Below are 54459 nucleotides of genomic sequence, written 5' to 3'. Positions count from 1 at the left end.
TTGTAGCGGCCGGGGTAGTCGTAGTGTTGATAGTCTTCGCGGTGGTTCGGGCTGCCGGCGCTTTGTTCGTGCATCAGGGCGTAGGCGGGGTTTTTGAAGGTGTAGTCCTTCATGGCGACCGAAGCGGCTTTGATGCGTTCTTCGTAGGCGAAGCTGAACACGCAGGCCTGTTTGGTGCTGCCGCCGGCCTGGGTGTTGCAGGGCACCGGGTCCAGTTTCGGGGCGTCGCCGTGGTGGTCGGCGATGATCAGCGCCGGTTGTTCTTCGCCGTCCACGCTGCCGTGCTGGTAACGGTAATGCCAGCCTTCTTCGGCGGCCAGGCGTTCGATAAATTTCAGGTCGGATTCCCGGTGCTGGACGCAGTATTCCCGCTCTTCCGGCGGGCGTTTGAAGTCAAAGACGGTGTCGATGATGCCCCGCTCTTCCAGCAGGGTGCGCACGATGGCGTCTGTCGTTTGAGTCTGGAAGATGCGGCTGTTGTGCATCAGGCCCAGGCGCCACAGCGGGGGCTGGATCACCACCTCATAGGCGGTGTGGCGGTGGCCGGTGTTACCCCGGACAAATTCGTTGACCACGCCGGTGAAGCGGCGCAGGGGCTCGCCGTCCTGCCACACTACCAGATCCACCGGCTGCTCCAGAATGTCGGTGGCCACCACGTCCGGATCGGTACTGGCCAGCTGCAAGCGGCCGTGAAACAGGCGGGAGAGGCTTTCGGTCAGCGCGAAGCCGACAACAACGAAATGATCTGAGGGGAATTCGCCTACACGGGCGGTAAACTGCAATCCGCTTGCCTGGGGCATGACTTCGGTCCCTGAAGAGTGAACGTGTCCGTTTCAGCCAGCACCATCCAGGCGCAGGCTCCGGTCATTCCGGGCACATCGGCCCGGAATGACGGCGCACAGTTTAATACAAGCTGCGGGGTATGCGGTACCCCGAGAGCAGCTGCTGTGTGAACGGGTTGGTATTACTGGCCGCATGCAGGCGATATCGCATCTCGCCGTCGTCCACATTGAACTTCACGTCGACGGCGCTGCCGCTGACCCCGGCGATGTCGGCCTTATCCAGCAACCGGAACAGGGCCCAGGGCCCGCTCTCGGAAATGCTGCGGGGTGAGCGATTGACCTGGATCGGCACCAGGGTGATGCGGCTCTCTGCCGAATCCCGCAGGGTGTTGGGCCATACCAGCGGTATGCTCTGGCGCGGGCCATGGGAGAATTCCACCAGCTGGCCATCGATGTTCACCACCGCCCGGCGCTTGTTGTTGGTCAGGTTCAGGGGCTCGAGCGCAAACTCGACATCCAGGGCGCCACTGCGGGTGAAGAAGGCCTGGCGGATCTGTTTGGCGCGCTCCAGCGACGCCACCACATCACGCCGGACCAGGCTGGCCCGGCGGGCATCGCCCACGTGCTCGGGATGGTCCTCCAGAAACAGCTTCAGGTTGTCGTTGTAGAAGGTTTCCAGAATGCCGTCCGGGGCGAAAAAGCGCTCAAAATCCTGCAGTGCGGCATCGCGGCCGGCACCGGCGGTGAACGGGTAATGGCGGGCCAGGTTCTGCTGGAACGGCTGGTACACCTCGCGGTACCACTCACGCTCCAGCTGCGCCACCGCCCGGTCCAGCACCACGCGCCAGCTCTCCGAGGCCAATCGGTTCAGGACCCGGTTGAGTGGTTCCGGCTGATGACTGGACATCCGCTGCAGGGTGAAAATGGGGTCGGCGCCCTGCAGGCCCATGCGGGCGCGGGCGGCGCTGAGCGCGGCTTTGCCGGCGTCTGGCGATTCCTGGATGTTGCGAAGGTACTCGTGCAACTCACCCACCATCAGCATGATCTCATCCAGGCCCGAAGGCTGGTCACCCTGTTTGCGGGTGAGCCGGTTCAGGTCCGCAAACTGCCGCTCGATGTCCTGCAGCATGCGAAAGTGCGGCGACTGTTCCAGCAGCCGGCGAGTGGCTTCGGCTTCGCCCTCACCGACGGGGATCAGGCGGGTGTTGGCCTGTACCTGGTCGAGCAAACGGGCCAGGGGCTCGTGGCCACTGGTCAGGCTTTCCAGAATGCGGACGCCGTGATTCAGGTCCTCAAACCTGTTGATATTGACCCGGCTGACGGCGGTGCGCCAGGCGCTGGCGTAATGCTCGGCGTAGAGGGTTTGCAGGCTGGCCAGCAGTTCCGCCTCATCGGCCTTGCTGAAATCGACATCGTTGCGACGACCCAGCACCCAGGCATCCACCAGGGCCAGTTCAGTCACCGATCCGGATTTACGCAGGAACCATTTCTCCAGGCCGTCCCGGGTTAGCAGGGCCGGGATGGACAACGGATCTTCGGCCGAGGGCAACTCTTCCGGCAGCGGCTCGCCGTAGGCGTCCATGCGGTTGAACACCGTGGTGAACGCCGGCCCTGAGCTGCGCGCCAGTTCCAGCGGTGTCTGGAAATCGCGATTGGCCTCGGCTTGTAGATCCCGATAGACGCGATCCGGCGTGCTGATACGACCCAGCTCGTGCTGAGCCCACTGCACACTGCTGCGGAAGGGTGCCAGCGCCATGGTCGCGGTCTGGTCACCGTCGGCCGCCATACCGGCCAGGTTGGTGTGCGCCATGGCGTATTGCAGGTGGCCATACAGCCGGTTCTGCACGTCGCGCTGGCCCGGGAAACGGCTCTGCCAATAGTCGCGCATGTAGGACGCCACAATGTCGGTACGGCGGCCGCCAGCGTCGTACATCATGCGCAGTACCCGCAAATGCTCAAGGCGTTCGGTGCTGTTGTCGGGCGCCCGGCCCATGTCTTCCATAACACCGAACATCAGTGCCGGCAGGTACTGATACGCCAGCATGTCGACATAGGCGGCATCCACTTCCGGCCCGACTTTGTGACCCTGATACAGGCCCATATCGGCCACCAGGCTCCACTCGTTGCGATAGTCGCCGAACGCCAGGGTGGCTTCGCGCAATTCGTCCAGCGGCTGCAGCAGGTTGCGACCGGTGCTGTCGGGCTCATAGCCCACCGGTTGCCAGTTGTTCAGGAACGACTTGACCCGGTTTTCCACTTGCGTGGCGGCCTCGGCATTCTGGACAAAGTAGTGCTGCCAGCCGGCGGTGATGCCGGCGCCGGCAAACAGGGCGACGACCGCCGCAACTGCAACCTTGCGCTGGCGTTGGCCTACCACTTTACGGTTGTCGCCGGCCAAGCCGGCTTCCGGATAGATTACGTCGGGGAACAGGCCCTTGGTGAACAGGCTGGCCGACTGGCCACCGCGTTGGGCCGGCTGGATGGGACCGGTCATCTGATAGTTGCGGGCAGCCGCGGCGACAAAGGCGTCTTCCGGCACGCCTTCCTGCAGCACCGAGGTAAAGTAGGTGCCGCGCACCAGCGCCGGGGTAGAGAAGGCATCGGCCGAGAGCAGATCGGTCAGGAACTGCTCCATGGTCGGCTTCAGGCCCGCCAGCTGACGGGTGAAGGAGTAGGCCGCGGCCCGGTCTTCGCTGTCGCGGTTATCGGCCAGCACATCCGGCAGGCGCTGGCCCAGCTCGTCCACCATCTCGGTGTAGCGATCGGCAAACTGTTCCAGCCATTGATCGTGATCCTGCTGGCTGTCGAGGCGAAAGGTGAAACCCAGTGCCTGGTCTTTTTCGGCTTTCGACAGCGAACGCACAAACGGCGCGAAACCGTACATCAGGTCCATTTTGGTGAAGGTGATGTAGACCGGCAGGCGGGAGCCCAGTTGTTCCATCAATTCCCGCAGGCGGGTGCGCAACAGAATGGCGTGGGCTTCCCGTTGCTGATCGCTGGACGTGCTCAGGCGCGCCAGATCCACCGCCAGGATGACCCCGTTCAGAGGACGCTGCGGGCGGCTGCGTTCCAGCCAGCCGATGAAGTGGTTCCACAGCCGATTCTGGATTTCGCCGGTGGCGCCCTCGCCCTGGCTCAGCAGTTCACCATCCGGGTCGATCAGTACGCCGTTATCGCCAATCCACCAGTCGAAACCGAACGGATTGCGGTCGCCACGGTTGTTACGGGTAACGTTGGTAAGCGTGTAGGTTTGCCCGGCGCGCTGAATCAGGCTGGTTTTGCCGGCGCCTTCCAGGCCCATCACCAGATACCAGGGCAAACGGTACAGCCCTTTGCGACCGGGCAGATTGCTCTTCAGCGCCTGCAACTGGCGGTCCAGCAGCCGTTGCTGACGGCGCTCCATGGGCAGGATCGGATCTTCCTGTTCCTGCTGCTCCTCGGCTTTGGCCTTGTTGACCTTGCCCAGGCGGCGGGCCAGAGCCATGCCCCAGAACACCACAACCAGCAGCACAACGCCCAGGGTAACCAGGGCCCGCATCTGCCACGCGACCAGCGGGTATTCCCCAGCAATTTCCAGCCGGGGGCCAAGCCACCAGGTGGCCACCAACAGCGCGATGATCGCCAGGGTCAACGTGACCGGGGCGGCGTTACGTAGGTGAGGCAGTAGCCAACGACCAATGAGTAAGGCTTTTCTCCACATGGTTTCCATTCCTGCGTTTGATGCGTGCGGGCGTTACGCCAGTCGTTCCAGTTGTTTGATCAGGCCGGGTTCCCAGTCTTCGAGAACCAGTCCCTGGACCTGTTTTTTCAAGTCCTGAATCTGTTGCCCGGCCAGAGTTTTCAAGCCGGTTTCCTTCAAAAGTTTGGCGGTGCTCAAGCGCCAGTAATAGCGCTCTCGGGGCTCCCGGGCATCGGAAAGTCCCTGTTCCAGAAGCTCCAGAGCCGCTGGCAGCTTGTTCTGGCGGGCCAGTTCCACTGCTCCGTCAAGCGCCTGCTCCCAGGGGTTGGCTCCGCCACCGTTGCCCTTGGCCGACACCGGAGCAGTAAACGTCCAGTCTGCCGCCGCTTCGCTCAAAAACGGGGTGCCGTCGTTAAACGTCAGCTCCGCCAGCTGCGGCAGCCGTTCAACGAAGGCTTTCAGGGCCTCGCGAATGGCTTCCGCGCAGTCATTTTTGCCCATGGCCGACGCCGCGCGAGCGCTCAACCAGTGGCCATCCAGCCAGAATGGGCTGACCGACAGGCTTTGTTCGATGCGCTGCCAGAGTTCGATATCCGGAGTCTTATCCAGCGCTTCTTTATACTCGGCAACCCGATCGGCGCTCACGGCGGCCAGGTCGGTGCGCTTGCCGTCCCGGGTGGGCGGCAAGCTGGTGATGCTTTGCCAGATGGCATAGCGACGCATCTGGTAACCCAGCGGGGTCTCCGGGTCAGTGGTGGTCAGCAATTCAGCGACCTTCAGTAAGCTCTGCCGGGTTGCCCGTTCATTGCCGGGATCGAGCGTCAGGTTACCCAAAGTCGCCGAGGCCGTGCTGGCAGGTTTGGCCGATGATGCAGACTGACTCTCGCTACGTTCTGCCGGTCGAGGTCCAGATGTCGTCTGGCTGGCCGCCCCCGGATCCGACTTCGGCAGTTTTTCGACCGCTCGCTTCAGATCAAACAGCGGGTCGTCCGGCAAGTCGCGATCCTTGGCCTGGGCATCGAGTTTTGCGAGAAGATCCAGGCAATACTGCCGGCCATCACCGACACTGGCATCAAAGCTGAGACCTTCAACGCTCTTGATAGCGCGCTGCATCATCTGCGTGAACAGCATTTTGCGGGGCCGCTGGCCTTTTGCACCCGAATACGGCCAGGCCTGTTCCCACCAGCTGTCCAGCACCCGATTCAGCAACAGCAGCGACAGAACAAATCGCTCGCCGTCACCACCCCGTTGGAGGCTGAGCATCAGGAACCCGAGTACCTTGAGGTCCTTGCTGCGGTCCGCCAGCAGTTTAAGGGCTTCACTTTCAACCTTGTGCCAGTTGATGTCGTTGTGGGCGAGCGAGCCCACCTTCATCACTTCATCTTCGAGAAACTCGAGAATGCTGTCATCGTCCAGGCTCTCACCCACCCCGGACTCACCCGAGATCACCGCCAGCACCTGTTCAACGTAAGGATGTTGCTCAATAACCTGCATACTCACCCCCTTACCAGCCACAGGCCTGACGCAGTGGCTGGATGGCCTCTGCGTAGCCGGTGAGATCAAACAACAATCCGTCGAGCTCCGGGGCGCTGGCGTTCAGCCTGACATCCTGCTGGCGAACGATGCCCTGCACGATGCGGATCGCCGGCAAGCCCCGGCCGGCACTGACCACCAGGCCTTCATCCCGAACTCGCCAGTGGGCGCGCTCAGCCCCCAAGGTCACGTCCACTCGTTCCCGCTCCATCGGCTCCGGCAACATGACGGTCAGCTCGGTAATATTGTTGTGGCACTGCAGCGCCAGGACCGGCCGCGGGGGCTGAACGCCCAGCGCACTGATGGTCACCAGGTGCCCTGCCGCAGCTCCGGTATTACGGTAGATAACACCAGAGGCATCTTCGCCGCCGGCCTGGGCAAACGCTCTGCGCCAGCGCTCGGTCTGGTTTACCTGGGGCTGTCGCTGACTACTCTCGTAGCGGGCCAGGGGCGTGGCAAACACGCTATCGAAGCAGGCCAGCCGTTCCAGCCGGTTGGGCTCTTCGGTGCAGGTTTCGGCTTCGCTCAGGCGCAGGTCGGCCAGGCCGGGGCCACTGGCCGCCAGCAACGCCAGGCCAAACAGCTGGCGTCGGGTTCGGTCTTTCAGGGTCATACGTCGGTTACCTGATACTTCAGACATTTATGGGCCAGGGTGCGCTTGGGCAGGCCCAGACTTTCGGCGGTCTGAGCGCGATTACCGCTGTACTGGCGCAGGCGTTCACGGATGATGGCGGCTTCAAAAGCCTGGGCGGCCGCCTTGAGATCACGGATGTCATCAGCCACCGGCACACCCTCCATGGTTTTGGGCTCAACCTCGGCCGACAGGGACTGGCCCATATCGGCGAACAGATCGTCCAGGCGCAGCACTTCCGGCTGTATGTCGTCACCGGCCGGCGTTTGCAGGCAGGCCAGCTCCACGATGTTGCGCAGTTCGCGCACGTTGCCGGGGAAGTTGTAGCCTGCCAGGGTGTGCAGCGCGTGGCTGCTGATGCCCAGCGGGCCACTGCCTTCGCGCGCGGTGTACAGGCGAATGAAATGGCGGCTCAGGGCTTCCAGATCTTCGGTGCGTTCGCGTAGGGGAATGACCCGCAGAGGAAACTGACTGAGACGGTAGAACAGGTCTCTTCGGAAAATGCCGTTTTCAATCCCTTGCTGCAGGGGCTGATGCGTGGCGGCCACCAGACGGAAGTCGGAGTGTTGCTCATCCCGGGCGCCTAGGGGGCGGAACTGACGGCTTTCCAGCACCCGCAGCAATTTGGATTGCAGGGCCATGGGCATGTCGCCGATTTCGTCGAGGAACAGAGTGCCACCATTGGCCTGGGCCAACAGGCCTTCTTTGGCCTGATCGGCACCGGAGAAGGCGCCTTTGGTGTGGCCAAACAGTTCGCTTTCGAGCAGGGTGTCCGGGATGGCGGCACAGTTGACCACCACCATGGGGCCATTGGCCCGCTCGGACATATCGTGGATGCCTCGAGCCACCACGTCTTTACCGCAGCCGGTTTCGCCCTGGATCAGTACCGACAGTTGGCTGCCGGCAGCGCGAACCACCTGGGTGCGCAGGTTGACCATGGCGTCGGAGTTGCCGACCAGGGTGTGCGCCAGTTGGGTGCAACGCTGGCGCAGGGTTTCGGCGTCGTGCAGGTGGTCGAGGGAGCGTTTGAGCAGGCGCCGTTGCCAGACCTGATCGCGGCTTTGCAGCTGACTGATCCACTGATGCACCAGCAGGTGTTTGATGCCGGTGTACAGGGGTTGGCCGACGATGTTCTGCCAGTCGGGGTCTTCGCCACACAGTACGAGCATGCCGAGGGTGCGGCCGTCTTGTCCGGACAGGGGCTCAAGCCAGAGGCTTCTTGGGCGGTCGCTGGCGTCGAACAGGGCCTGGAAGCCGGGATGGTCCAGGCGGTAGCTGGCGGCGCGGGTGAGTTCTCTGGGCTGGCCGGTTTGCAATACGTGGGCAAACGGATGGCTGAAGTCGCCGCAGTCGAATTCGCTGGTGTCACTGAGCTGACCACAATGCAGGGTTCGGCCGCTGAGATCGAGTTCGAGGGCCCAGCATTTGGTGAGGCCGAAGGCTTTTTGGAGCTGGCTGGTGGCGGTGTTCAGCAACGCAGGCAGAGTGTCCTGTTTGATCAGTGCCACCGCCAGGTCTATGCCGGTGTGCAGTTCCTTCTGCATTCTTCCCATGCTTTCCATTCCAGAATAATGACTTAGGAGATCGTCGCCCGCGCACCCTGCGGGGTGGCTTTCCAAAACACGCTGTGAATACATCCTTGTACGCTCCGCTCTCGTTTGCCGCCCGCACACCGTGGGGTTGAGCGTTCCAAAACACGCTGTGAATACGTCCGTGTACGCTCCGCTCCGCCATCCATGGCTCCGCAGGGTTTTGGAACGCTCAACCCCACGGTGCGCTACGATTCAGTTAGCCTGGGCGTTAAGCGACGGTTCCTGTGAATTTGTTTTCTTCGACACCCAGAGTAACCTTGGTCACCGGCTCTCTTGCCGCCAGCTTCTCCAGCAGCGCCAGGGATACCGGTGGCAATAGTTCGCCTTCGATGATCGACTCCAGCATCCTTGCGCCGTTTTCGCTTCTTGTCGCACGGCTACGGATGGCTTCTACCAGGCCGGCTTCCAGTTCCACCTCGGTGTGGTAACGGGCTTTGATCTGGTCGGCCAGGCGCTGGAGTTTGTCGGCGACGATACGGTTGAGGGTGTCTTCGCCCAGCGGCAGGTAGGGCACCACTTCCATTCTGGCCAGCAACGCTGGTTTGAAGAAGTTGGCCAATTCCGGGTACAGGGCTTCCTCGATCTTTTCCGGTACTTCGGCGTGGGTCACGATGGTCTGGTAGCCGAGGTTGGAGGTGAGGAAGAAGACCACGTTTTTGCAGTCGATCAACCGGCCTTCGCCGTCCGCCAGTTCGCCTTTGTCGAAGGCCTGGTAGAACAGGTTGAGGACCTCCGGATGTGCTTTTTCGACTTCGTCGAGCAGGACCACGGAATAGGGTTTCTGGCGGATGGCTTCGGTGAGGATGCCGCCTTCGCCGAATCCGACGTAGCCTGGGGGTGAGCCGATCAGGCGGGAGACGGTGTGTTTCTCCTGGTATTCTGACATGTTGATGGTGGTGAGGAACTGGCGGCCGCCGTAGAGCAGTTCGGCCAGTTGTACCACGGTTTCGGTTTTACCGACGCCGCTGGGGCCCACCAGCAGAAAGGCACCCATGGGCCGGCCGGGCCTCCGCAGGTCGGCGCGGGCGGTGAGCAGGTGCTGGTGCAGGCAGTCAATGGCGGTGTCCTGGCCTTTGATGTGGGCCTGCAGGTATGCCGGCAAATGGGTGATTTTTTGCAGTTCGTCGGTGGTCATGCGGTTGACCGGGATGCCGGTCCAGTCGGCGATGACTTCGGCGACCTGGCGGGCGTCGACCCGAGCGTGGACCAGGGGCTCGTCGGCCTGGAGCTCGGCCAGCTCCTGTTCGATGGCGGCGGCCTCGCTTTTCAGGTCCGGGCGTTCCTCGTTTTCGGGATCTGCGCTGCCTTCCTCCACGTCTGCCGAGGGCTGATCATCGGTCAGCATCTGTTCGCGGATTTCCACCAGCCGGGCCACCAGGTCGCGCTGGTCGTTCCAGCTTTGTTCCAGGGCTTCGGATTCAGCGGTCAGGTCAGCAATCTGCTGTTCCAGCGCCTGTTCACGTTCTGCGTCGACACTCTGGCCGAGGGTATGCTCCCGGCTCAGCAGTTCCTGTTCCATGGCCAGCTGGTGCAACTCACTGCGCACGTGGCTGAGACGACGGGGCGGCGTACTCAGGTTAAGGCTAACCCGGGCGCAGGCGGTGTCCAGTACGTCGATGGCTTTGTCTGGCAACTGGCGACCCGCCAGGTAACGAGCTGACATTTCCGCAGCGGCTTTCAGGGCGCTGTCGGCGACCAGTACCTGATGGGCCTTTTCATAAACGGTGCGCAGGCCACGGAGGATGTGCACAGCTTCACCCGGGGTCGGCTCGTTCAGGGCCACGGGCTGGAAACGACGGCTCAGGGCCGGGTCTTTTTCAAAGTATTTCTTGTACTCGCGCCAGGTGGTGGCAGCGATGGTGCGTAACTCGCCCCGGGCCAGGGCCGGTTTCAGCAGGTTGGCGGCGTCGGAGCCACCTTCGCTGTTGCCGGCACCAATCAGGGTGTGAGCTTCGTCGATGAACAGAATGATTGGGGTGACGGAGCCTTTGACCGCTTCGATCACGCCTTTCAGGCGCTTCTCGAACTCGCCCTTGACCGAGGCGCCAGCCTGCAGGGCGCCCATGTCCAGGGTCCAGAGTTCGACGGTTTTCAGGCGGTCCGGCACGTCGCCGTTGACAATGCGCAGCGCCAGGCCCTCCACCAGGGCGCTTTTACCGACGCCGGCGTCGCCCACCACGATGGGGTTGTTCTTGCGGCGACGGCAGAGGATGTCGATCATCTGGTCGATTTCGGTATCCCGGCACACCACCGGGTCCAGCTTCTGTTCCCGGGCCAGTTTGGTGAAGTCGGTGGCGTAGCGTTTGAGCGGGTCGATGTCGGTTTCAATAGCGGGTTTACCACTGCCGTTGTCGGCCAGCTGCGGACGTTCTACCGACCCTTCGGTCAGCCGATCAAACTGCTTGCGTAGCTGTTCACGGTTGATGTCCACCAGGGCCTGGGCCACTCGCGGCATCAGGTAGCGGTCGGCGCTCATCAGCAGCGCCAGGAAGAGCGCGCCGGAGCGCAGATCTGTGTGCCCGAGCTCGGTGGAGGCCAGCAGCCAGGCGTCCTGCATCAACTCCACCAACAAAGGTGAAAATGACGGGTAGGGCTCGGCGGATTGCGCTTCGCCGTTCAGGCTATCGCCCACCTGTGGTTGCAGCTGCTGGTGGTTGATGCCGGTGTGTTCCAGAATCTGGCGCACATCAGAAAAGGGTGTTTCCAGCAATTTGAACAGCAGGTGCGCGGGCGTAATCTCGGCGCCCTGGCGGCTAATACACAGGGCGGCGGAGGCTTCCAGAGCCTGGCGTGAAATGTCGTTTAGGCGCCCGATGAGCGCCGGCAGTTCTACCCGAATCACAGTGATATCCTTATTTCGGTAGTTGGTCCAGTACGCTGAGCACATCCCTGATGCGTTCGTTCAGCGCAATGTTGTAAAGGTGGTAAATACCCGTCATTGCGACGATAAACAGTCCGCCAATGCCCCACAGGGGCAGGCCGCTGCGCAAACGGTTGCGAGCCGGGGCGACATTGGCGGAGGCATCCGCCAGCGGCTGCGGGTCCCGATCCGTCCGAAGCTCACGCAACTGCTCGTAGAGGCCGCGGACAATCTGGTTGTACTCATCCCGGCCGTTTTCCATCACTTTGTAGCGACCTTCAAAACCCAGGCACAGGCACAGGTAGATGAAGCCCAGCATGTCACGGTAACGAGACGGCTCCTTTTCCATGCGAGCGAGGATCGCGAAGACTTTTTCCCCGCCCCAGGTTTCGTTGTGGAAGCGCGACAACAGGGAGTGCTGCGACCAAACGCTGTGCGCGCCCCAGTCCGTGCCCAACACCGCCTCATCAATGAACGCGCACAGCACGTAGCGATAGGCGACTACGGTCGGGCGCTCGTAGCCCTGTTCGATCAGTTCCCGGTCTATGGCCGCCACTTCATCTACTACTTGCTGATACAGGCTCTCGACGTCTCGAAAGTCCACCAGCCGGCGCACCCGGATCACCAGTCCCAACAACGGCGTAGCGGCGTCGATCAGGCGGTTGACTTCCAGCCCTCTGAGCTGAAAACCGGCGTTATCGAATTCGTTCCGGGAACCCTCGTTGCCAGAATCTGCGAACAGAAGGTCGCTGAATGCACGATCACCCGAATCCCTGGTGTTGTCTGGTCTGTCCATTACCGGTGCATCTGCCATGATTTAGTTCCTGATTGCCCAGAATTGCATTTCCAGCCCGGGGAAGCTGCCTGCCACGTGGAAGGCAAAGCCGCTGGCGTTGTCGAGCATTTGCCAGGCCTGGCTCTGGTCGTCCAGCCGGAAGTAGACAAAACCGGCGTGATACGGCAGCTGGCGCGGGGCCACCGGCAGTGCCGACAGTGGTATGCCCGGCAGCTGCAGACTGATGAGGTCGCGGATCTTTTCCACCGACGCCACCTTGCACTGTTGGGTGAACTGCTTGCGCAGGTCGTCCAGCGGCATGTCGGCCTTCACCGCCAGAATAAACTCCGCGTTCTGGATCAGCTGGCCATCCTGCACCGGCGCCACGGTAAGACCGTACTGGCGCTGCTGCAGCGAGATCGACAGCGCACGCGGCTCCAGGACGGTGCTCAGGGCCTGGCGCAGCACCTGCATCAGCGGGCTGAAGCAGCCTTCCGGCAGGTCGTGATCGTAGGGTGTGAACTCCCGCGGCAGGCGGCTCTCATCGGTGAAGGTCACCAGCTCGCCACACAGTTCCAACAAGGCTTCGTACAGGCGTTCCGGATGCAGCTGGCGCAACCGGGCCAGGTGCATGAATTTCGGATGTGCGCGGTTCAGCATCTGCAGCAACATAAAGTCCGAAACATCAGCCACACCGCCCTGCCCGGGTGCCCCGACTCGCTCGGCAATGTTGCGGGCGCGCTCCTGCATCAGCCCGGCCATTTCACCGACAAAGCGCTGCAGGCGCGGCGCCGCGCGCACGCTGAGCATGGTGGGCAGGAAATTCGGGTCCATCACCAGGCTGCCATCCGGGCGCTTTTCCAGAATTCGGCCAATGGCCAGGGCGGCGTAGGCGCTGCGGTCGTCCCGCTCCAGCATCAGGCGCGGGGCAACCCGGCCGACGTCGATGCTGTGGGCGTCACCGTCGATGGAATGCAAATCGCGGATTTCCATAGTTTGGGCGCGAAACCGGCCCGCCACCGGCGCATCCGGCCATTCCACTTCGGCCAGGGTGTCACTGCCCAGAGGCAAGGCCAGGTACACCACCTGATTGGCCACTGAGGCATCGGTAATTTCCAGGGGCTCTGGCATCACATCATCCTGGGGCAGATTGAACCGGGTACCGTCCGGAAACAGTCCGGACGACCGCACCAGACCAACCCGGCCAAAGCTCAGGTATTCGGCGTTCAGCTCCAGATCGCAGAAGCCGTACAGGTAATCCGAGACCGCCAATGCGCGCTCGTTGATCTGGTGTTCCAGGTATCGCTGCTGTTGCTGGAAGTGCTGGGGCTTGATGAACAGCCCATCACTCCAGACGACTCGATTGGTAGCGGCCATCAGGTATCTTCCGAACGTCTGAGTTGTACTTCCCGCTCCCGCAGATTGATCAGCAGGTGATAGGTATCACCGATGGGATCTACCTTGACCACTTTTTTCCACTGGGACAGGTTGGGATACGCATAAAAGGCAATCACGCCGATGAAACGGGTGTCCTTACTGATCTCGAACGGCTCGACATACTTGAACTGGCCCGGCACCAGGGTGTAATCGCTGTGATCGACGTAGTTGCGGCCCAGGGAGTCCTTCAGGTTGTTCAGCAGCTGATCAAAGTCACCGGCCATCAGCAGCGAGCTGTCGCGCAATTCGATGATCTGATAGGCAATCGGCGTCGGTGCCAGCGATTCGTTCGGGTTCACGTCCGGCTCGGCCAGCATGGTCAAGGCCACCCGACTGGGAAGATCTTCCGGGTAGCCGACCGGGATCGACGGGTCCCACAGCACCTTGGCGGTTTTGCTGACCGCGTTATACGGGGTGCTGCACCCCACCATCAGCATGACGATAGCCAGCAAGCTCCATTTGTAGTACTTCATGAAAGGCTCTCTCTCTGTAATTGGCGCAAGTGTTGGTCGTAAGCCTGGTCAAACACCTCCTGAAAGAGACGCTCGAATCCCTGCTGACGACTGGACCTGAGTTCCTGGTAGTAGTGTTGGTACATGTTCCAGGCCCACAGGCCCTCGTCTTCATTGTCTTGCAGGCCTCGGCGGTAGCCGTGGAACCGGCGCAACAGGGCCTCCGGTGAGAAGGCGTAAAGAATGGCTTCCAGTGCCTCGCGAATGGCTTCCTGCGTGGCCTGCTGGTGGTGATTCAGGCTTTCCAGACTTTCCCGCACCGCCGCCGGAGCAGACAGGTGCACCGGGCTACGCTCGGCGGCAAACAGGGTCTCGATGGTGCCGGCGTAGTCTTCCCCCAGGCGCAGCGGGTTGTCTTCGATCGGTTGCAGCCGGGTGCGCAGTGCCCGGTGCCGGGTGTCCTCGCTCTGATGCAACGCCAGCAGGCCTTCGACCGTGGCTTTCAGGGTCTGGCCGGCTTCTTCCAGAAACAGCTGCATGTCGTCGCTGTCGGCAAACTCGACCTCGGTGCCCAGGCCACGCATCAACGGCGCGCCGCTGATGTGTTGCCGGCTGGCGTCCCGGACCGGGGTTTTGATGTCTGACATTCCGTGTCGCTCCTGTGTCTGCTTTTCGTTATTGCGGGCGTTGCGGTGGATCGGCAGGCCCATGGCCACGTCCCGGTTTTCCCGGTACTCATCGCTGACGTTGGCCGAGCGGGCAAACCAGGCCTTGTCACTGGCCAGCAGTTCCGGGGCCTCGTCCCGGGCTTGGCTGCGTTGCTGTTGCCAGGGCGCCAGTGGATCCTCGCTGACTGCTTCGCCGGCCGGTGTGCTCAACCCGGCCAGCGGCTCACGCCCTTCCGGCATTGACTGACGCGAACTGGAACGTAACAAGTCGCCCTCATCCATATCCACCAGCCGGCGGTCCTGACCCGCATCGTCATTCAGTTCCGAGTGGTCCACCGCCTCGCCGTTCAGCTCCGCCCGCATCCGGTAACGGCCGATGGTCAGGGTATCGCCGTGATTCAGGCGGGCGCGGCGGCCCCGGCCCACAGGCTGGCTGCTGCTGTTGATGTAGGTTCTGCCGCTGCGGTCAATCAGGCAGAAGCCGCCATCCAGATAACGCACTTCGGCGTGGCCCGCGACCACGCCGGTGCGATGCGGTGACAGCCGCCAGGTGTCATTGGCGGCAGTGCCGATAGAGCCACCGGAGGTGCTGAAATGATGCTCGATACTGGCACCACCACCGGTCTCGGTCGGGTTGATGATGACCAGTTTGAGCGCTGTGTTCTGATGTCCCACGTGTTTGGCTCCTTGCCTTAACGTCGTATCTGGATTCGCACCGCCGGGCGCTCACGGGCCCGCTCCGGTGTGACAAATGAGTTCCAGCCCAGGCGCACGTCCTCACCCAGCTGCATGGGTCGGATGTCCTTGGGCCGCATCTGCAGCTCCAGGTCATAGGCCAGTTGCTCCCGGGTGGTGAATTCCACCAGCTTCACCAGGCGCTCGTGATCCCGGCCATTGGGCAAAAAATCCGCAAACCGCTGCCGGCTCAGATTGTGCAGCCGCAGAATAAACTTGCCGCTGCGGTCCCGGATGCTGGCGCCCACCAGGGTGTCCAGGCCCAGGCTGGCGTTGGCCTGGCCCAGACGGGTTTGCTGATCTTCAGCAATGGCAACCTTGCGCAACACCCACTGCTCGATGCTGACGTCTTCCAGGTCAAAACAGTGCGCCACGATGCCGCTGACCACGTCCGGTGAGCGGCTGCGCCCGGCCATTTGCCCGGCATAGGCCAACATCTTGGACCAGTTGACCGGCGTGGCGTCGCGCAGACGGCGATCACCCAGGCCCACCAGGGCAAACACCAGCTCGGAAAACCCGTCACTGGCACCGGGCTGAAAGCGGACGTAATACCGGTACTTGCGCCAGGACCGATGAAACAGGGTCACCAGACGGTGATTAAAAAAGTCCAGAAAGTGCCGGCGCACGCCCAGGTTCTGGCCCGCTTCCCAGGCCAGATCCTCCAGGTAGTAACCCGGCAACGGCGACTGGGAACCGTGCAAACCCAGAAAACTCACTTCCATCTGGTAAGGCGCGTGCTCGTGTTCCGGCGATAACGCCGACACCACGTCACTGCCCGGAAAACCAAGCCCGGCCGAGGCCGAAAACCGGATGCGCTCCTGCCGGGGCTCGCCACTACCCGGGCGCTCCAGATCGTCGCCGTGGTGCCGATGAATCAGATCCACCAACTGAAAAAAACTGTATCGTTTTGCGTCGCCGAGAACGGGTTCCAGCCCGGCTACATCAGCGGCTGCTGACCTTGCTGTAACGTCCATGTGTAGCGTTCCTGATTCTCTGTGTTCACCACTTCCAGCTGGTGAAAAGCGTTAATACTGGCGTAGAGGGCAAAAAACCGGCTCAGCACGGTGCCGAACAGATACAGATCGCCCTCACTGCCGAAATTCTGCTGGTCCAGCTTCAACACCGAGCGAATACCCCGCACTGGCAAGCCCCGGACCATCCGGTCCACCGGCTGGGTGGTGATGTCGCTGATGCCGGCCAGGCGTTTCTGGGACACCCGTTCCGCCTGGCGGTCCACCAGGGCCCGGAAGTCGTACACCCGCAACACCGTGCGCAGGGCATCCACATCGAGCATCGACAGGTAGTTCAGGGACAAATTGGAGATCAGTGTCCACAGCAGGCTGCCGTCCAGGGTCGGCCGCAGCGTCGCGGTCGGCCGGGTGATGTTGCTGAACGAAGCAAACGCCGGGGTGGTTTCCGTGGCCATGCAGATTTCACCGACCGCCAGCTGCTGCGGCAATTGCCGGTTGGTGCAGGTGAGGGTCAATGACACGGCTTCTTGCCGGCTCATGCATTCGGACTCATCGCCACGCACAAACGCGATGTAATGATCAAAACCATCACCGCGCACACTGTCCCGGGTACGCACCCGGTAATACAGGGCGGCGCGGCCACGATCCCGTTCCACTTCGTGCTGAAAACTCTCGAACGCGGTGTACAGTCGCGGCTCGCCCCGGCCGGACCGGCCCTCGAGCCAGCCTTCGACCTGCTCGATGCTGAACACTTCAAAGTGCTCCGGGCAGCGGCTGGACGGTGAAATGCGGTATTCGGTCTGCCGGCCGTTCAGGTCCACCGGTTCGCCTTCGTGGCTGAACAGGTTCACCGCCGGGGTGCAGTACAGCTGCAGCGAATCCCGGGTCACCCGGGCATCCGGCGGCAGAATCCGACTGAAGTGGAAGCGTAGGCTGACTTCATCGGCCTGCACCGCCGGCAGCCGGGCTTTCAGGCCTGCAATGTCGATAAACCGGAAGGCTTCCGGGAAGCTCAGGTATTCCTGAATGATCCGGTAACCGGCGGAGGCGTTCTTCGGATACGGCAGAATCGCTTCGTCGGCGGCAAAGCCCACCGGCTGCAACAGCGACGACGGCAGGTTGTAGACGTTGCCGCCAATCACCAGTTCCATGCGGCTGAGGTAATGGTTCAGCCACAGGTACAGGGTTTCCGCGGTGTGGTTATCGCCGCCCAGGTAGAAGCGCAGGCTGTCGAGGCCCAGACTGTTCAGGGGCTGGTCGGTGTGCAGCGCCAGATCAACGGTGACCGAAGATACTTCGCGGGAATGCTCGGCATGCGCTTCCGCCACACTGATCGGAAAGATATCCACCGCCCGGCAGGTGCGGAACCGGCACTGGGTTTGCCGGCTTGGCTCGCCCAGAGGCCGGCTTTTGATTTCGGTATGGCGCTCGACCGTTTGCCGCTCACTGATGGCGTGCAGTTGCGGATCAAAGCGCATGATGGTGCAACTGGGCACGGGCCGCAGGTAATTAGGCCAGAGCATGTTCAGCAACGAGTGCGTGAGCTCCGGAAATTCGTCTTCAACTTTTTCCCGCAGTTTGCCGGTCAGAAAGGCAAAGCCTTCCAATAGCCGCTCAACGTCCGGGTCGGTGCTTTGCTCTGACAAAAAGCGAGTCAGCTGCGGATGTGCCTCGGCAAACTCCCTGCCCTGCAACCGCAGAAAGCTCAACTCATCCCTGTAGAACCGATTTAACTTCATCGTTACTGCACCTTGTCTGGCTCCGAGCGAGGGCGCGGTTAGCCTTTCCAAAAGACGCTGCAAGCCCATCCATGGGACGCTTGGGCTCCGCCATCCATGGCTCCGCACACTTTTGGAAAGGCTAACCGCGTCCTCGCTCTCATCCTTGCCTTCAAAACCTTACGGACCGCTTGCATTCAAGTCTGCCGGAGGGGGTGGGGACACTTTTCTGGCGGGAAAAAAGATGTCTGAGCGAAGCGAGTTGTTTTTTCCCAGAAGAAAAGTGTCCCCGCCCCCTCCAGCCACCAAGCTCTAGAGAACCCGATAGTAGCGCTTGTCATCCAAAACCAGATCAATGGTCGTCCGGTCGTCGCTTCCCGCGACACTCAGAAACACAGTTACCTGAAACTTCAACTGCAGCGGGTCCGGTCCTGGCGGTAACGCCAGCACCTCGACCCGCTTAACTCTGGGCTCAAACTTCTCGATACACTGACGGATCGACCCCCGGATCTGGATGCTCAGGTCGTGAGTACCCAGGGTGGCGTCGTTGAAATCCAGCAAACCCAGGTCTGGCACGCTCGCGCTGTTGCCCGGATGGGCATTGAGCAATCGGACCAGATGGCGTTTGATGGATTCCACCACATGGGGTATTTCGCCCATGCTCTGCCCCGCCGGGGCGGCGGCCTGTTCCAGTCTTTCAAACAGGCTGCCGGTATTGCGAACGCCGTCAGTGCCGGTGTCGCCAAACACGGATTAATCCTTGTCCAGGCGGCCAACCAGCGAGAGTTCGAAGTTGGCTCCCATGTATTTGAAGTGCGGGCGTACGGCCAGGGATACCTGGTACCAGCCCGGATCGCCTTCAACATCGGAGACTTCCACGTGGGCGGCGCGCAACGGACGACGGCTACGAACTTCGGCCGGCGGGTTTTCCTGGTCGGCCACGTACTGGCGAATCCAGGTGTTCAGTTCCCGCTCCAGATCCTGACGTTCTTTCCAGGAACCGATCTGCTCGCGCTGCAACACTTTGATGTAGTGAGCCAGGCGGTTCACGATCATCATGTACGGCAACTGGGTGCCCAACTTGTAGTTGGTTTCCGCTTCTTTGCCTTCCTTGGTGTTAGGGAACTGCTTGGGCTTCTGCACCGAGTTGGCGGAGAAGAACGCGGCGTTGTCGCTGCCCTTGCGCATGGTCAGGGCAATGAAGCCCTCTTCCGCCAGTTCGTATTCACGACGATCGGTGATCAGCACTTCGGTCGGGATTTTGGCCTCGAGCTGGCCAAAGGATTCAAAGGTATGCACTGGCAGATCTTCTACCGCGCCACCGCTCTGGGGGCCGATGATGTTCGGGCACCAGCGGTACTTGGCAAAGCTGTCGGTCAGGCGGGTGGCCAGCAGGTAAGCGGTATTGCCCCACAGGTAATGCTCGTGGTCGCCCGACACTTCCTCTTTGTAGTTGAAGCTGCGCACCGGATTTTCGGTCGGGTCATAAGGTACTCGCAGCAGGAAGCGCGGTGCCGCCAGGCCCAGGTAACGGGCATCTTCGGATTCCCGCAGGGAGCGCCACTTGGCGTATTTCGGGCCTTCGAAGACGGCACTCAGCTCCTTGATCGCCGGCAGTTCCTGATAGCTGTCGACACCAAAGAAGGACGGTGCAACGGAGGACAGGAAGGGCGCGTGGGACATGGCGCCGACAGATGACACGTACTGCAGCAGCTTCATGTCTGGCGTTGATGGGCTGAAGGCGTAGTTGCCAACGATGGCACCCACCGGCTCGCCACCGAACTGGCCGTATTCTGCGGCATAAATGTGCTTGTAGAAGCCGGTCTGAGTGACATCCGGCGCAAACTCGAAGTCTTCCAGCAGTTCCTGCTTGGTGGCGTGCAGGATGTCGACTTTGATGTTCTCGCGGAATTCAGTGCGGTCTACCATGAGTTTCAGACCGCGCCAGGACGATTCCAGCTCCTGCAGTTGTGGAGCGTGCAGGATTTCATCCATTTGGGCGCTGATCTTGCGATCCAGCTCGACCACCATCTGGTCGACCAGAGCCTTGTTGACTGGCTGGCCTTTTTCGTCGCTCTTCAGCAGGTTGGCAATAAAGGTTGCAACGCCTTTGCGGGCAACGTCGTAACCTTCGTCGGCCGGTGCCATACGGCTGTTCGCCATGACCTGGTCGAGCAAGGAGCCTTCTGCTACAGATTCGGAGGCAGCAGATTGCTGCACAGCAGTATCAGACATACCACATCCCTTCAGTACGTGATTGATATTCGGTGTTGGTTACCGTATCGGACGGTGACCCGGGTTACTCGCCGCTTTCGGTGGCCAGATCAAGCTCAGCCAGCAGCTTTTCCCGAGCGCCTTCGTTGTCCAGCAATTCCTGCATCTTGCTGCGGAAAGCCGGAACGTTACCCAGAGGGCCTTTCAAAGCAACCAGAGCTTCGCGCAATTCGATCAGCTTCTTGAGCTCGGGTACCTGGCGGGCAATGCTGTCCGGAGAAAAGTCATCCAGGCCCTGGAATTCCAGATTGACCGGGAGGTCATCGGCGTTTTCTTCCAGCTTGTTGGACACGTTGGTGGACAGCGTCAGACCGGCTTCCTTCATGACAGAGCGGAAGTTGTTCTTGTCGACGGAAATGGCCTTACGGTCTTCGATAGGGATTTCTTCAGCATGGCCCTTAAAATCGCCAACCACGAACATCTTCAGCGGCAGTTCGGTTTCAGCCTGCTGATCTCCGGTGGCGGGGACATACTTGATATTGATGCGCTCTTTCGGCGCGACGGAACCATCTTTGGCAGACATGGCGTGCTCCCTGTGCAATTCATTTGCAGTGTAGTTCGATCCTTGGTGCCTACCGTCCTGGCAGACAACGAGCGAAACTGTACACATCTGCCCAGGCATTCTCAAGCTAAAGCTGGCCAGAAATGACCCAAAGTGTGAGGTCGGGCAAACTTTTGCCAGCTTGCCCGGATGCCCGTGCCAATACCTTTACAGTCAATGACGGCTGACGCTGCCACCGCTATACTCGCCCCATACGCAGAGGAAACAACCCGTCATACCAAGGAGTCAGACCATGAGTGACCTGAAAGCAAAATTCGATGAAGCGGTGAATTACATTCAGAGTGCCGAGGGCGACTTCAAGCCCTCGAACGAGATGAAACTGGAGTTCTACGCCCTGTACAAGCAGGCAACCGCAGGTGATGTGTCCGGCAAGCGCCCGGGCATGATGGACTTTGTTGGTCGCGCCAAATACGACGCCTGGGAAAAACTCAAAGGCACCTCCAGTGACGACGCCATGCAGACCTACATCGACAAGCTCGAATCCCTGAAGTAACAGCCTCCTACCACCCGCCGGTCCTGCCGGCGGGCAATTAATCGCCCCCCCCCAAATAGCCTCGCCCGTTTATTTTTGCGCCGTTCAAACGTTTGTCATATGATGCGCGCAACATAAGAACAACAAGCATTCAGACGAGTACACACCATGAATATTACCGAGGCGCTCGAGCAATCACGGCCTGGTATTGTCAACGATGTCAAAGCCGCGATCCGCAAACGACAACTGAACCAACGGGCAGAGCAGACCTATCTGCACTGGATCAGCCGTTTTGTGCTTTTCCACGATATCAAAGACCCGGGCAACCTGGCGGAAGAAGATCAGAAGCTGTTTCTTGACTATCTGAGAGAGAAAATCCAGGTATCCAGAGCCAGGCTCAATCAGGCCACTCAGGCGCTGGCCTTTTTTTACGAAGATGTGCTCGGTATCCCCGCCACGCAAGGCGCCGCTGCAGCGTAGCCCGTTGAAGGACCCCGAACTGATCGATCTGCCCCATCACCGCCCGGTCATATTGACGTTGAGAGTATCGTAGGTGCGGTTCTCCGGGGGCCGGATCGAATAGTTATTGCTGTGGGTCTGGCCGGGCACCACCTTTGGATTGCTGAACCGGATATCCACCGGAATCTCGGAGCGCCCCAGGTCAGTGCGACCATCCCGGGGCTGCAGGGCCAACGGATCCAGATAGAAATCATCATCGCGGGCAGATTGCACCGGCACGCCGGCGGCCGGAGCCTCCAACCCCCCTTCGATAATGGTATTGGCGAGCGTTTCTTCTTCGATCGAGCTGAACGGGATGGTGTCGATGGTTGAGCGCTGCTCGAACTCGAACACTGGGCTCGTGGCGCTGCTGCTCTGGCCATAAGCGGGTATCGCCATTAACGCGAAGGGCATCAACACGGCCGCCAGCCATCGATAAGGCACTGGCTCTGATCCGGCAAGCGATTCTAATGACGTCATGGCTTCAATCCCGATTGATCGTTCATTGTCTTGGTGTCCATTACCCTTTCGGGTGACAATTTTTGATCAGTCTATCGCCATCGGTGACGCTTTGCTCAGTAAAAAGACGAATTTGTGACGATTCTCACTTGTCGGAAACGGTCTTTCCGTAGCGGATTCCGGTGATCACCACGACCTTCCAGCCTTCAGGGGTTTTCACCGATACTTCATCATCCAGGTATTTGCCAATCAGTGCCCGAGCCAGCGGTGAGTTGATGCTCAGGTAGCCCTTGCCCAGATCAAACTCGTCCGCACCCACCAGCCGATAACTCTGCTCATCGCCCGCTTCGTCCTCAACCGTCACCCAGGCGCCGAAATACACCCGGCTCTGGTCATCCGGCAGGCGGTCGACCACTGTCAACTCATCCAGCCGCTTGCTGAGAAAGCGCACCCTGCGGTCGATTTCCCGCAGCTGCTTTTTGCCATAGATGTATTCGGCGTTTTCCGAGCGATCACCCTGGGCAGCAGCCTCCCGAACAGCCTGGGTAACCTCCGGTCGCTTGACCTTCCACAGGAACTGCAATTCCTCTCGCAAGGCCTGCTCACCGTCCGGTGTAATGTAGCGCGCGCTGGAGCCAGCTGAGATCTTGGTCATCAAGTCGGTTATTCCGGGTTGATCAGAAAATTCAGGGCAAAAAAAACCCCGTAGGTAACGGGGTATAAGGCTAGCGCTGTGCTGGAGGAAGAAGCAAGCGACTTTATGCCTGCTTCAACATCTACACGACCTATTCTACACACTAAGCATTACCCAGCGGTGGCCAAGGAATTACCTTTTAGCAAGGCAGATTTTGGCGTCCGGCCCGGTCAAAATTAGGTTGTATACTCTAGTATCCGGGGATAGTTTACGGGGCAATAGTGACTATTTTTCCTGACGGAGACACATATGAACACCAAAAAACTGCTGAACCTGGCCCTGGAAGGTGTCGATAGCATCGGTTTCCGGCTCGATGACATGGGCATAACCAGCAAACTTAACCGCCACAACATCGCGGCTTATCTGATGCTGGAGCAAAAGCATCTGGAAGGTGAGTGGGACAGCATTCAGGCCAAGGTTGACCGCCGTCGCTCCCAGTTCGAGAAGATTGCGGGCCAGGTAGAGGCCCGCGCAGATGCGGTATTTGGTCCGATTATCAGCAGAGTCAATCGCATCCGCGCCAGCAACTAACTTTCAGGCGTTGCTGGCGTCGGTCGAAGCTCGCTTATCATCCAGTGAGTAGTGAGTCTTCATCCGGATCGGACGGGGTTGCCTTGATCCGTTTGCGAATACCTGTAAAAGCAGGCATTCGCACGGTCACCGTCAAGCCAGGCGGTACTTCACCCTCACGGGTGTCACTTAACAGAATCTCACCCTGATGGATCTCAGCGACGGCACTGACCAGACTTAACCCCAGGCCGTTACCCGGCAGCGAACGACTCTTACCGACCCGGTAGAAACGCTGGAATACCTGACCCTTCTCGTCATCCGGAATACCGATGCCCGAATCCTGCACCTCAAACACCGCCGTGGCGCCGTCCCGACGCACAACCACCTGAATTCCGCCCTGTTCCGGCGTATATTTAATTGCGTTATCAATCAGGTTACTGACCATCTGGAATAACAGGTCCCGGTCCCCTTCTATCATGACGCCCTGCTCCAGAGCCTGGGGAAATGCCTGGTCTTTATCTTCCGCTAGTGCCTCATAGAGTTCACAGGCATCGCTGACGAGCTCATCCAGCGAGATCACTTTCATATCAGCTGAATTACCCCGGGTTTCCAGCCGGGCGATGCGTAGCAAGGCATTGAAGGTGGCCAGCAACTGATCGGCCTCAGAGACCGCCCGGCCTACCTGATCCCGGGCTTCGTCGTTATCCACCGCAATCAGGGTGCTTTCCAGCTGGTTGCGCAGACGCGTCAAAGGCGTGCGCAAATCGTGGGCGATGCTGTCTGACACATGTCGGATGCCTTCCATCAGGTACACAATCCGGTCCAGCATCTGGTTCAGGTTTTCCGCCAGTTGATCAAAATCGTCGTCGGTACCTCGGGTGGGAATGCGCAGCGACAAGTGGCCATTCATAATCCGTCGGGAGGTGTTGTTGATAACCTCGATGCGACGGGTAGTGCCGCGACTCATCAGAAATCCGCCCAGCAACGCCAGTGCCAGCGTTATGCCCATGCCCCAGTTGATGGCAGTTTCGATCACTCGCTTGAGATTGGTCAGCTCATCGACATCCCGACCTACCAGAAGCTTGAGGCCGCCCTGGACTTCGAAGATGCGGGCACGGGCCAGTCGTTCGGGGCCCTGCCAGCCAACCGACGGATTCAGCGTAAAGTTGATCCAGCCGGTATCCGACGAGCGGCTGCCTTCAGGCCAGGTTTCGATGTTTCCGGCCAGCTTCAGGAAGTCGTCTGTGGTGAGCAGATAAATCGATTTGGCATTCGGATCGCGGGCGACACGCTCACGGATGATGGTGATCAAGCCGTTGACGCCGCGCCCCCGGTATTGCTCCGCCAGCCCGGCAATTTCGGCTTCGATGGTTTCATCGGTCTGGGCAGTCATGAACCCTGCCGTTCGCCAGTAGATGAACGCCAACAGCAAAAACACGGATGTGGCGAACACCACCATGTACAGCAGGGCCAGCTGAAAAGAGGATGTTCTTAGCTGACTAAGCAGTTTCACGTAACATGTATCCCGCACCCCGCACGGTCTGCAGCAAGGGTGTATCGAATTCCTTGTCGATCTTGGCGCGCAGGCGACTGATGTGCACATCAATCACGTTGGTCTGGGGATCAAAATGATAATCCCAGACTTTCTCCAGCAACATGGTCCGGGTGACCACCTGACCGGCATTGCGCATCAGATATTCCAGTAACCGGAATTCCCGTGGCTGGACATCGATGCTCTGACCGGCGCGCTTGACCGTTCGGGCCAGCAGGTCCATTTCCAGATCCGCAACCTTCAGCACGGTTTCGGTTTCCGCAGCCTGCCGGTTGCGACGGATCAGTGACTCGATTCGGGCCAGCAACTCAGTGAACGAGAACGGTTTGGTCAGATAATCATCACCGCCACCTCGCAACCCCTCGACCCGGTCGTCGACATCGCCCAGGGCACTGAGAATCAAAATGGGCGTCTGGTTACCGGTGGCCCGCACCGTCTTGATGATGGACAACCCGTCCATTCCCGGCAGCATACGGTCTACGATCATGATGTCGTATTCTTCACTGGCCGCCATCAGCATGCCTTCCTTGCCATCGGCCGCATGGTCTACCACGAAGTCCGATTCTCTCAGTCCCTTCAGCAGATAATTTGCTACATCCCGATCGTCTTCGATTACCAGTGCTTTCACCGGTGCTCCTCCTGGTAGCGGATTACATTACCAACTAGGGTACGAAGAACTCTGAAACCGGGCCAGTTACCATCTTGTAAGAGGGTGTCGCCAATGACGACGGTCAACTCTTGACGGGGAACCAGGCCAGAGAGTCTTCCGTGACCGCGGTCGGGCGATATTCAGCACTGACCCAGCCCTGGTAATCCAGGCGATCGAGTGCTGCGAAAACATTCGAAAAGTTAATCTCACCGGTACCCGGCTCGTGCCGACCCGGATTATCGGCAAACTGAATGTGACCAATCCACGGCAGCAGACACTCCATGGAGCGGATCAGATCCCCTTCCATGATCTGCATATGATAGATATCGTACTGCAACCGAACGTTATCGGCATCCACCGCTTCAATCAGTGCCATGACCTTATCGGTGGTGTCGAGCATAAAACCCGGCATATCGACCCGGGAATTGATTGCCTCCAGGCACAGCGTCAGGCCGGCGTCGGCAAAGCGGTCGGCAGCATACTGGACATTGGCCTCCAGTGTACTCCAGGCCAGCTCGTCATCCAGCTCTGCGGGCTGCAACCCCGCCAGACAATTCAGCTGCGTGTTACCCAGCACCCTGGCGTAGGCCACCCCCTGCTCGACGCCAGCCCGGAACTCGTCAACCCGGTCCGGCAAACAGGCAATCCCCCGCTCTCCGGCTTGCCAGTCTCCCGGTGGCAGGTTAAACAACACCTGAGTCAGCCCGTTGCTTTCAAGCTCAGCCGCAATCTGCTCCGCCGGCCAGTCATAGGGAAACAGATACTCGACTGCGGTAAAACCCGCTGCCCGAGCACGGGCGAAACGAGCCAGAAACGGCACCTCAGTAAACAACATCGACAGATTCGCAGCAAAACGTGACATGACCCTCCCCTACGACTTTGGGCCCCGACCCACCGAACCCAAGCGTGTGCCGTTAAGGTGCTCCAGCTCGAGCAGCAGACCACTGTGATCGACATCGCTGTGGCCATTGGCCACCAGTGACAGGTACTCGTTGTGCACCTGTTGCGCCAGCGGCAGGGTCAGACCCTCGGCCCGGGCCTCATCCAGAATCATCCGCATATCCTTCAACTGAATCCGCGCCGGCGCACCCGGGGCAAAATCCCGGTCAATCATCCGTTGTCCGTGTAACTCCAGAATCCGGCTACCGGCAAAGCCCCCCATCAATGCTTCCCGCACCGCCGCCGGATCGGCGCCGCCCTTGGCCGCCAGCAATAGCGCCTCAGACACCGCACCAATGGTAATTCCCACAATCGCCTGATTCGCCAGCTTCGCCAACTGCCCGGCTCCCACCGGCCCGATCCGCGTGCACTTGCCCAGCACCGCAAACACCGGCAACGCTCGAGTAACGTCCTCCTCTGACCCGCCGGCCATAATACTCAACCGAGCCTCCGCCGCCCCCAAGGTGCCACCCGACACCGGCGCATCGACATAGCCCGCCCCCTGCTCCGCCGCCAGCTGCGCGTGACGCCGCGCCAGCGACGGCTGCACCGAGCTCATGTCTACCACCAGCGCACCCGCTTTAAGAGCGCCCATGGCGCCCTGAGCCACCATCACGTCCTCCACCACCGTGCCGTTTTCCAGCATGGTGATCACAATGTCGGCTTCAGCCACCGCTTCGGCCGGGGAACCGGCAATGGTCGCCTGCCCGACAAACGGCTCGCACTTGCTCGCCGTCCGGTTCCACAGGGTCATGGGGTAACCTGCACTCAGCAGGTTTCGGGTCATGGGTGCGCCCATCAGGCCAATGCCTAGAAACGCGATGTGAGGAAGTTTGCTCGTCATTGTCTATGATCCCACTCCAAAGGTTGAAGAAGCGTGCGGGTGGCCTGTTCCAAAACCTTGCGGAGCCCTGGGTGAAGCGTAAAGCGCTTCACGGGCTGGCCAAGGATGGCCTGCCCAGGACTCTCAGCGCGACGCAGGAGCATTAAGTGCTGAGAGGCGGAGCAGAGCGTACATGGACGTATTCACAGCGTGTTTTGGAACAGGCCACCCGCGCGCTTCCGCCCGGATGTCGATAAAACAGGGTGCGGGCATTATACAAACAAAAACGCCACCAACCGCGAACGGTGGTGGCGTTCTGACATCAGCGCTCAGGGGCGGATCAGGCCGCTTCGGTCATCTGCGCCTTGATCTTCTTCATCGCATTCTTCTCTAATTGACGAATACGCTCCGCCGAAATGCCGTACTTGTCCGCCAGCTCATGCAACGTCGACTTACCCTCGGTCAGCCAGCGCTCACGCAGAATATCCTGACTGCGCTCATCCAGAGTGCCCAACGCCTGCATCAGACGGCCATTGGAATCCTCCGACCAATCCGAGTTCTCAAGCTGCACCGCCGGATCACCGCGACGATCTTCCAGATAATAAGCCGGCGCCTGATAGGCACTGTCTTCATCATCATCGGTCGGACCATCAAACGAGGTATCGTGAGACGACAAGCGCCCTTCCATCTCGCGCACCACCCGGGGCTCAACACCCAGATCTTTCGCTACCGCGTTGAGCTCATCATGGCTCAACCACGCCAGCTTTTTCTTCTGACTGCGCAAATTAAAGAACAACTTACGCTGGGCCTTGGTCGTAGCCACTTTCACTATGCGCCAGTTGCGCAGAATAAACTCGTGGATCTCCGCCTTGATCCAGTGCACAGCGAACGACACCAGGCGCACACCGTACTCCGGATTGAAACGTTTGACCGCCTTCATCAGGCCAACGTTGCCTTCCTGAATCAGATCCGCCTGCGCCAACCCGTAGCCAGAATAACTGCGGGCTATATGAATAACAAAGCGCAGGTGAGACAACACCAGGTGACGGGCGGCTTCAACATCGCCCTCATAGTAAAGCCGCTCTGACAGCTCCCGCTCTTCTTCCACTGAGAGCACCGAAATACGACTCGCAGCCTGAATATACGACTCGAGATTCGCGCCCGGAACCAGTCTGTCAACCAGCTGTAAACTCATACCCATGCATTAACCTCCGAACCTGACAGCCATTAAATATAGCAACTAAAGATAAGACCGCCAAGAACCTCTTTAGTTCCTTTAATTCTCAGTAAAACGTTAGAAATCAACAGGCTGAGAATTTACTAGTGCTCTTCTGACACCCAAGCAGACTATTTAAGCTACGCCAGAACAAGCCGTATTTTCAATACGGTTTTCCCGATATCCAGATCACCCTCCGGCAATATCGCCCGGTTCTATGTCATCCAGATGACGCTTCACCGCAAGCCAAGCACCCAGCCAGCCTAACAGCATTGCGATGATAATCAATGCTAACGCGCCATCAAACCCCGGGCCCTGCAGCGCAAACTCACTGTGATAGAGGCCGGCCAGCCTCTCAATTGGGCCGTTCAGCCACCACAGCGACATCTGAATCAGCAACCAGGCAACCAGTCCGCCGCCGAGCCCAAACCAGGCCCCGGTGTACAGAAACGGCCGTCGCACAAAGGCGTCGGTGCCGCCCACCAGCTTGGCCACCAGGATTTCATCCCGGCGACTTTCAATGGCCAGGCGTACGGTGTTGCCGATCACCAGAATGACCGCCCCACCCAGCAACAGCGCCAGGGCCCAAACCGCCCTGGCCAGAATATCCGTCATGGCATTGAGTCGCTGCAACCAGCCAAGGTCTACCTGAACCTGCTCAACCTCGTCCATCCCTTCGATGAAAACTACTAACGCCCGTACACCCTCGGCAGAGCGTGCGCTATCTTCAGGGGTAATCAGCAAGGTATGCGGCAACGGATTTTCATCAAGAAAATCCAGAGCATGGTCGAGCCCGGACGACGCTCTGAACTCCGCAAGTGCCTGCTCCCGGCTCACCAGCTGCACTGACAAGACCCGGCCGTCACTACCCACCTCATCCGCGGCGACATTCGCCTGCTCAAGAGGCACATCCATAGCCAGATAAGCGGTAATGCGGGCACTGCTCTCCCAGCCGGCACTGACACCCTGCAAGCTGTTGAGTAACAACAACAGTGCCAGCGGCAAGGCCAGGGCAACCCCCATCACGGCCCAGGTCATCAGGCTGGCCACCGGAGTCCGCCACAGTCGCTGAGCCGAATCCCGGGCCACCTTGCGATGATGATCCAGATAACTGCGCGCCTGAGCGTTCAATGGCGACTTCACCCGGTTAGCAGCACCGCGCCGGTTTTCTGGCTTCTGGCGAGGGTCGTTAGCCACTGACACCTCCCGAGGCCGTCCCACTACCGCTGGTCACCAGGCGACCGTGATCCAGCGTTAACTGACGCCGCCCCATTTCATTGATCAACGCGATATCGTGAGTGGCGATCAACACCGTGACGCCGACCTGACTGAACTCGGTGAACAGTTTCATGATGTCAGCCGACAGCGCCGGATCAAGGTTACCGGTGGGCTCGTCCGCCAGCAGCACCGGTGGCTTGTTTACCACCGCCCGGGCAATGCCTACCCGTTGCTGCTCACCCCCCGACAACTGCAGCGGATTCATTTTCTCTTTGTTCAACAAGCCAACTTTGTCCAGTGCGGCCCGAACGCGCCGGCCGATGTCCCGGGGCGAGGCCCCCATCACTTCCAGGGGCATGGCAACGTTGTCATACACTGAGCGATCAAATAGCAACTGATGGTTCTGAAACACCACGCCGATGTGCCGACGGATGTAGGGGATCTGGCGTTTAGGCAGGCTGTTGAGCTGCTGGCCGCCGACCACCACTTCACCGGCAGTCGGCCGCTCCATCACCATGATCAGTTTCAACAGGGTACTTTTGCCGGCTCCGGAGTGCCCGGTGAGAAACGCCAGTTCACCCCGGTCAAGGTGAAAATTCACCTGGCGCAAAGCGGTGTGGTCGCTGTCATAGCGCTTGGTAACCTGGCGAAACTCAATCATCTGGGGCTAAGGCTCCGTTGCCGGTACTTCAGTCGTCGAACAAGGCGTCGACAAAGGTTTCTGCATCAAAACTGCGCAGATCTTCGGCCTGCTCACCCACACCGATAAACCGGATGGGCAGCTGCAGCTGACGGGCGATGGCAAATACAATCCCGCCTTTTGCGGTACCGTCCAGTTTCGTCAATGTAATGCCGCTCACGCCCACCGCCTGCTGGAACACTTGGGCCTGGCTCAAGGCATTCTGGCCGGTACCGGCATCCAGTACCAGCATCACTTCATGGGGTGCGGACTCGTCCAGTTTTTTCATCACCCTGACCACTTTGGTCAGCTCGTTCATCAGGTTGTCTTTGTTCTGCAAGCGGCCGGCGGTATCGGCGATTAACACATCGGTACCCCGGGCCTGAGCTGACTGAATGGCGTCAAAAATGACCGAAGCGCTATCAGCACCGGTATGCTGCGCGATCACGGGCACCTTGTTACGCTCACCCCACACCTGCAGCTGTTCAACCGCGGCCGCCCGAAACGTGTCCCCGGCGGCCAGCATCACCGATTTGCCTTGGTCCTGGAATTTACGGGTCAGTTTACCAATGGTGGTGGTCTTGCCGACGCCATTCACGCCCACCATTAGAATGACATAGGGCTTGTTATCAGTACTGATATCGAGCGGCTTGGTGACATCCCTGAGCAAGCCGTGCAGCTCGGTCTTCAAAGCTTTGCGCAGCGCGGCACCGTCTTTCAGCTGATTACGCTCAAGCTTGTCGGTCAGCGCTTCGATGATTTCCGAAGTGGCCGTTACCCCGACATCGGCCATCAGCAAGGTGGTTTCGATTTCCTCGAGCAGATCTTCGTCGATTTTCTTACCCACGGAAAACAGATCCGCCAGACCACCGGTCAAGCCGGCACGGGTTTTACCCAGGCCTTGCTTGATGCGCTCGAACACGCTGATCTGGGTCTCGGGTTCCGGCTCGGGTTTAACCTCAACGAGCGGCTCCGGGGCAATCTCGGGCACCTCAACCACTGCCGCTGCAGCGGGTTCGGCAGGAGCTTCAGGTTTACGCTCCGCCGCCGTTTTAGCGACCTTTTCCTCGGGTAACTGTTCCGGTGCAACTGGTACCGGGCCTTCGGCAACGTCCGGTTTGCGCTGCGGCACCGGCTTCGGGCGCGGTACCCGTCTGCGATTGCTGGCAACATCCAGCACGAAGAACAGAACAAGAAGGGCCAACAGGCCGATTGAAATCCACTCTGCCGTCATAGTCTTACCATCTGTCTGAAAAGGGCGGTCAAAATTAAAGCGCACATTCTAGCAGACTGGCCGCACTAAGTGAGCGGTGGAGTGATTATCCTCTGCCGGCGGCTTTCCGGTAACATAGCAGCCCGACACTCACACCGTTCAGCACCCCGGAGTACAGCCATGGCGCGACACAGACCGGCCCCACGCAAACCTGGCCCGGCGACATCCAGAATCAGCGGTCAGAGCGGCAGCGGTGAACTGCGCATCATCGGTGGTGACTGGCGTAGTCGTTTATTGCGATTCCCGGATGCCGGCGGCGTTCGTCCAAGCCCGGCCCGCATCCGCGAGACCCTGTTTAACTGGCTGAATTTTCACATTGCCGGCAGTCGCTGCCTGGATCTGTTCGCCGGATCTGGCGCTCTCGGACTTGAAGCGTTGTCGCGTGGGGCAGCCAGAGCCACTCTGGTCGACCACACACCAGCACTGGCCCAATCGCTACGGGACAACTTGCGGCTCCTGAAATCAGACAACGGAGAGGTAGTTTGCCAGGACGTCACGGGTTATCTGGGCGACAGCCAATGTCCGGCGTTCGATATCATCTTTATGGATCCACCGTTCCGCCAGGGTTGGCTGGAACGATTGTTTCCGCTGCTGGAGTCCGGACACTGGGCCAAGCCTGGTGGCTGGGTGTACGTTGAGCATGAGAGTGAACTGACGACACCGCCGGTTCCGCAACGCTGGCAGCTACACCGACAGAAAACGGCAGGCCAGGTCACCTACAGCCTTTACCGGGTCGATCCGGGCACGGAATAGCCCGCCCTGCAACGAAAAAGGCCGGATGACATGCGTCATCCGGCCTTTTTAAAATTACACACTGCGCTCAGGCAGCTGGCCGCAGTGAATAAGCCCGCAAATGGGCAGCAAATTCTTCCAGGTAACGAACGCCACTGGCTTCCGCCTCTTTGCACCACTCCATCAGAGCCTGCAGCTTGTCCTGGGGCTTCAACCCACGCTGACGCCACAGCGCCTGCAACTCCTCGCTTTTCTGATATATCAGTCGCAGCATTTCATTGCGCTCCAGCACCGTATCCAGATGCTCCTTTTCCCGGGGCTGGATCAGCGATACCTCCCGCGACAGCAACTTCTTGAGCTTGCGGTAGCGGGGCCGGATTTCGTCATCCATCAGCGCCCGCTGCTGGAGCAACACGGGCTCTACAACTCGCTTGCGATACTGGCGCATGATGTCAAAACGGCTATTGGTAATGGCCTGCACCGTCTCGACATCGACGTCTATTTTGCCCGGCACATAGTGGGCAATAGGCCGGTAACCCTTAGGCTTGGCCAGACCAAACAGCTGGAACAGACGGATATAACCCCAACCAATGTCTACCTCGAACCAACGCCGGGAAAGTTTGGCGGAGTTCGGGTAAGTGTGATGGTTGTTGTGCAGCTCTTCTCCACCGATCAGGATGCCCAGTGGTAAAATATTGCGAGCGTTGTCTGCGCATTCGAAGTTGCGGTAACCCATCCAGTGGCCGACACCGTTAACCACGCCAGCAGCCCACACCGGAATCCACATCATCTGTACTGCCCAGATCCAGATACCATGAACACCAAACAGCAGCAGGTTGATCACTGCCAATAAACCGATGCCCAACATTCGATGGCGGGTGTAAAGATTACGCTCGATCCAGTCTTCCGGGGTACGCTGGCCGTAACGCTCGAGAGTTTCCGGCGTCGCTGCTTCGGCATAGAGCTCGGCACCCTCCAACAGCACCTTGCGAATACCCAGAACCACGGGACTGTGTGGGTCTTCCTCAGTCTCGCACTTGGCGTGATGCTTACGGTGAATCGCCGTCCACTCTTTGGTGTTCTGGGCAGTGGTCAACCACAGCCAAAACCGGAAAAAGTGCCTCAGTGCCGGATGCAGATCCAGCGCGTTGTGGGCTGAATGGCGATGCAGGTACAACGTCACACTGACGATGGTGATGTGAGTGAGCACAAGCGCAGCCGCTATCAGCTGCCACACCGACAGATCCAGTAGACCGTTAAACCACATAGTATATCCTCTAAAATCAATCAACTTCGAAAGGCGATACTGCAGGGGTTAGTCGCAAACACTCGAAGGGAAGGTATACCATAACTTTAGCGTACAGATGTACGCTTCAACAACTGTCATTGGCGGCTTTTTTGTTACTGCTTACACTGTTAGCCCTGAAACCTGCCTGGCAACGGAGGCACCGTGCCCGAATTACCCGAAGTGGAAACCACCCGACAAGGTATTGCCCCGCACTGCGAAGGCCAGACCATCACCAACGTCCTGATCCGGAACGGAAAGCTGCGCTGGCCCGTGCCGGAAGACCTACCGGACCGGTTGCAAGGCCAGACCATCCGGTCCGTTGATCGCCGGGCCAAGTATCTGTTCCTGAATCTCGACGCCGGCACCGTCATTGTGCACCTGGGCATGTCAGGCAGCCTGCGGGTGATCACCGACAACAGTCCGGTCATGACCCATGATCACGTCGAAATCACGCTCGGAAGTGGACGGGTTCTGCGCTTCAATGATCCTCGCCGGTTCGGCTGCTGGCTCTGGGCTGATGACAGTGGCAGCCACCCACTGATCCGGGACCTGGGCCCCGAACCGCTGTCGGATCAGTTCAGCGGCTCAACGCTGTTCCGGCAGTCACGCGGACGGCAAACGCCAATCAAATCGTTCATCATGGATAATCATATTGTTGTTGGCGTGGGCAACATCTACGCCAATGAGGCTCTGTTCAAAGCGGGCATCCACCCGAAACGCAAAGCCGGGCGTATCAGCCTGGACCGCTACCACCGACTAGCCGAAACCATCCGCGAAACCCTCAGTGCCGCCATTCTGATGGGCGGCACCACCTTGAGAGACTTCGTGAACAGCGACGGCAAACCCGGGTATTTTGCCCAGTCCCTGCTGGTCTACGGTCATGGCGGAGATCCCTGCACGAACTGCAACGCCACGCTGAAAGAGATCCGGATGAACAACCGGTCTACCGTCTATTGTCCGCGCTGCCAGCGTTAATTCCTCCGTCCAGCGCCACACAGCTCACACTTTTCAACGAAAAAAGCGTTTGAAATTGAGGTAATATGATTCATAGTTAACGGAGAATTAATAGGAGACGATCATCATGACCCGTAAGATTTCTCGCACTCTGGTAGCGACCGCAGCAGCTTGCCTGCTGGCTTTTTCTTCCCTTGGCCACGCCAGAGCGGTCGATGAAAGTCCCTCTGCGCTGGCCATGACCGCCGACGCCATTCTGCTGCGCCCGGCTTTGCTGGCTACCACAATTGTCGGCAGCGCGGTTTACCTGGTGTCTCTGCCCTTTTCCGCGCTGGGCGGCAATGCTGGCGAAGCCGGTGAAGTCCTTGTTGTAGGCCCGGCCAAGGCCACTTTTGTGCGCTGTCTGGGCTGCTCTCGCACGGGCCGAAAGCCAGAACCCGTCGAGCAAACCAACAACTGACACCGGACACGGGTCGGTACAATCCCGGCTTGCCAGCGGCCGGAATCTGAGGCAGCCTGAAGAAAATTCTTCGGGCTGTTTTGTTTATGGTGAACTGGTCAACCCTCGACACCGTGTTCCTGGATATGGATGGAACACTGCTGGATCTGCACTTCGACTCACACTTCTGGCTGGAACACCTGCCGAAGCGTTATGCCGAACAGTACAACCTGCACCCACAACAAGCCAAAGAAACCCTGATTGCGATGATCATGGCCGAACGGGGCTCACTGAACTGGTACTGCACAGACTACTGGAGCGAGCGGCTCTCGGTTGACATCAACCAGCTGAAAGCCGAAGTCAGCGACCGGATTGGCTACCGCCCGCATGTGCCGGATTTTCTTGCCACTCTGCGCCGGTCCGGTTTGCGCTCCGTGATCGTCACCAACTGCCACCCGGACCCTCTCGCCCTGAAACTCAGCCGAACCGGGCTGGACAAGCACGTAGATGCCATTATCTCCAGCCACGAACTGGGCAAGCCCAAGGAAGATCCCGACTTCTGGCGGGATCTGGGCCGCAAAATTGCCTATCGTCAGCAGCATACCCTGATGGTGGACGACAGTTTTCCGGTCCTGGAAAGTGCCCGCCGTGCCGGGATCGGCCAATGCCTGGCCATCCTCGAACCTGACAGCAAGCAGGCACCGAACCCCCAACACCCTGACATCCCAGGCATCCGCCATTTTGATGAAGTTATGCCGGCGCTGCGTTTACACCAGGCTCTGCCATCAAAATGACGGGGCGGTTATAATCCGATTGAGTCAGACCACTGACAAGCCCATCAGGTGAGGAGTTATGGCGGCAATTAACGCTGACGAACACAAGATCAGGCTGGACAAATGGCTGTGGGCTGCCCGCTTCTATAAAACCCGGGGCCTGGCCAAAGAAGCAATCGAAGGCGGCAAAGTTCATTACAACAGCCAGCGCACCAAGCCCGGCAAGATTGTCGAAACCGGTGCCAGTGTCACCCTGCGCCTGGGCTGGCAAGAGAAAATTGTTATCGTGGATGAGATCAGCGATCGCCGCCGGGGCGCCCCCGAAGCGCAAAAGCTCTACCATGAAACCGAAGACAGTCTGAAGAAACGCGAAGATCTCGCCTGGCAGCGTAAAACCATGCAAACCGCTCAACTGCCGCCGGCGCGGCGGCCAAGTAAAAAGGACCGCCGGAACATTCAGCGGTTCCGGGATCAGAACGGACTGTAGCGCCGAATCGCACAAAATTTCCTACGCCCAAAATACCTGCCCGGGTGGTCAACACCCCATAATCAGACAGCTTCAGGAGACACCATGGCATCCCGAGACCAGTTCCAACGTTTTATTTTTGAGCACAGCCAGGTCCGGGGTGCCTGGGTGCAACTGGGCGACAGTTTTCAAGACATCGTCACCCAGGCCCCCTACCCTGAATCCGTCCGCCGCCTCCTGGGCGAGTCTCTGGTCGCCAGCGTCCTGATGAGCAGCAGCCTTAAATTCAAAGGCACACTGTCTCTGCAGGCGGCCGGCGAAGGCGCGTTGCGTACCCTGATGGCCGAATGCAGCCACGACCGCCACATCCGAGGACTGGCCCGTCACGATAACGAAGCGGTCACCGGTGACAGCCTGGATGAACTGCTGGGCAAGGGCCGCATGGCGATTACCATCACGCCAGATCAGGGCCAGCGCTATCAGGGCGTGGTACCCCGGGAAGCCGATACCCTGAGCGGGTGCCTTGAAGAGTATTTCGAGCGCTCCGAGCAGATCGCCACCAGCCTGTTTCTGTTTGCCAATGAAAACACCGCTGCCGGCCTGATGTTGCAACGTATGCCGGGGCAGACTGAAGAAGACGACGACCTGTGGAACCGTGTTAACCATCTGGCTCGCACGGTTGAGGCCGAAGAACTGCTGACGCTGGACAGCGAAACCCTGCTGCACCGGTTGTTTAATGAGGAGACCGTGCGCCTATTCGACGCCGAACCCGTTGCCTTCCGCTGCAGCTGCTCTGAGGAACGCACGCTGGCCGCCCTGGAAGCTATCGGCAAGGATGAGTGCTACAGTATTCTGGATGAACAGGGCAGCATCAACATGGACTGCCAGTTCTGTCACGCTAACTATCGCTTCGATAGAAATGACATTGACCACCTTTTTACTGGTCATACGCTACACTAGAAAGTCTGTAAAATAGCTTGGAAGCCAGAGCTGGCGAGGCTTCCAGGGCAGTCGTTTTTTCCCGGCGCGTCTGGCATAATAGCGCGCCTGAATTGACCCGATTGTTCAGATTTCCGCCAATTTTCCGGGGGGCGGCCTGGGCGATCACGAAGACATCCCGAGGGCGAGGTCGAAGTGAGCAACACTTATAATGATCTGAGTACAGCACTACTGGTTGAAATGGCACTGGCAAGGAACGAAGGACAGCTGGCAGCCAACGGCTCTCTGGTGGTCACCACCGGCGAACGCACCGGCCGGTCCCCCATGGACCGTTTTATCGTCGAAGAGCCCAGCACCGCTGACGATATCCAGTGGGGTCCGATCAACCGCCCGTTTGACGCCGACAAGTTCGACGCCCTTTGGGATCGTGTTGAAGCTTACATTGCTGAAAAAGACAGTTTTGTCTCCCATGTTCACGTTGGCTCTGATCCCGAGCACTACCTGCCAGTGAAGATGACCACCGAAACGGCCTGGCAGAACCTGTTTGGCCGCAACCTGTTTATTCGCCCGGAATCCTACAACCAGGCTGACAAACAGGAATGGCAGATTCTCAATGCTGCCAATTTCGAGTGTGTACCGAAACGTGACGGCACCAACTCCAATGGCTGCGTGATACTCAACTTTGCCAAGCGCAAGGTCTTGCTCGCAGGCATGCATTACGCCGGTGAAATGAAGAAAGCCATGTTCTCGGTGCAGAACTTTCTGCTGCCGGAGAAAGATGTTTTGCCGATGCACTGTTCCGCCAACGTCAGTGAGAACGGAGATACCTGTCTGTTCTTCGGACTTTCTGGCACTGGCAAAACCACCTTGTCTGCCGACCCCCATCGCTTCCTGATTGGTGACGATGAGCATGGCTGGGGGCCTGGCACCGTGTTCAACATCGAAGGCGGTTGCTACGCCAAGTGCATCGACCTGAGCAAGAAAAACGAACCGATTATCTGGGATGCCATCCGTTTTGGCGCCATCGTTGAAAACGTGACGATCGACCCGGAAACCCGCGAGCCTGACTACACTGACGTCTCGCTGACCGAAAACTCCCGCTGCGCTTACCCGCTGGAACACGTTGAAAAACGTGTGCTGGAAAATCGTGCCGGTGAGCCGTCGCACATCATCTTCCTGACCTGCGACATGACCGGCGTACTGCCGCCGGTATCCATCCTGAGCCGTGAAGCCGCCGCTTATCACTTCCTGAGTGGTTACACGGCACTGGTGGGCTCTACCGAGATGGGCTCTTCGTCCAAGCTTAAGTCGACCTTCTCCACCTGCTTTGGTGCGCCGTTCTTCCCACGTCCGGCGGGGGTTTACGCTGAGCTGCTGATGAAGCGCATCGATGAGTTTGGCAGCAAGGTGTTCCTGGTCAATACCGGCTGGACCGGCGGCCCTTACGGTGAAGGCCAGCGCTTCAGCATTCCGACCACACGGGCCATTATTGCCGCCATTCAGAACGGCGATCTGGATGATGTGGAGACCGAACACCTCGATACGCTTAACCTGAACGTGCCCAAGCATATTCCCGGGGTGGACAACGACCTGCTGAATCCGCGCAACACCTGGACCAGCCCGGAATACTACGACGGCAAGGCTGAGGAGCTGATCACTCAGTTCGTGGAAAATTTCAAGAAGTTCGATGTGGCGGATGCCATTATTGAGGCCGGCCCGAAACTCAGCTGAGTGTCTCCGGCATAAAAAAAGCGCCCTGCGAAAGCACGGCGCTTTTTTTGTGGCTTACGCCCACTCTGGTCAGAGGGCGTAGAACAACAACGGCACAAATGCCACCAACAACAGCGAGATGCCCATCGCAATCAGCGGCATGATGATCCGCTCATAACGCTGGTAAAACGTACCCCCTTCTTGTTGTGCAGCCAGCACTTCGGCCTCCCCCACCACCTGTCGAGTGAGCAGATGGTTGAGCGCCACCGGCGGGCTCAGATAACCCAGCTCAAAGGCGACCAGCGTGACCATCCAGAAATGAATGGGATGAATGCCACTGGAATAGGCAATGGTCGCCACGGTCGCGGTCACCAGGATCACCGCACCGAAGGCATCCATGATCATGCCCAGGATGACCAGAATCACCACCATCAGCAGCATCGCCGACCAGGCGCTATCAAAGGCCTGAGGGAAAGTTTCCATAAGGTGAGAGCGCTCAATGACCCCGCCGATACTCACGGACAGGCCAAGCAGCAACAGCAGAGCACCGATCTCGGCGGTGGTGTCGTTAGTGGCACCCCGAACGCTGCGTTCCAGGCCCTGATGATGAATTTCACCCGACGCCCGACCACCCACATTTTTCAGGCTGACATGTTCATAAAGCAGGATAGCCAGCATAATCACAGGCAGCAGACGAGGTGCGGAAAATTCATCCATCCTCACGTCCAGTGCAAAACGGTAGAGCAGCACCACACCCACGATCACCAGAGCGTAGGGCAACAACGGCCGCAGAGCCTGAAGCGAAGCTGGCAATGCCTGGGCCGTCGGCGCCAGGTCAAACTTGCTCTGACGGTTCACGCTCAGTGCCACCATGGCAAACATGACCGCGGTTAACACGAATACCCAGATACCCCAGCCGAACAGCTCATCGGTGGTGACTTCGCGGTTGAGATAGGCAATCACTACCACTAGTAGGCAGGGTCGCAGCACCACACCCAGAGAACCAGACATGGCCGTTGCCGCCAACGCCAGATGGCGACGGGCGCCGGCGGCACGCAGCTCACTGTAGATAACAGCACCCGCGGCAATGACAAAAATCCCGGAAGCGCCGGTGTAGGCGGTGGGTACGGCAGCGACCAGTACCGCCACTACCGCCAGCATTTCCGGCGGCATCCGCCAGGGGCGGAAAACGTTGAATACCAGGGTTGCCAAACGGGTCTGCTTCAGCATCATGCCAACCCAGACATAGAGCCCGACATTCAGGAACATGTCCGCCAGCTCCATCATTTTGCCCAGGTAGATGCCAATGCCTGAAGAGTGCCCGATCAACGCAAAATAGGTTCCGGAGATCAGGCACATCACAGTGTACAGCGGCACCGCCAGGAAGGCTTGCCCAAGCCGACCGCCCTCGGCAAGATTCGTTGGCGGCCGGAACAGCCGGTAAAGACTGGCAATAGTGAGGCAGGTAAAGCCGATGACCCAGAAGTTATGCAGTAACAATTCTTCAGCGGAGACTGCAGTACTGCTGCCCAGACTGGATTGCCGGAATACCACACTCGAGCCCAGCAACATAGCGTTGGCAACGGTCTGTAAGGTGTAGGAAACCGTGTAGTCGAGGCGGGTTTCCATCGACCGCATGGCAATATGATGGCGGGTCAGGGTCGCAGTGACAGCGCACAGCATCACCAGAATCACCAGAATATAACGCTGCGCCGAAAGCCCGAAGGCAATCAGGTCTGCGACAAACAATTCAGCGGCACGGTAGGCCTTCACCCCCGGCGTCAACTTGTCCTGCAACTGCAAAAAGCTGGCATGGGCAGCCTGGCACTCCCGCACCGAACGCTCGATGGCAAGCCGGATATCAGCCGGGTCTTTCTCATGAGTACCCAGTAACGCCGCCATCGAATCGTTGGCAGGCGGCGCTTTGGCGAGCTCTTCCGCGACCGCAGCCTCAATACTCCGGTTTGGGTCACAATCCGGTTGAACGGGATCCATGCGCAGTTTGTAGTAGCCAGTCCACAGATTTTCGCCACCGCGCAGCATCTGGTTGTGAATGTCACTGCTGGTAGAGAACAACACCACCGACAGCAGTAGAAGACAGGCGGGCAATGAGGAGAACCATTCCAGCCTGGTGCGTTGAAAATCACCCTTCGTCATAACACCCTACTCTGAGATTCCATGAGTTACAGAAGATCGTCCAGATCCATGGTTTCTACGGGCGCTCTGGCATCATCCCAAAAGCTGCCAAACTGACCGACGGGGGTCCGGGAACCGGTATTCTCGACCCATAAGCGATCCGAAATCCCGACCAGCATGTTGCTGGCCATGGCATCAACAAAACGCCAATCCTCACTGGGCTCATCATTCTTGAGGGACTCCGCGTGATCGCGGATGATTGACTTCACCAACGGCTCGTCGTTCTTGTTCACTGCGGCGATGGCGTGAAACACATGGCCAAGCCGAACACCGGCATCTGCCCCCTGCTTGCCGGCAATGGCCAGACGCTCAAAAGCGTCTTCGCCCTCCGGCATGGTACCGGGGATCATTGCCCAGACAGTAGCTCGCAGCCCCATCGGAGCCCCCCACCATTTTTTGTTGTCCAGGCATTGAGTGGCCCGCCCCACCACCGATCCGGTGTTAAAGGGCACGCCTATTGAAGAAGAGGACTGAATCTGTGCATTGAGGGCCTGCAATCCAGACAGCAGACCGGCCAGGTACATGAACTCATCCATCTCGTCTTTGAACTTGGGGCACTCAGTGGCATCCGGGTCACCGTAATGCGCATTGTGGTGTTGCCAGCCCTTGAGGTAGCGCTTCGCCGCCAGGCTATGGGCTCGCTTCTGCTGGATAAGGGCATCCTGGGCTTCACTGGCATTCATGGTGTACATGGCCCGTGACGCCGTCAGGCCATGCTCCCGGGCCTGCTCTTCGGCACAACTACCGGAAGAAAGGTACAACATAACGGCAAGCTGGTCCGGCTCACTGGTCACCCGGCCGAACGACATCAGCAGCGGCGTAGTGGCTTCACTCATGGAACAACCCATGGCCAGATCGTCGGATTCCAGCAGGTAAGGCACCGTGTGGTTCCGGGAAAACCCTTTCATCACATCACCGGTGGTTTTATAGACCATGTGATTGACCACACCACAGCCGCTGAGTGCCACACTGGCACCGATGGCCACCACGAGAGCACGGAATCGGGACGCGGTTTTCCGGAATTCTTTCATAGCATTCAACACCCTTTTATTTTTGTGGATTTTTCAACAAGATCAGGACCCTTGAGGAACGACAAAGCCTTTGTTACATCCTGTAACCAGCCCGACATTATCGCCAAGTCAGGATCTGGTTTTTGAGACAAGCCCCGCAAATGACGCCAACGGGCACATATCGTTACCGAACCAGGTTTGCACATTCAGGCCAAAGCCACTATAGATTGCATCAACCGCAGGCTCAGGCTCTGTGGCCAACCACAATAATCACAATGAAAAAAACAGGAGTGCCCGATGCGCAAACCAGAGCTCGCCGCTGCCATTGCCGACAAAACCGGCCTGACCCGAGACAAAGCCAGCGAAGTGATCAACGCGGTTACCGATCAGATATCAGCGGCGGCTGCCCGCGGCGAAGACACCACCCTTATCGGCTTCGGTACGTTCGGTATCCGTGCCCGGGAAGCCCGTTCCGGTCGCAACCCGCAGACCGGTGCCACCATCCAGATTCCCGCCAGCAAAACCGTGGGGTTCAAAGCCGGCAAGACGCTCAAAGACGCCATTCGCTAACCGGATCGGATCGGCCCGCCTGACGGCGGGCCATTCAGCGCTTTACGGCTAATCCGGTCTCAGGAAGCACACTCAGAGCGTGAACCATCTACCCGGCAACGAATTGCCCGCATCAGTTTGATCGCTCGCTCGTCATACACACCATCTTCCAGCAAAGACAATCTTACCTGGCGCAGCATTCGGTCATACTCAGCCACATCTTCCTGGGGCGGATGCATCCACACTTCGGCGGGTATCCCCTGCTCGGCCTCCGCAATGATGTCGTAAGCCTGATCAATACGTTTGATCGATTCATCACGCACCATCTGGCCGGCGTCATCGGGGAAGCGTTCCCGGTGAATAATGACCTGGAAATTCATGTAGGCCAGCGCGTACTTGAACACGCCACCGTTGGGATTCACGCCCTTGTAGAGTTCGAGCGGCTGATAAGCCACCGCCGGTGCGTAGGCCAGATCCACGCTGCCGTTGTTGAATTTGCCGGCAAAGTTTGCCGAGTTGGAGCCCACAACCGATGCGCCAACATGCCGGACCATACGCACCGACGCGTTATCATAATCAAGGGTGGCAATGCGCTTGCCCTGGAGTTTTTGCACGGAATCGACGCTACGATCCCGAGTGTGCAGGTAGATGGCACCAGCCGGGAACACGCCGGCGACTTCGTACGGCCCGTCTATCAGGAACTGCTGGGCCTGAGGCTGGCTCAAGGTGTTGTATAACAGGCGCATTTCCTGCTCACCAGGCACGGCACCCATGGCCTCAAGGCTGCCGGTGAACTTGTTGAATTCCCGCGCCCGGGTGCCGGTCAACAAGACTGCATCGCACTGCCCGGCCTTGAAATCTTCAGCGGCGACCTTTTCGTCAGTATAAGCGCGCAGGTCAAGCCTGATCCCGCGTTGCATGGCAACCGGCTGGAACTCTCGGGTAATGGCAAACAACGGGCCGTTGGCACCCACTGGGTCGAATACGCAGAAACTGCGCTCTAGAATGTCAGTCTCGGCGTGGGCCAGAGACGGGGCAACCATGCTGGCGCACAATGCCGTTGCCACGGCAAGCCGGCGGGAAAAGCTGAGTGATTTCACGGGATGACTCCTGAGTTATTATTTTCGGATACCGGTACAGCGCACAACCGGTATTGTCCATCGTCCATAACCTGACCATAAGTGGCCATGCCCTAGAATACGTTGGCTCAGGTGCCTTGCATCAAGGCCTTTTCAGCAACTTTGGATTAATATGTGATGTTGTCGACAGAGGTCAGACAACCTCTGCCGCATTTTCAGGAAGGCAGGTTAATCGACGGCGGTCCAGGCAACCTGACCGCTCACCAGCGTCAGCTTGACCTGACCCGGCAGTTCTACACCAAACAAGGGCGCGTGCCTACCCGCTGAAATCAGCGTGTGGGCCGAGGGTACCCAGTGGCCGTCAGGATCAAAAATACAGAGATCCGCCGGCGCACCCTCGGACAATTCAGCCGAACGACCAACGACCCGGGCAGGACCAGCGGTAAGTGCAGTCAGCAAACAGTCGAGGCTGAGCTGGCCGGCCGTGACCAGTTTCAGCCCGAGTGACAGTGTGCTTTCAATGCTCGACAAACCGGGTTCGGTCGCCGGCAGGGGTGCTTGCTTGGCGGCACTGTCATGGGGTTGGTGCTGACTGACAATGGCGTCGATAACACCATCCCTGACACCGGCCAGCAGTGCCTGACGATCGGCCTCGGAGCGCAGCGGCGGGCGCACATGAAAGCGGCTGTCAAAACCGGCCAGGGCCTGTTCCGTAAAGACCAGCTGGTGCATAGCGACATCGGCGGTTACCTGAATACCCCTTTGGCGCGCACCCGCCAGCATCTCGACACTGCGAGCGCAGGACAACTGACTCAGGTGCAGGCGCACGCCGGTTTCCTCCGCCAGCAGCAGCATTTCCATCACCGCGGTGGTTTCGGCCACTTCCGGAATGCCCAGCAGCCCCAGGCGGGTTGCCACCTGACCGTCGTGGGCGTAACCGTCGGCCGCCAGCGCCTGATTTTCAGGGCTGAACATCACCGTCAGACCAAAGGTCTGGGCATAGGCCATGCACCGGCGCAGAATCCGGGCATTACGCACGCCCCGGGAGCCGTTACCCACCGCCACGCAACCGGCGCTTTTCAGACCCGCCATATCACTCAGCAAGTCGCCTTCCAGGCCGCGGGTGATGGCGCCGACCGGCAACACATTGATCACACCCCGCGAGGCCGCTCCTTCGCGAATCAGATGGGTAACGGCGCCGGAGTCGTTCACCGGCGAAGTTTCCGGACTGGCGCATACAGTGGTAAAACCACCATGGGCGGCGGCGCGGGTTTCCGTCTCAATATTGCCTTTCTGGCCGTTGCCCGGCTCCCGCAGGTTGCAGCACAGGTCAACAAAGCCGGGCGATATAACACAACCACTGGCATCAAATTCGCGCGCAGCCTCAGCCCCCAGCGCTGATGCGCCCAGCGCAGCCACCTTACCGCCACGGATCAGCAGACCAGGATTGGTGATTTGCTGCCCGCGACCATCAAACAGTGTGCCCCCGGTCACTATCAGACTGCTGCTATCGTGTTGTTGGCTACCGCTCATCCCCGGGTTTCCTCGCTGTCGATCTGTTTCTGCTGGCGCTCTGCCATTTGCCCGCCCATGGCCATGGACATCACTGCCATGCGAATGGCAATGCCGTTGGTGACCTGATTGAGGATCACTGACTGAGGGCCGTCCGCCACGGCGGATTCAATCTCTACACCTCGGTTGATCGGCCCCGGGTGCATGACAATACAATCCGGTCTCGCCAGTGCCAGCTTGTCCTGACTCAGGCCATACAGGCGGTAAAATTCGCGCTCACTGGGTAACAGTGCACCCTCCATTCTTTCTTTCTGCAGACGAAGCATGATTACCACGTCGAGGTCTTTCATGCCTCGGGACATGTCGTATTCCACTATGCAACCGAGATCTTCCACATCCCTTGGCAGCAGAGTACCGGGGGCGATCACCCGAACCTCGGCCGCGCCGAGCTCGTTCAGTGCACGAATCTGGGAACGCGCGACCCTGGAGTGCAGCACATCCCCGACGATGGCCACCTTTAATCCTTCAAAACGGCCTTTGTGCTGACGAATCGTCAACATGTCGAGCATAGCCTGGGTCGGATGCGCGTGGCGGCCATCACCGGCATTGATTATGGCCACACCCGGAGTCACGCTCTCGGCAATGAAGTGCGGCGCACCGCTCTGGGAGTGACGAACCACAAACATGTCACTAGCCATGGCTTCCAGGTTGAGCAGAGTATCCGACAGCGATTCACCCTTGGAGGTGGCCGAGGTATTGATATCGAGATTCAGTACATCGGCGGATAACCGCTTGGCGGCGAGTTCAAAGGTGCTGCGAGTTCGGGTACTGGACTCAAAGAACAGATTAACCACGGTCCGGCCCCGCAACAGTGGTACTTTCTTGATGCTGCGCTCGCCCACCTCGATAAAGGAATCGGCGGTATCCAGAATGTCGGTCAGCAGCTCCCGGCCGAGACCATCCAGGGTAAGGAAATGCCGCAACTGACCATCCCGGGTCAGTTGCAAATGGTTCGGGGAAGGTTGGTTCGCGGTCATGGCTTGCCTGTCGTAAATAATATGGAGGGATTACTGTCCGGATTCCTGGAGTTCTATGTGCAGCGGCTCAGGGCCGCGCAGTTTTATTCGCTGGTGCGCCTCCAGCGCAAGAGAGCTGCCCACCACATCGGGCTGAATCGGCAGCTCCCTGGCGCCCAGATCAATCAGGGTGGCGAGGATGATACTGGCGGGGCGGCCGTAATCGAAGATCTCGTTCATCGCCGCGCGGATGGTGCGGCCACTCATAATCACGTCGTCGATCAGAATGATGTCCCGGCCCTCGGTGTCAAACGGCAGGCTCGAAGGTTTGACCTTCGGGTTCAGACCAATGCGACTGAAATCATCTCGGTAGAATGAAATATCCAGTTCACCGAAAGGCTCGGCAATGCCCAGGCGTTTACCGATCACATCGGCCAGCCAGACACCACCGGTACGGATGCCAATCAGTGCCGGGTCTTCAATACCTCGCTCGGTCAGCATCAGGCGCAACCCCTTCTCCAGCTCATCAAGCAACTGGTTAATATCGAACAGTGCGGTCATCAGAACCTCATCAGTCAGGTCAGCCGGCCTGTTCCCGGCACCAAGTTTCCAGTATCAATACGGCCGCACGGTCGTCCACACCATGCCGGCCATAATCCCGGCTACCACCGGAAGCCATCACGTCACCCTTGGCTTCAAAGCTGGTCAGCCGTTCATCCACCATCGCCACCGGCACATGATAGCGGCCATGCAAACGCTTGCCGAATTTGCGGGCGCGGGCGCACATGTCGTTTTCAGAATCGTCCATATTCAACGGCAATCCGACCACCACGATGTCCGGGCACCACTCAGCCAGGATCTTCTCGATCGTAGCCCAGTCAGGAACACCATCCCGGGCCGGGATCATCGCCAGGGGCTGACCAGTGCCGAGCATTTCCTGGCCGGTGGCTACTCCAATGCGCCGGGTGCCAAAATCAAAGGCCAACACTTTGCGGCTTCCAGGTTCAGGCATGACCCACCGAATCACTGAGCTGGTTCAGATCGATACCGATCAATCGCAGCACCGCTTCATAACGCTTTTCCACCGGGGTACGGAACAGGATATCGGAGCAGGCCGGGCACGTCAGCCAGGCATTGCTGCCCAACTCTTCCTCTAACTGACCTTCACCCCAACCCGAATACCCCAGCGCAACCAGAAATTCATCCGGCCCATCGTCCTTGCCGATGCTCTCGAGAATGTCCCGAGACGTGCTCAGTGCGACATTTCCGGTGACCTGGACGGTGCTCTGCCAGTACCGGCCAGGCGAGTGCAGCACAAAGCCACGTTCCGGCTGAACCGGGCCGCCGGTGAATACCGGCAGATCGAGTTCTCCGCCGTGCATATCCAACTGTTCAAGAATTTCGCCCAGATGAATATCCAGCGGGTGATTGATCATCAGGCCCAGCGCACCGTCTGACGAATGCTCGCACAGATAGATCACGCCGCCATGAAAACGCGGATCAGCGAGCCAGGGTGATGCCACCAGAAAATGATGCCGAAGGCTGTCTGAAGTTTGCTTGCCCGTTGTCATCCGGATGAAAGCCCCCGCTGTTGGAACGACCAGGTACGAATGATCTCCAGCTCGTCCACCTCCTGCTGCATTCCTTCCGGAAAGGGGGCAAAAGGCGCGGCCATACGCACAATACGGATCGCTGCATCATCAAGCACCGTGCTGCCGGACGATTGGAGGATCGCCACTTCCTTGATTGTGCCATCTTTCCTCAGAGAAACCAGCATCCGCAGGTTGCCGTGGAGGCCGGCCTGACGGGCCTCGGTCGGGTAATTGATGTTACCAACCCGGGTTACCTTGCTGACCCAGTTCTGAACGTACCAGGCGTTGCTGGATTTCAGCGTCGACGCCGCCGTGACCCGCATGACCCGGGGCTTGCGGGCGTAGGCCTGCTGCTGGGCATCAAAACGGGCCTCCAGACTGGCAATCTCCAGGCTTCGCTCCATCAGGCTTTTGCGCTCGGCGCGGGGTAGCGGCTCCGGATCTGGCTCGTTGGTGGCTTCAGGCTGTGCCACCTGACGCCGGGTCGGGCTTTCGGTTTGCACCACCGCGGGGGCTTCTCGGGGTAGTGGCTCGGTCGTGGCCTGCGGTTCCGGCTGCACTTGAGCTAATTCCGGCTGACTGATGTCGGCCGGCTGGGGCGTGGTCATTTCCATGGGCTCGTCTTCAGAACCGCTGCCCTGCTGGCTGGTCTGGGCCAGAAAATCCGCCTTCTCCGGTGCCTGTTCGTCGGCAAACTGGGACAGCGTGATTTCCATGGTCTGGGCCGACGACCGAGGTAACTCCGGGGCAAAAGTAATGCCCAGAACCACGATGGCGTGCACGGCCAGCGCCATGAACAGGGTGAAGGAAAACCGGTCGAAGTCGCTTACCTGAACTGCCATTACCTTTCCTGAATGTTAATCCGCACTGCCCTGGACGACGCGACGCTCAGCCACGGCCCAGGCGCCGGTCAATGGCATCCATCAGCAGGCCGGCAATATCGGTTCCGAACGCCGCATCCAGCTCGCGGATACAGGTTGGACTGGTGACGTTGATTTCCGTGAGGTAGTCACCGATCACATCAAGCCCCACAAACATCAAGCCTTTCTGTTTGATCACCGGCGCCACCCTGGCACAGATTTCCCGGTCCCGTGCCGTCAGCTCGCGGCCTTCTCCGCGACCGCCGGCCGCCAAGTTGCCACGATTTTCCCCTTGTGACGGAATCCGCGCAAGGGCGTAGGGCACCGGCTCTCCTTCAATCATCAGGATGCGTTTGTCACCATCAGCAATTTCAGGGATAAACTTCTGCGCCATGGCCTGATGGGCGCCATAATTGGTCAGAGTTTCAATGATTACACCGAGATTGGCGTCGTGTTCTTTTACCCGAAAAATCGAGCGGCCGCCCATACCGTCAACCGGCTTCATAATGATGTCGCCGTGCTCCGCATAAAAGTCCCGGAAGCGAAGTGACGAGCGCGTTACGAGCAATGGCGGTGTCAGATCCTCGAACTGAGTGGCAAACAACTTTTCATTGCAGTCCCTCAGGGTGGCCGCTGGATTGACAACCAGAGCGCCCTGCTGCTCCGCCGATTCCAGAATGTAGGTGGCCATCAGGAACTCACGATCCACCGGCGGATCCTTACGCATCAGAATTACATCAAGGTCGCCCAAAGCCCGATCCTGGCTGCCACCAAAACTGAACCAGTTTTCCGGATCCTTGTGCACCGTCAGATCCCGGGTGTGAGCTCGCGCCTGGCCACCGGCAAGATACAGATCCTGCTGCTCCATGTACTCGATCTGCCAGCCTCGTTTCTGGGCCGCCAGCAACATGGCCAGGGAACTGTCTTTCTTGAAGCTGATTTCTTCGATGGGATCCATCACGATCCCGAGCCGGACTGTCATCAGGGTCTCCTGAAATTTCAATGTGAAAACACGAACCGGTCAGCAGAGCGAACCAGTTATTAAGTGCTATGCTGACGATGGTATTGTACCCGAGTCATGATTGCACCCGGTGAAAACCACCGTTCAATACGTGACGGCGGGGGCAGAAGTACATTTGGTCACAAACAAATACTTTTTATCCGGCCATCATTACTCTATAAATGAGCAGGGTTTATAGAACAACCTTAAGGTTTGTGTTAAAACCCCCGTTTGAAAATAACGACAGTCGCTAGAGCGCAAGGCAGTTGGACAATGGATGACAACTTCGAGAACCTGAAGATCATGGTGATTGACGACAGCAAAACCATTCGTCGCACCGCAGAAACCCTTCTTAAAAAGGTCGGCTGTGAGGTCATCACCGCCACTGATGGCTTTGACGCTCTGGCCAAAATTGCCGATTCCCACCCGGACATCATTTTTGTTGATATCATGATGCCTCGCCTGGACGGCTACCAGACCTGCGCACTGATCAAGAACAATTCCTCTTTCAAAAAGACGCCGGTTATCATGCTTTCGAGTAAGGACGGTCTTTTCGACAAGGCAAAAGGCCGGATTGTAGGCTCGGACCAGTACCTGACCAAACCGTTCAGCAAGGACGAGTTACTTAATACTATTCGCCAGTACATCCCACAGGCGCAACAGTAAACCTGCTGACATCAGTAATTATCGAGGAAAAAATGGCCCGCATTCTCATTGTTGACGACTCGCCAACAGAAGTTAAGAAAATTTCCACCATTCTGGAAAAGCACAAACACGAAGTGCTGACCGCAGACAATGGTGCAGACGGCGTCGCCAAGGCCCGTGCAGAAACACCGGATCTGGTCCTGATGGACGTCGTCATGCCTGGCCTCAATGGCTTTCAGGCCACTCGCCAACTGACCCGCGCCCCGGAAACCGCCTCCATCCCCGTGGTGATTGTCACCACAAAGGATCAGGAAACTGACCGTGTTTGGGGAACCCGCCAAGGTGCCAAGGGTTACCTGGTCAAGCCGGTTAACGAAGACGATCTGATCAAAACAATCAACAGCCTGATTGCCTGATCCCTAACCGTGGAGTAAGCATGTCCGCCCAGGCCGCCCCCTTTGCCGTTCTGACGGATATCGCCCAGCGCAGCCGATCCTTGGCCGCCGGCCTTCCGGAGCAACAGGAAGCCGTTGAGCTCTGGAACGGCATCGGCTTTGTTCTGGCGGGCGAACGTTACGTCGCCCCCATGGGTGAAGTCACCGAAATCCTGCACGTCCCCCGGTTTACTCATATTCCGGGAGTTCGCCCGTTTTTGATGGGCGCTGCCAACGTTCGTGGCCGCCTGCTGCCCCTGGTTGACCTCGCCGGTTTCTTCGATGTGCCCCGATCCTCCCGCAGCATGCGCGAGCGCCGGGTTCTCGTCATCGAAGAAGGTGATGTGTTCAGTGGCTTGGTGGTCGACACGGTACTGGGTATGCAATATTTTGCAAAAGACAGTTTCAAGGCCGCCCCCGAGGGGGTGGCTGACAGCATTCGTCCGTTCGTGACCGGTGGTTATGAGCGTAACGAGGAGGTCTGGAAAGTGTTCTCTGCCGCCGATCTGGTGGAAGACGAACGCTTTCTCGATGTCGCACAGTGGTAGGGGTGAGAGCACTGGCAGGAACATCACCCTGACCGTCTGATACCCGTTACAAAAACTTGCCAATTCCAGAAAGAAAAAGGCCGGGAGCCAGAAGATGAAAAACAGAGCCGGAAGACTCAGCTTGGGGCAGGGAGGCAACAGACTGGTTGCAGGCCTGATCGCCGCGCTGATTGCACTCACCGTCCTGCTCGTTGTGGTCCTGTTCATTATTAACAGTGACAGCCAGAACGACCAGGAATACATCGCCAACACCGCCGAAATGCGGGTGCTCTCCCAGGAGATCGCGAAGAACGCTACCGAGGCAGCCGGCGGCACCGCTGAAGCCTTTGACCAGCTTCGCCGCTCACGAGACGACTTCCAGCAGCTTTGGTCATTCGTATCAGAAGGTAACCCTGCCACCGGTCTGCCCGCCAGTCAGATGGCGCGCGACAGTGGCGTTCAGCAGAACTGGAACACCGTACGGGACAATGCGGACAGCATTTTGTCGACCCGCGACGCAGTTCTTGGTTTGCATGAGGTTGCCCGTACCCTGAACGAAACCATCCCCCAGCTACAGGTCGAGTACGATGACATCGTTCAGATCCTGCTCGACAACGGTGCCCCGGCGGAGCAAATAGCTCTGGCCCAGCGTCAGTCCCTGCTGGCGGAGCGTATTGTGCGCTCGGTTAACAACGTACTGTCCGGTGACGAAGACGCGGTTATTGCCGCCGACCGCTTCGGCCGTGACGCCAGCCTGTTTGGCCGGGTACTGGACGGCCAGCTCAACGGCAATCCGGCTATGGGCATTTCCCGGGTCGATGATGACGACGCTATCTATGGCCTCGAAGCGGTAGACGAGCTGTTCGAATTTGTTTCCCAGAACGTTGATGCGATTCTTGAAGCTTCTCCCGACCTCTTCAAGGTTCGTACTGCTGCCAGCGACATCTTCCAGAATTCCGAGGTTCTGCTTGCCGAACTGTCCTTGTTGGCAGAAGGCTTTGCTTCCCAGTCTAGAACGCGGGTCATCAGCCCGACCCTGGCCTTCGTCCTACTGGCGGCCATGGTTGCAATTGTTGTCTTCATCGGTCTTGCCTTGTACCGCGATGCCCAGGCCCGCCTGGCAGCGACTCAGGAACAGAACGAGCAGAACCAGAACGCGATCCTGCGACTGCTGGACGAACTGGCTGACCTGGCGGATGGTGACCTGACCACCGAGGCCACGGTAACCGAGGACTTCACCGGCGCCATCGCCGACTCCATCAACTACGCGATCGACCAGATGCGTGGCCTGGTACAGGCTATTCGTGGTACGGCGGTCCGGGTAGCGTCAGCTGCCCAGGAAACCCAGGCCACAGCCATGCACCTGGCCGATGCTTCCGAGCACCAGGCCCAGGAAATTGCTGGCGCCTCTGCAGCGGTCAACGAGATGGCGGTGTCCATCGACCAGGTATCCTCGAACGCTGCCGAATCCTCCGCGGTTGCGGAGCGGTCGGTTGCGATCGCGAAGAAAGGCGCGGAAGTGGTACAGAACACCATCCGCGGCATGGACAACATCCGTGAGCAGATCCAGGAGACCTCCAAACGGATCAAGCGTCTGGGTGAATCTTCCCAGGAAATCGGTGACATCGTATCGTTGATCAACGACATTGCTGACCAAACCAACATCCTGTCTCTGAACGCCGCTATCCAGGCCTCCATGGCCGGTGATGCAGGCCGGGGCTTCGCGGTTGTTGCGGATGAAGTTCAGCGCCTTGCGGAACGTTCCTCTGCGGCCACCAAGCAGATTGAGGCGCTGGTCAAGACCATCCAGTCGGACACTAACGAAGCCGTTATCTCGATGGAGCACACCACCGCCGAGGTGGTCCGTGGTGCCCGTCTGGCACAGGACGCAGGTATCGCGCTCGAGGAAATCGAGAACGTATCCATGAGCCTGGCGGAACTGATCCAGAACATCTCCAACGCGGCCCGTCAGCAGTCTTCCTCTGCGGCGCATATTTCCAACACGATGAACGTCATCCAGGAAATCACCTCGCAGACCTCATCCGGTACCAACGCCACCGCGAAGTCTATCGGTAATCTTGCCGAAATGGCGTCTGAGCTCCGGTCCTCCGTTGCCGGTTTCACTCTGCCGGACGAAGAGTTCGCTGATCAGGCGCACGAAGAAGACAACGACGTCCCGGTGGTCAGCTGATCACCGGCCCGGGGCAGATGACGGTTTATGGCTCAGATGCATAACCAGCTATCACCCGCAGAAGGCATTTGGGCACTGCGTCGACTTCCAGAGATGGATGAGGTGCAGTTCAGCCAGTGGCAGGCTCTGCTGGAGCATCGCACGGGCATCACCCTGACCGCTGAACGGTGCTCGTTTCTGGAAACCAATCTGGGTATCCGGATGCGGGAAATCGGTTGCAGCAGCTATCAGGCCTACTACGAGAAAATCGTAAGCGGCCCGGATGCCGTCAGAGAGTGGTCCACCCTGGTGGATCGTCTGACGGTCCAGGAAACCCGGTTTTTCCGGGATCCCGATGCCTTCCGGCTGGTGGCAGATTATGTCATGACCCGCCCCAGGGAACCGTTCAGAAAAAGCGGATTGGAAGCCTGGAGCGTCGGTTGCTCAACTGGTGAAGAGCCCTACACGCTGGCGATGATCCTGAACGAATGCATGGGCCAGCTCGCGCTGCAACCGTTATTCGGTGTCACTGGCTCAGACATCAGCCTGCCGGCCATCGAAAAGGCACGTCAGGGTCAGTTCAATGCTCGCAAGTTGCTGGGCATGGACGAAAACATGAAAACCCGGTATTTCCGTCCCGCAGAACGGAACACCGTCGAAATTGTGAGCAGTATCCGTGACCGCGTCTGCTTTACCAGGCTCAATGTACTGGACCTGGACAAGGCGCCGATGCACGGCATGAACATTATCTTCTGCCAGAACCTGCTGATCTACTTCCGCCGCTGGCGCCGGCGGGAGATCGTCAAACGGCTCGCAGAGCGTCTGGCACCGGGGGGCTTACTGGTGCTTGGCCAGGGTGAACTGACCGACTGGCAGCCACCGGGCCTGCAGAGGGTTCCCTCGGAACATGTACTGGC

The 54459-nt window shown here is 59.0% G+C and carries 52 protein-coding genes (1 of these 52 only partly in view); 16 read left to right on the top strand and 36 right to left on the bottom strand.

What is annotated here, in order from left to right; translation table 11 throughout:
* The 15 genes from tssI to tssB all read right to left on the bottom strand — a co-directional run.
* A partial coding sequence (tssI, locus tag C7H08_RS04055; protein ID WP_133169815.1) for a type VI secretion system tip protein TssI/VgrG occupies window positions 1-800 on the bottom strand: 800 nt, incomplete at its 3' end.
* A gap of 103 nt (window positions 801-903) precedes the next feature.
* A complete protein-coding gene (gene tssM, locus C7H08_RS04050; RefSeq protein ID WP_106670494.1) occupies window positions 904-4491 on the bottom strand; it encodes a type VI secretion system membrane subunit TssM in 3588 nt (1195 codons plus the stop codon).
* Between the two features lie 24 nt (window positions 4492-4515).
* Window positions 4516-5955: a type VI secretion system protein TssA gene (gene tssA, locus C7H08_RS04045; protein WP_106670493.1), complete on the bottom strand. Its 1440-nt coding sequence runs from the start codon at window positions 5953-5955 to the stop codon at window positions 4516-4518.
* Window positions 5956-5965: 10 nt separating this feature from the next.
* A complete protein-coding gene (gene vasI / locus C7H08_RS04040; RefSeq protein WP_106670492.1) occupies window positions 5966-6607 on the bottom strand; it encodes a type VI secretion system-associated protein VasI in 642 nt (213 codons plus the stop codon).
* Complete coding sequence (locus C7H08_RS04035; protein ID WP_106670491.1) at window positions 6604-8169, bottom strand: sigma 54-interacting transcriptional regulator; 1566 nt, start codon at window positions 8167-8169, stop codon at window positions 6604-6606. The genes vasI and C7H08_RS04035 overlap by 4 nt, the downstream gene beginning before the upstream one ends.
* A 256-nt stretch (window positions 8170-8425) precedes the next feature.
* Complete coding sequence (tssH, locus tag C7H08_RS04030) at window positions 8426-11059, bottom strand: type VI secretion system ATPase TssH (RefSeq protein WP_165793924.1); 2634 nt, start codon at window positions 11057-11059, stop codon at window positions 8426-8428.
* A gap of 10 nt (window positions 11060-11069) precedes the next feature.
* Window positions 11070-11891, bottom strand: a complete 822-nt coding sequence (gene icmH / locus C7H08_RS04025) for a type IVB secretion system protein IcmH/DotU (protein ID WP_106670489.1) — start codon at window positions 11889-11891, stop codon at window positions 11070-11072.
* Between the two features lie 3 nt (window positions 11892-11894).
* Window positions 11895-13229, bottom strand: coding sequence for a type VI secretion system baseplate subunit TssK (tssK, locus tag C7H08_RS04020; protein ID WP_106670488.1), 1335 nt, complete (start codon window positions 13227-13229; stop codon window positions 11895-11897).
* A complete protein-coding gene (gene tssJ, locus C7H08_RS04015; protein WP_106670487.1) occupies window positions 13229-13762 on the bottom strand; it encodes a type VI secretion system lipoprotein TssJ in 534 nt (177 codons plus the stop codon). The genes tssK and tssJ overlap by 1 nt, the downstream gene beginning before the upstream one ends.
* Window positions 13759-15084 (bottom strand): type VI secretion system-associated FHA domain protein TagH, encoded by a 1326-nt coding sequence (gene tagH, locus C7H08_RS04010; RefSeq protein ID WP_106670486.1) that lies wholly within the window; start codon window positions 15082-15084, stop codon window positions 13759-13761. The genes tssJ and tagH overlap by 4 nt, the downstream gene beginning before the upstream one ends.
* A gap of 17 nt (window positions 15085-15101) precedes the next feature.
* Entirely contained in the window at window positions 15102-16118 is a 1017-nt protein-coding gene (gene tssG, locus C7H08_RS04005) for a type VI secretion system baseplate subunit TssG (protein ID WP_106670485.1), read from the bottom strand.
* Window positions 16082-17854, bottom strand: a complete 1773-nt coding sequence (tssF, locus tag C7H08_RS04000; protein ID WP_106670484.1) for a type VI secretion system baseplate subunit TssF — start codon at window positions 17852-17854, stop codon at window positions 16082-16084. The genes tssG and tssF overlap by 37 nt, the downstream gene beginning before the upstream one ends.
* Before the next feature lie 291 nt (window positions 17855-18145).
* Window positions 18146-18583: a type VI secretion system baseplate subunit TssE gene (gene tssE / locus C7H08_RS03995; protein WP_106670483.1), complete on the bottom strand. Its 438-nt coding sequence runs from the start codon at window positions 18581-18583 to the stop codon at window positions 18146-18148.
* Window positions 18584-18586: 3 nt separating this feature from the next.
* Window positions 18587-20068: a type VI secretion system contractile sheath large subunit gene (gene tssC / locus C7H08_RS03990; RefSeq protein WP_106670482.1), complete on the bottom strand. Its 1482-nt coding sequence runs from the start codon at window positions 20066-20068 to the stop codon at window positions 18587-18589.
* A 64-nt stretch (window positions 20069-20132) separates the two neighbouring features.
* Window positions 20133-20630 carry a type VI secretion system contractile sheath small subunit gene (gene tssB / locus C7H08_RS03985; protein ID WP_106670481.1) on the bottom strand — a complete coding sequence of 166 codons (498 nt, stop codon included), beginning with the start codon at window positions 20628-20630 and terminating at the stop codon, window positions 20133-20135.
* Window positions 20631-20901: 271 nt separating this feature from the next.
* Here tssB and C7H08_RS03980 point away from each other — a divergent pair, with 271 nt between their 5' ends.
* Both C7H08_RS03980 and C7H08_RS03975 read left to right on the top strand, forming a co-directional pair.
* Window positions 20902-21162, top strand: a complete 261-nt coding sequence (locus tag C7H08_RS03980) for an acyl-CoA-binding protein (RefSeq protein ID WP_106670480.1) — start codon at window positions 20902-20904, stop codon at window positions 21160-21162.
* Window positions 21163-21309: 147 nt separating this feature from the next.
* Window positions 21310-21621: a site-specific integrase gene (locus C7H08_RS03975; RefSeq protein WP_106670479.1), complete on the top strand. Its 312-nt coding sequence runs from the start codon at window positions 21310-21312 to the stop codon at window positions 21619-21621.
* Window positions 21622-21657: 36 nt separating this feature from the next.
* Here C7H08_RS03975 and C7H08_RS03970 read toward each other — a convergent pair whose 3' ends face one another.
* Together C7H08_RS03970 and greB are read right to left on the bottom strand one after the other, a co-directional pair.
* Entirely contained in the window at window positions 21658-22119 is a 462-nt protein-coding gene (locus C7H08_RS03970; RefSeq protein WP_227663175.1) for a hypothetical protein, read from the bottom strand.
* Between the two features lie 124 nt (window positions 22120-22243).
* On the bottom strand, window positions 22244-22753 hold the full coding sequence (gene greB / locus C7H08_RS03965; RefSeq protein WP_106670478.1) for a transcription elongation factor GreB: 510 nt from the start codon (window positions 22751-22753) through the stop codon (window positions 22244-22246).
* 288 nt (window positions 22754-23041) lie between these two features.
* On the opposite strand from greB, the gene C7H08_RS03960 reads away from it, so the two are divergent.
* The gene (locus tag C7H08_RS03960) at window positions 23042-23323 is read left to right on the top strand and encodes a hypothetical protein (protein ID WP_106670477.1); all 282 of its coding nucleotides are present in this window, start codon (window positions 23042-23044) and stop codon (window positions 23321-23323) included.
* A gap of 37 nt (window positions 23324-23360) precedes the next feature.
* Here the strand turns inward: C7H08_RS03960 and C7H08_RS03955 are convergent, their stop codons facing one another.
* From C7H08_RS03955 to ftsY, 8 genes are all read right to left on the bottom strand, one after another.
* Window positions 23361-24815, bottom strand: a complete 1455-nt coding sequence (locus tag C7H08_RS03955; RefSeq protein WP_106670476.1) for a HAMP domain-containing sensor histidine kinase — start codon at window positions 24813-24815, stop codon at window positions 23361-23363.
* Window positions 24802-25482 (bottom strand): winged helix-turn-helix domain-containing protein, encoded by a 681-nt coding sequence (locus tag C7H08_RS03950; RefSeq protein WP_106670475.1) that lies wholly within the window; start codon window positions 25480-25482, stop codon window positions 24802-24804. The genes C7H08_RS03955 and C7H08_RS03950 overlap by 14 nt, the downstream gene beginning before the upstream one ends.
* 103 nt (window positions 25483-25585) lie before the next feature.
* On the bottom strand, window positions 25586-26365 hold the full coding sequence (gene hyi, locus C7H08_RS03945; RefSeq protein WP_106670474.1) for a hydroxypyruvate isomerase: 780 nt from the start codon (window positions 26363-26365) through the stop codon (window positions 25586-25588).
* 9 nt (window positions 26366-26374) lie between these two features.
* Complete coding sequence (locus tag C7H08_RS03940) at window positions 26375-27286, bottom strand: NAD(P)-dependent oxidoreductase (protein ID WP_106670473.1); 912 nt, start codon at window positions 27284-27286, stop codon at window positions 26375-26377.
* A gap of 319 nt (window positions 27287-27605) precedes the next feature.
* Entirely contained in the window at window positions 27606-28466 is an 861-nt protein-coding gene (rpoH, locus tag C7H08_RS03935) for an RNA polymerase sigma factor RpoH (RefSeq protein ID WP_106670472.1), read from the bottom strand.
* 204 nt (window positions 28467-28670) lie between these two features.
* Window positions 28671-29678, bottom strand: coding sequence for a permease-like cell division protein FtsX (ftsX, locus tag C7H08_RS03930; RefSeq protein WP_106670471.1), 1008 nt, complete (start codon window positions 29676-29678; stop codon window positions 28671-28673).
* A complete protein-coding gene (gene ftsE / locus C7H08_RS03925; protein WP_106670470.1) occupies window positions 29671-30360 on the bottom strand; it encodes a cell division ATP-binding protein FtsE in 690 nt (229 codons plus the stop codon). Before ftsE ends, ftsX begins: the two co-directional genes overlap by 8 nt.
* Before the next feature lie 28 nt (window positions 30361-30388).
* Complete coding sequence (ftsY, locus tag C7H08_RS03920; protein WP_106670469.1) at window positions 30389-31612, bottom strand: signal recognition particle-docking protein FtsY; 1224 nt, start codon at window positions 31610-31612, stop codon at window positions 30389-30391.
* 159 nt (window positions 31613-31771) lie between these two features.
* Between ftsY and rsmD the strand changes: the two genes are divergently transcribed.
* On the top strand, window positions 31772-32404 hold the full coding sequence (gene rsmD, locus C7H08_RS03915; protein ID WP_106670468.1) for a 16S rRNA (guanine(966)-N(2))-methyltransferase RsmD: 633 nt from the start codon (window positions 31772-31774) through the stop codon (window positions 32402-32404).
* A gap of 67 nt (window positions 32405-32471) precedes the next feature.
* On the opposite strand, the gene C7H08_RS03910 is transcribed toward rsmD, so the two are convergent.
* Window positions 32472-33650, bottom strand: a complete 1179-nt coding sequence (locus C7H08_RS03910; protein WP_106670467.1) for a DesA family fatty acid desaturase — start codon at window positions 33648-33650, stop codon at window positions 32472-32474.
* Window positions 33651-33833: 183 nt separating this feature from the next.
* Between C7H08_RS03910 and mutM the strand changes: the two genes are divergently transcribed.
* The 6 genes from mutM (at window position 33834) to C7H08_RS03880 (ending at window position 38973) form a co-directional block, all read left to right on the top strand.
* Complete coding sequence (gene mutM / locus C7H08_RS03905; protein WP_106670466.1) at window positions 33834-34646, top strand: bifunctional DNA-formamidopyrimidine glycosylase/DNA-(apurinic or apyrimidinic site) lyase; 813 nt, start codon at window positions 33834-33836, stop codon at window positions 34644-34646.
* Window positions 34647-34752: 106 nt separating this feature from the next.
* Window positions 34753-35085, top strand: a complete 333-nt coding sequence (locus C7H08_RS03900) for a hypothetical protein (protein ID WP_106670465.1) — start codon at window positions 34753-34755, stop codon at window positions 35083-35085.
* 86 nt (window positions 35086-35171) lie between these two features.
* Window positions 35172-35858: a GMP/IMP nucleotidase gene (gene yrfG / locus C7H08_RS03895; RefSeq protein ID WP_106670464.1), complete on the top strand. Its 687-nt coding sequence runs from the start codon at window positions 35172-35174 to the stop codon at window positions 35856-35858.
* Between the two features lie 58 nt (window positions 35859-35916).
* On the top strand, window positions 35917-36324 hold the full coding sequence (hslR, locus tag C7H08_RS03890) for a ribosome-associated heat shock protein Hsp15 (RefSeq protein WP_106670463.1): 408 nt from the start codon (window positions 35917-35919) through the stop codon (window positions 36322-36324).
* Between the two features lie 84 nt (window positions 36325-36408).
* Window positions 36409-37263 (top strand): Hsp33 family molecular chaperone HslO, encoded by an 855-nt coding sequence (gene hslO, locus C7H08_RS03885; RefSeq protein ID WP_106670462.1) that lies wholly within the window; start codon window positions 36409-36411, stop codon window positions 37261-37263.
* A 174-nt stretch (window positions 37264-37437) separates the two neighbouring features.
* On the top strand, window positions 37438-38973 hold the full coding sequence (locus tag C7H08_RS03880) for a phosphoenolpyruvate carboxykinase (protein WP_106670461.1): 1536 nt from the start codon (window positions 37438-37440) through the stop codon (window positions 38971-38973).
* Window positions 38974-39042: 69 nt separating this feature from the next.
* On the opposite strand, the gene C7H08_RS03875 is transcribed toward C7H08_RS03880, so the two are convergent.
* Window positions 39043-41109 carry a TRAP transporter large permease subunit gene (locus C7H08_RS03875; protein ID WP_106670460.1) on the bottom strand — a complete coding sequence of 689 codons (2067 nt, stop codon included), beginning with the start codon at window positions 41107-41109 and terminating at the stop codon, window positions 39043-39045.
* Between the two features lie 26 nt (window positions 41110-41135).
* A complete protein-coding gene (locus tag C7H08_RS03870; protein ID WP_106670459.1) occupies window positions 41136-42179 on the bottom strand; it encodes a hypothetical protein in 1044 nt (347 codons plus the stop codon).
* A gap of 276 nt (window positions 42180-42455) precedes the next feature.
* Between C7H08_RS03870 and C7H08_RS03865 the strand changes: the two genes are divergently transcribed.
* Window positions 42456-42728, top strand: coding sequence for an HU family DNA-binding protein (locus C7H08_RS03865; RefSeq protein ID WP_106670458.1), 273 nt, complete (start codon window positions 42456-42458; stop codon window positions 42726-42728).
* 59 nt (window positions 42729-42787) lie between these two features.
* Here the strand turns inward: C7H08_RS03865 and C7H08_RS03860 are convergent, their stop codons facing one another.
* The 8 genes from C7H08_RS03860 to gshB all read right to left on the bottom strand — a co-directional run bounded on the left by C7H08_RS03860 (window position 42788) and on the right by gshB (window position 49748).
* On the bottom strand, window positions 42788-43807 hold the full coding sequence (locus C7H08_RS03860) for a putative solute-binding protein (protein WP_106670457.1): 1020 nt from the start codon (window positions 43805-43807) through the stop codon (window positions 42788-42790).
* A gap of 207 nt (window positions 43808-44014) precedes the next feature.
* A complete protein-coding gene (locus tag C7H08_RS03855) occupies window positions 44015-45319 on the bottom strand; it encodes a dihydroorotase (protein WP_106670456.1) in 1305 nt (434 codons plus the stop codon).
* The gene (locus C7H08_RS03850) at window positions 45316-46335 is read right to left on the bottom strand and encodes an aspartate carbamoyltransferase catalytic subunit (RefSeq protein WP_106670455.1); all 1020 of its coding nucleotides are present in this window, start codon (window positions 46333-46335) and stop codon (window positions 45316-45318) included. The genes C7H08_RS03855 and C7H08_RS03850 overlap by 4 nt, the downstream gene beginning before the upstream one ends.
* Window positions 46336-46365: 30 nt before the next feature.
* A complete protein-coding gene (gene pyrR / locus C7H08_RS03845; protein ID WP_106670454.1) occupies window positions 46366-46875 on the bottom strand; it encodes a bifunctional pyr operon transcriptional regulator/uracil phosphoribosyltransferase PyrR in 510 nt (169 codons plus the stop codon).
* Window positions 46876-46894: 19 nt separating this feature from the next.
* Window positions 46895-47326, bottom strand: coding sequence for a Holliday junction resolvase RuvX (gene ruvX, locus C7H08_RS03840; protein WP_106670453.1), 432 nt, complete (start codon window positions 47324-47326; stop codon window positions 46895-46897).
* Entirely contained in the window at window positions 47319-47885 is a 567-nt protein-coding gene (locus C7H08_RS03835; RefSeq protein WP_106670452.1) for a YqgE/AlgH family protein, read from the bottom strand. The genes ruvX and C7H08_RS03835 overlap by 8 nt, the downstream gene beginning before the upstream one ends.
* On the bottom strand, window positions 47882-48748 hold the full coding sequence (locus tag C7H08_RS03830) for an energy transducer TonB (protein ID WP_106670451.1): 867 nt from the start codon (window positions 48746-48748) through the stop codon (window positions 47882-47884). The genes C7H08_RS03835 and C7H08_RS03830 overlap by 4 nt, the downstream gene beginning before the upstream one ends.
* Window positions 48749-48794: 46 nt before the next feature.
* Entirely contained in the window at window positions 48795-49748 is a 954-nt protein-coding gene (gshB, locus tag C7H08_RS03825; protein WP_106670450.1) for a glutathione synthase, read from the bottom strand.
* Between the two features lie 291 nt (window positions 49749-50039).
* On the opposite strand from gshB, the gene pilG reads away from it, so the two are divergent.
* The 5 genes from pilG to C7H08_RS03800 all read left to right on the top strand — a co-directional run.
* The gene (gene pilG, locus C7H08_RS03820) at window positions 50040-50432 is read left to right on the top strand and encodes a twitching motility response regulator PilG (protein WP_106670449.1); all 393 of its coding nucleotides are present in this window, start codon (window positions 50040-50042) and stop codon (window positions 50430-50432) included.
* A gap of 32 nt (window positions 50433-50464) precedes the next feature.
* Window positions 50465-50827 carry a twitching motility response regulator PilH gene (gene pilH, locus C7H08_RS03815; protein WP_011787171.1) on the top strand — a complete coding sequence of 121 codons (363 nt, stop codon included), beginning with the start codon at window positions 50465-50467 and terminating at the stop codon, window positions 50825-50827.
* Between the two features lie 20 nt (window positions 50828-50847).
* On the top strand, window positions 50848-51393 hold the full coding sequence (locus tag C7H08_RS03810) for a chemotaxis protein CheW (protein WP_106670448.1): 546 nt from the start codon (window positions 50848-50850) through the stop codon (window positions 51391-51393).
* Between the two features lie 94 nt (window positions 51394-51487).
* Entirely contained in the window at window positions 51488-53563 is a 2076-nt protein-coding gene (locus C7H08_RS03805; RefSeq protein WP_106670447.1) for a methyl-accepting chemotaxis protein, read from the top strand.
* A gap of 27 nt (window positions 53564-53590) precedes the next feature.
* Window positions 53591-54459 carry the 5' portion of a CheR family methyltransferase gene (locus tag C7H08_RS03800; RefSeq protein WP_106670446.1) on the top strand. 31 nt of this gene lie beyond the right edge of the window, so only the first 869 of its 900 coding nucleotides appear in the window; it begins with the start codon at window positions 53591-53593; the stop codon falls past the right edge of the window.

It is taken from the genome of Marinobacter halophilus (assembly GCF_003007685.1).
In the GTDB taxonomy this organism is placed as follows: Bacteria; Pseudomonadota; Gammaproteobacteria; order Pseudomonadales; family Oleiphilaceae; genus Marinobacter; species Marinobacter halophilus.
This window is presented reverse-complemented; position numbering and strand designations above follow the sequence as displayed.

Coding starts and splice junctions, on each gene's coding strand:
- tssM (WP_106670494.1), bottom strand. CDS start 4,491: ATGGAAACCATGTGGAGAAAAGCCTTACTCATTGGTCGTTGGCTACTG.
- tssA (WP_106670493.1), bottom strand. CDS start 5,955: ATGCAGGTTATTGAGCAACATCCTTACGTTGAACAGGTGCTGGCGGTG.
- vasI (WP_106670492.1), bottom strand. CDS start 6,607: ATGACCCTGAAAGACCGAACCCGACGCCAGCTGTTTGGCCTGGCGTTG.
- C7H08_RS04035 (WP_106670491.1), bottom strand. CDS start 8,169: ATGCAGAAGGAACTGCACACCGGCATAGACCTGGCGGTGGCACTGATC.
- icmH (WP_106670489.1), bottom strand. CDS start 11,891: ATGGCAGATGCACCGGTAATGGACAGACCAGACAACACCAGGGATTCG.
- tssK (WP_106670488.1), bottom strand. CDS start 13,229: ATGGCCGCTACCAATCGAGTCGTCTGGAGTGATGGGCTGTTCATCAAG.
- tssJ (WP_106670487.1), bottom strand. CDS start 13,762: ATGAAGTACTACAAATGGAGCTTGCTGGCTATCGTCATGCTGATGGTG.
- tssG (WP_106670485.1), bottom strand. CDS start 16,118: ATGGACGTTACAGCAAGGTCAGCAGCCGCTGATGTAGCCGGGCTGGAA.
- tssF (WP_106670484.1), bottom strand. CDS start 17,854: ATGAAGTTAAATCGGTTCTACAGGGATGAGTTGAGCTTTCTGCGGTTG.
- tssC (WP_106670482.1), bottom strand. CDS start 20,068: ATGTCTGATACTGCTGTGCAGCAATCTGCTGCCTCCGAATCTGTAGCA.
- tssB (WP_106670481.1), bottom strand. CDS start 20,630: ATGTCTGCCAAAGATGGTTCCGTCGCGCCGAAAGAGCGCATCAATATC.
- C7H08_RS03980 (WP_106670480.1), top strand. CDS start 20,902: ATGAGTGACCTGAAAGCAAAATTCGATGAAGCGGTGAATTACATTCAG.
- C7H08_RS03975 (WP_106670479.1), top strand. CDS start 21,310: ATGAATATTACCGAGGCGCTCGAGCAATCACGGCCTGGTATTGTCAAC.
- C7H08_RS03970 (WP_227663175.1), bottom strand. CDS start 22,119: ATGACGTCATTAGAATCGCTTGCCGGATCAGAGCCAGTGCCTTATCGA.
- greB (WP_106670478.1), bottom strand. CDS start 22,753: ATGACCAAGATCTCAGCTGGCTCCAGCGCGCGCTACATTACACCGGAC.
- C7H08_RS03960 (WP_106670477.1), top strand. CDS start 23,042: ATGAACACCAAAAAACTGCTGAACCTGGCCCTGGAAGGTGTCGATAGC.
- hyi (WP_106670474.1), bottom strand. CDS start 26,365: ATGTCACGTTTTGCTGCGAATCTGTCGATGTTGTTTACTGAGGTGCCG.
- C7H08_RS03940 (WP_106670473.1), bottom strand. CDS start 27,286: ATGACGAGCAAACTTCCTCACATCGCGTTTCTAGGCATTGGCCTGATG.
- rpoH (WP_106670472.1), bottom strand. CDS start 28,466: ATGGGTATGAGTTTACAGCTGGTTGACAGACTGGTTCCGGGCGCGAAT.
- ftsE (WP_106670470.1), bottom strand. CDS start 30,360: ATGATTGAGTTTCGCCAGGTTACCAAGCGCTATGACAGCGACCACACC.
- ftsY (WP_106670469.1), bottom strand. CDS start 31,612: ATGACGGCAGAGTGGATTTCAATCGGCCTGTTGGCCCTTCTTGTTCTG.
- rsmD (WP_106670468.1), top strand. CDS start 31,772: ATGGCGCGACACAGACCGGCCCCACGCAAACCTGGCCCGGCGACATCC.
- C7H08_RS03910 (WP_106670467.1), bottom strand. CDS start 33,650: ATGTGGTTTAACGGTCTACTGGATCTGTCGGTGTGGCAGCTGATAGCG.
- C7H08_RS03900 (WP_106670465.1), top strand. CDS start 34,753: ATGACCCGTAAGATTTCTCGCACTCTGGTAGCGACCGCAGCAGCTTGC.
- yrfG (WP_106670464.1), top strand. CDS start 35,172: ATGGTGAACTGGTCAACCCTCGACACCGTGTTCCTGGATATGGATGGA.
- hslR (WP_106670463.1), top strand. CDS start 35,917: ATGGCGGCAATTAACGCTGACGAACACAAGATCAGGCTGGACAAATGG.
- hslO (WP_106670462.1), top strand. CDS start 36,409: ATGGCATCCCGAGACCAGTTCCAACGTTTTATTTTTGAGCACAGCCAG.
- C7H08_RS03875 (WP_106670460.1), bottom strand. CDS start 41,109: ATGACGAAGGGTGATTTTCAACGCACCAGGCTGGAATGGTTCTCCTCA.
- C7H08_RS03870 (WP_106670459.1), bottom strand. CDS start 42,179: ATGAAAGAATTCCGGAAAACCGCGTCCCGATTCCGTGCTCTCGTGGTG.
- C7H08_RS03865 (WP_106670458.1), top strand. CDS start 42,456: ATGCGCAAACCAGAGCTCGCCGCTGCCATTGCCGACAAAACCGGCCTG.
- C7H08_RS03855 (WP_106670456.1), bottom strand. CDS start 45,319: ATGAGCGGTAGCCAACAACACGATAGCAGCAGTCTGATAGTGACCGGG.
- C7H08_RS03850 (WP_106670455.1), bottom strand. CDS start 46,335: ATGACCGCGAACCAACCTTCCCCGAACCATTTGCAACTGACCCGGGAT.
- pyrR (WP_106670454.1), bottom strand. CDS start 46,875: ATGACCGCACTGTTCGATATTAACCAGTTGCTTGATGAGCTGGAGAAG.
- ruvX (WP_106670453.1), bottom strand. CDS start 47,326: ATGCCTGAACCTGGAAGCCGCAAAGTGTTGGCCTTTGATTTTGGCACC.
- C7H08_RS03835 (WP_106670452.1), bottom strand. CDS start 47,885: ATGACAACGGGCAAGCAAACTTCAGACAGCCTTCGGCATCATTTTCTG.
- C7H08_RS03830 (WP_106670451.1), bottom strand. CDS start 48,748: ATGGCAGTTCAGGTAAGCGACTTCGACCGGTTTTCCTTCACCCTGTTC.
- gshB (WP_106670450.1), bottom strand. CDS start 49,748: ATGACAGTCCGGCTCGGGATCGTGATGGATCCCATCGAAGAAATCAGC.
- pilG (WP_106670449.1), top strand. CDS start 50,040: ATGGATGACAACTTCGAGAACCTGAAGATCATGGTGATTGACGACAGC.
- pilH (WP_011787171.1), top strand. CDS start 50,465: ATGGCCCGCATTCTCATTGTTGACGACTCGCCAACAGAAGTTAAGAAA.
- C7H08_RS03810 (WP_106670448.1), top strand. CDS start 50,848: ATGTCCGCCCAGGCCGCCCCCTTTGCCGTTCTGACGGATATCGCCCAG.
- C7H08_RS03805 (WP_106670447.1), top strand. CDS start 51,488: ATGAAAAACAGAGCCGGAAGACTCAGCTTGGGGCAGGGAGGCAACAGA.